Genomic DNA, 57,671 nt, shown 5'->3' on the forward strand with positions numbered 1-57,671 from the left:
CCGGCTCTGCGCGCGGTCTGGCGCCACCGGGTCAACGCCGTGCGGGGCGGGCTGGTCGGGCTGATCTCTGGGGTGCTGCCGGGTGCGGGCGCGGACATCGGCGCCTGGCTGGCCTACGGGGTGGCCAAGCGCTTCTCCAGGGAGCCGAGGAAATTCGGCCGGGGATCGATGGAAGCCATCGTCGAAGCGGGGGTGGCCAACAACTCCGACCTGGCCGCCGAGTGGATCCCCACCCTGGTCTTCGGCATCCCCGGCGACGCCTTCACCGCCGTCGTCCTGGGGATTCTGATGATGAAGGGGATGCGCCCGGGCCCGGCCATCCTGCACAACTACGCCGATGTCCTGGTGGCCGTCTACATCACCTTCATCCTGGCCAACCTGCTCATGGTCCCCCTGGGGTTCCTGGCCATCCGCGCCAGCAGCCAGATGGTGCGCCTGCCGCGTAACGTGCTGGTCCCGGCCATCCTCATGATGTGCGTGGTGGGGGCATATGCCATCAACAACAGCCTCTTCGACGTGGGGCTGATGCTGGGTATGGGCATCCTGGGCTTCATCCTGGAGGCGATGGAGTTTCCGGTGGCGCCCATCGTCCTGGGGCTGGTGCTCGGTCCGCTCCTGGAGCAGAACTTCATGATCAGCCTGATCAAGAGCGAGGGTCATCTCCTCCTCTTCTTCAGCCGTCCGGTGAGCGTGGCCCTGGGCGTCCTCACCATTGGGGTGTGGCTCCTGCCGCTGGCCACGCTGGCCTGGCGGCTGTTGCGGCGCCGCAAGGCCGCCCCGGAGCCCGCTGCTGAGGGTTAACGGCCCGCCGGAGCGCAATCTCTGGCCGCGGCCATCACGCTCTCATCAGGCACAGGTGCACCGGGCATAGGAGGGAGGCGATGTTCGACCGGATGAAGAGGGAAGCGATGTTCGACCGGACGAAGCTGCGCGGCGTCGTCGTTCCCGCGGTGACCCCCTTCGAGGACGACGGGTGCACCGTGAGCGAACCGGGGGTGCACCAACTGGTCGAGTTCCTCGTCGAGCAGGGCATCCACGGGATCTTCGTGGCCGGCACCACCGGGGAGGCGCCCGCCCTCGACGACCTGCAGTGGCGTCGCCTGGTGCAGGCCGCCAGCAAGGCCCTGCGTGGTCGGGTTCCGCTTCTCGCGGGTGTCATCGCCCCCACCACGGCCCTGGCCGCGGCGCGGGCCCGCCAGGCGGCCGACCTGGGTGCAGACGTGGTGGTGGCCACCACGCCCTACTACTACCTGCCCACGCAGCGCGAGCTTCTGGGCCACTTCCAGGCCATCGCCCGGGCCACGCCGCTGCCGGTCCTGCTCTACAACATCCCCCAGAACACCAAAGTGCCCATCGGCCTGGCGGCTTGCCGGGAGCTGGCCGGCCTGGGGCAGATCGTGGGCTTGAAGGACTCCGCGGGAAACGTCACCGAGTTCCGCCAGGCCGTCACCGCGCTGCGTGCCGGTGGGCGCGACTTCCGCATGTTCCTGGGCACCGATCACCTGACGGATGTGGCGGTGCTGGTGGGGGCGCAGGGCACGGTGCCCTCGCTGGGCAATGTGGCCGGGCGGGAGTTGGTGGCGGCCTTCGAGGCGGCAGAGGCCGGCGACTGGGCGCGCAGCGCGCGCCACCAGGAGCGGGCAGCCGCCCTGGCCCGCATCTACGACGTGCGGGGGGAGATCCACCAGACGGGGATCATCGTCGGGCTGAAGTGCGCGCTGACCCTGCTGGGGATTCCCGCGGGCCCGCCGGCACCGCCCGCACTGCCGCCGACCGGCGAAGAGGTACGGCAAGTAGAAGCGATCCTTCGGGAGGGCGGGCTGCTCCCGTGAAGCCAGAGGTCGTCACGGCCGGCGATGCCATGCTCCGCCGCTCCCCGGAGGTCGTCACCATCGGTGAGACCATGCTCCGCTTTACCCCGGAGTCCGGACAGAGCCTGGAGCAGGCTGACACTTACCGGGTGGACGCTGGCGGGGCCGAGTCCAACGTGGCCGTGGCGCTGGCGCGCCTGGGCCGGCGGAGCGCTTGGATCTCCTGCCTGCCTTCCACCCCTCTGGGCCGACGCATCGCCTCCCGCATCGCCAGCCATGGAGTGGACATCTCGCGCGTGATCTGGACTCCCCAGGGCAGGCTCGGGCTCTGGTTCCTGGAGCCCCCTGTGCCCCCGCGTCCAGGCCGGGCCTACTACGACCGCGCAGGATCTGCGTTCAGCCAGATCGACCCCGACGAGGTGGACTGGGCCTTCGTCCGCTCAGCGCGCTGGCTCCACCTGACGGGGATCACCCCGGCCCTCAGCGCCGGTTGCCGCGCGCTGGTAGGGCGGGCGCTCGACGAGGTTGCCGGCACGGCGCTCACCGTCTCCTTCGACGTGAATTACCGGGCTCGGCTGTGGCCGCCGGAGCAGGCGCGGGAGGTCCTGGAGCCGGTGCTGCACCGTGTGGAGGTCATCTTCTGTCCCCTGCGGGACGCCCGCACTGTGTTCGGCGAGACCGCTGAGGCTGAGGAGGTGGCCTCCCGGTGGGCACAGCGGTATGGCGCCCGCGTGGTGGTGATCACGGCGGGGGAGGCGGGTGCCGTGGCCTTTGACGGATCCCTGCACCGGGTGGCCAGGCGCTATCCGGTGCAGGCCGTCGACCCGGTGGGGAGAGGAGACGCCTTCGTCGCCGGCTTCATCGGCGGCTATCTGGAAGGCGGCACGCCCACGGCGCTGGAATGGGCTGCGGCCCTGGCGGCGCTCAAACAGACCTACGCCGGCGACCTGGTCTGGTGCACCCGGGAGGACCTGCTGGACGTGATCGTGCAGGGGGATGACGGGATTCGCAGGTAGCATTCCCCCTGCCACTACTGACCCGCATGCTCCTCGTCAGTAGGGGTAGCGGCATTGTGTCATCCCGAAAGTGTATCATGATTGCACTGCACGACTTCCTTGAACCTCATCGGCGATTCGCCCGGTGAGTCGCGGCGCGCAGCCGGACGGGCAGGAGCATGGGGGTCCGGCTGGCATATGCCCGGTAGGCGTCGCCGAACTCCTGGGCCAGATAGGCCTCCTCGCGCCGGGAGAGACGGTAGTACAGGACCAACAGGACCGGCCACATCACCAGTCCCGGAAGAGTAGGCCAGTGGACCAGCCACCCGGCCGTCACCAGCAGGACGCCCAGGTACTGCGGATGGCGCAGGTAGCGGTAGACCCCGCCCGTCGCCAGCGATCCCCGGGCGCGGTAGACCTCCCGCCAGCCGAGCACAACCAGAAGCACGCCCACAGCGCTGACGATCGACCCCAGGGGCATCCCGACCCGATACATGTAGAGCATGAACTGGCGCTCGAAGAGCGTCAGGCCGAGAGCCGTGGACAGAAAGTAGGCCGTCAGCGGAAACCCGAACATCTCGGCGAACAGGGAGACGACGAAGGCGGCGTAGATGCCGTGGGTGCGCCAGTCCCGCCGCAGCCGCACCGGGATCAGCCCCAGGAAGGCCAGGAAGACCGCCACCGAGCCGACGACAAGGCCCCAGCGGCCCCGGGAGATGACCAGCATGTCGTCATGCATTCGTCCCTGCGTCAGCAGGATCAGCGAGTGCCCCGCACCAATGAACAGAAAGGCGACCGCCAGCGCAGCACCGCCAAACGCCACAGCGTTGGCCATCGTCCTTCCGGTCAGACGGTCCTCGATCTGCATGTCCTGCTCCCTGGATGACGTAGCCACAACCGTCTTCTCCGCTCCTGACGGTTCACCCCTCCCGTGGTCAGGAACCAATGTAGGCGCGCCTGACCAGCACATTGCCGCTCAGCTCCTGTGCGGATCCGGCAAGCACGATGCGGCCGTTCTCCAATACGTAAGCTCGGTGTGCCAGGCGGAGGGCCACCTCCACGTTCTGCTCGACCAACAAGAGAGTCACGCCTGCCTCGTTGAGGGCGCGGATGGCCCTAGCCACCTCCCGCACCACGTAGGGAGCCAGGCCCATGGAGGGCTCGTCCAGCAAAAGCAGGGCCGGTTGGGCCATCAGGGCCCGGGCTATGGCAAGCATCTGCTGCTCTCCGCCCGAGAGGCTGCCGGCTCGCTGCTGTCGCCGTTCCCGCAGGAGGGGAAAGAGCGCGTAGGTGCGTTCCAGGTCGGCGGAGAGGTCTCTGTTACGGGTATAGGCCCCCATCTCCAGGTTCTCCAGAACGGTCATCTCAGGGAAGAGCTTGCGCCCCTCAGGGCAATGGGCAATGCCCAGGCGCACGATGGCCTCAGCAGGGAGCCGGGTGATGTCGCGGCCATGGAAGGTGATGCTCCCTTCGCGGGGGTGGACGAGACCTGAGATTGCTCGCAGCGTGGTGGACTTCCCCGCGCCGTTGCTGCCGAGGATGGCGACGATCTCCCCCGCCCCCACGTCGAGGGAGATCTCCTGGAGCGCACGGACACGACCGTAGTAGACCGTGAGCTCCCGCAGCGCCAGTAGCGGCGGTCGCTGCGGAGGCGAGGAGGAGTTAGGCCCGCCGTGAGGTGACATCGCCAGCTACAGGATGCCGTCGCCGCCCAGGTATGTGGCGATTACGGCAGGGTCAGCGCGCACCGTCGCCGGTGGTCCTTCCGCCAGCTTCTCCCCGTGGTGCATTACGACCATCCGGTCGCAGTGCCTCATGAGCGTGTTCATGTGGTGGTCAATGAGGAGCACGGTAACGCCGCGCCCGCGGATGCGGTGGATCAATGCCATCGTGCTGTCAGCCTCCGCGGGATTCATCCCGGAGAAAGGCTCGTCTAGCATAAGGAGTTCGGGCGCCGCTGCCAGCGCAATCGCGATCCCCAGCACTCGCTGGTCTCCATAGGGCAGCTCCTCACCCCGGCGCGTCCGCTGGTCCCGCAGTCCGGTGAAGGCCAGCACCTCCTCCACGCGGGGACCGACCGCAGCGTGTGCATCCATTCCGCGTCCCAAGAGCGTGCGGCGGAGACCGCCGGGTTCGTGGAGGTGGCAGCCGATGGCCACGTTCTCCTCGACGGTAAGGTGGCCGAAGACCCTGGTCTGCTGGAACGTACGCACAATGCCGATCCGGGCTAGGGAAGGAGTCGGCAGTCCGGTGATGTCACGCCCCTTGAACAGCACTCGGCCTCCGCTCGGCCGGATAAAGCCGCTGATCACATTGAACGTCGTGGTCTTGCCCGCGCCGTTCGGGCCGACCAGGCCAAGAATCTCTCCCTGGATGACGCGGAAGGACAGGTCGCTTACGGCACGGAATCCGCCGAAGCGGACGCTCAGGTTCTGGACCTCCAGTATAGTCTGACGACTTAGGTTCACGTGGGCCACCTAGCCATCAGGTCCCTCCACCCACCCACGAGACCTCTCGGGAGGAACGCAATGCTGGCGATGAGGAAGATGCCGAAGACGATCTCTGCCAGCACCGGTGAGAGGTTGCGCAGTATATCGCGCAGGACGGTGAGGAGGATCGGACCCACCAGCGGTCCCGCCGGTGTGCCGGCGCCACCCACCAGGTTCATGACGAAGAGGTCGAAGGAAGCAACAAACGTGAAGATCTCCGGGCTAAGAAACGTCGTGTAGTGCGCGTAGAGCGAGCCCGCAAGACCGGCGAAAGTCGTGCTGACCACGAAGACAAGGACCTTGTACCTGTGGGTGACAACGCCCACCGTCATGGCCAGGTCCTCGTCCTCCCGGATGGCCACCAGAGCCCTCCCCATCCGCGACCGAGCAACGCGGCTGCGCACCCAGAGCACGAAGACGACAACTACCAGGACGAGGTAGTAGTACCCGACCTTGGACTGGAAGGTGTTGAGGGTGTAGGTACCGAGTCCGGGCAGGTGGATCTTCGCGAATGGGATCCCCGGCAGGCCCATCGGACCTCTGGTCAGCCGCACCAAACTCGTGAACAGAAGGGTGAGGATGATGCCGAAAACGAAGGTGACCAGCGCGAAGTAGTGTCCCCGCAGCCGCAGCGAAGGGTAGCCGATGAAGAGCCCCGCAACCGCTGCGGCTGCCGCTGCACCGAGGAGGGCGAGGGGGAAAGGCAACCCGCCGCGCATCACCAGCAGCGCAGATGTGTAGGCTCCGACCCCCCAGAAGCCCGCATGGCCCAGGGAGATCAGCCCGGTTTGCCCGATGAGGAGATCGAGGCTCGCCACCAGGATGATGTTGATGGCGATGAGGACCAGCAGGTTCTGGTGCGCCACGCTCCGCAACCCCAGCGGCAGAAGGGCCGCCACGCCTGTGAGACCGGCCGGCATCCACGCACGGATGCGGGTGCGCGGCCGGGGGGAGGCCAGGATGGCGCTAGGGTTCACGGGAATCTCCCCCCACCGTGTCTCAGGTCGCCGCCGGGCGCCCCAGCAGACCCTGGGGGCGGAGGAAGAGGATAAGGATCATCAGGGCAAAAGCGACCAGGTCGGCGAACTCCGCCGCCAGATATGCGGCGGTGAAGGTCTCAGCCAGGCCGATGATGAGGGCCCCCACGATCGCTCCGGGGACGCTCCCCATACCACCGAAGATGACGATGGCGAAGGACTTGAGGATGACTACCGCGCCGATGTGAGGGTCGAACGCCCGCATGGGAGAGACAAGGGCGCCAGCGGCACCTGCCAGCGATCCCGCCACGGCAAAGGCCAGCAGCGCTATGCGCTCCCCGCTGATGCCCACCAGCCGCGCCGCTTCGGGATTCTGGGCGGTCGCCCGTAGGGCCTTGCCGGGCTTGGTATGCCGGAGGAAGATCCACACCGAGCCGATCAGAATTGCGGTGGCCACCATGACGAAAAGCTGGTGGTAGGTCACAATGACGCCGCTTATCTCCAGCTTGGCGTCACCGAACGGGGAATGGATGAGACGAAAGTCACCTCCGAACGCCCAGAGCGCAGCGTTCTGCAGAATCAGGAGGATCCCCAGAGCGGCGATGAAGGTCGTCGCGCCGCCGTGCCGATGCAACGGTCGATAGACTACAGCGTCGTTCAGGACACCCAGGCCCGCGATGAGGAGCATGGCTAGCGGGATTGAGAGGAAGTAGCTCCCCACCAGACGGGTGAAGAAGAAGGAAACGTAGGCACCCAGCATGTAGAGCGCACCCTGGGCAAAATCGGCCACGTGCATCACGCCAAAGATCAGCGTGAGGCCCAACGCCACCAGGGCGTAGAGGCCGCTGAGGAAGAGGCCGTTGACCGCGTACTGCAGGAACGTCGCTGCGTCCGTCGTCGTCACCTGCCCACAAAGCCATTCCTCGCCCCGGAGCCCGCTGCGCGTGCAGGACGCCCATGGCAGGGGCTCCGGGGCGCAGCCATGGTGCCCGCGTCCTCTAGCGCCGGGGGCAGAGGTCCGCCGACGTCAGCACCACCGGTGGCTTCCCAGAGAACTCCCTGTCCACCAGCAGCGTCCGCCTCCCTTCCGCGTACGTGCCGACCCCGACCCGCACGTCTGCCTGGCCGCAGGAGAGAAATCCGTACGACCCTAGCGGCAGCTCAAACTTCTCCCCGGAGAGGATGCGGCGCACGACCGCTGAAGCCTCCGTAGTGCCCGCGCGCTCGATGGCCTGCTGTAAGAGGTAAATGGTGCCCCACCCCCAGCCGTTGTTTCGGGTGGCCCGCTTCTTGAAGTTATTGAGGAACGTGAGGCTCATCGTCCGGGCCATAGTCTCGGGTTCGGTACGGGTGAACCGCCGCGGGTCCACGCCGTCGTCATAGACCCACGGAAAGAAGAAGCCGTTGGCGCGTGCCCCTACCGCCTCCTGGTAGGCCACATCCTCCAGCAGATCGCTGCCGTAGAATCCCTGGGTCAGCCCCAGTTCGCGGAACTGCAGGGAGATGCCGATCATCTCCCCCACGAGACCGATGGCCACGATGGCGTCAGCCCCAGAGCCGCGCGCCTTGGTCAGGAGCGTCCGGAAGTCCGTCGTCCCGGGGAAGGCGTAGAACTCCGGCTCGGCCACGAAGCGTCCGCCCAGCCGCTCCAACGTCGCACGGAACTCGGTGATCATCGACCTCCCGAAGTCGGTGTTCTGGGCCATGGCGAAGAAACGCCGGTGGTTGTTCACCATGGCGGCATATTTGGCCAGCGGTGCCATCTCCACCTTGGCCTGCGGGCCCAGACGGACGGAGAGGACGGCGTTGGCCTTTTCCCTCGCCGCGCCGGTCAGGTCCGTGGCGAAGGCGTAGATCACCTGCGGAATGCCGGCCTGGGCGAAGATCGGCTGCATCGCCAGGGCCGCTGAGCTGCAGAAGCTACCGGCAGCGAAATCTACCCGCCGGGCTACCAGGCGGTTGGCCGCCTCGGTCCCACCCGCAGGGCTGCAGCGGTCGTCTTCAAACACCAGCTCCATTCGCACGCGCTGGTTGCCCACGCGGACCCCGCCGGCATCGTTAATAATCTTGGCTGCGACCTCAGCGCCTTCCCGGGACTCGGTGCCCTCGCGTGCTGCCGCTCCGGTGAGCGGCAGGGCAAACCCGATGGTCACGCGGTCCGGCAGTGGCGCTGCAGCCCCCGGGCTCAGGCCAGCCGTCAGCACGACGGCAACCAGCACCGGGATAGCAAGCCTCCCTTTCAGACGTACCGCCCTCCGTTCCAGCATCGACTCACCCCCCCTAGGGTATTGCTGTCGTTTCGCGCGTCTCCGTGTGCACAGGGCGGCGGACGTACTGGCCCGTCCGCTGGCCGATGACCCGTCCGTCAGCAAAGACCACCCGCCCGCGGAGGATCGTATGCGTCGGCCAACCGCGCACCCGCATCCCCGCAAACGGGGTGAAGTCCTGCGCCGAATGCAGCACCTCTGGCGCGACCACCTGCTCCCGCTCCAGGTCAATGATCGTTAGGTCGGCGTCGCTGCCGGGGGCGATCGTCCCCTTGCGCGGGTACAGGGCGAAAGCTCGCGCCGAATTGGCGCTGAGGAGCTCCGCGATTCGCCCGGCCGGCAGCCCACGGCGGTGCAACCCCTCGGATATCAGGTAGGGGTAGAGCAGAGCCGTGCCGCCAAATCCGGGCAGGGCCCGCCACAGGTCCTCGCCCTTCTGCTCCTCGAAGCAGCAGGCATGGTCGCTGACCACTGTGTCGATCGTTCCGTCCACGAGCGCCTGCCACAGGGCCTGCCGATCCGCCTCCTCGCGGATGGGCGGGTTAACCTTGCCCCGGATTCCGCCAGCGGTCTCGTAGGTGAGCGCCAGGTGGTGGACGGTGGTCTCCAGGCGCACGTCCAGATGCGGATATCCTCGCTTGGCCGCATCCGCCGCGGTCACCGCCTCGCGGCTGGACAGATGCAGCAGGTTGATGGGGCAGCGGGCGACGTCGGCCAGCAGCACGGCCTCGGCCATGGAGAGACGCTCCGATAGAGGTGGCCGCGCCCGATGATAGGCCTCCAGCCCCTTCAGCCTAGCCCGTCTGACCTGCTCGATGAAGACGCGGAGCAGCTCGGCGTGCTCGCAGTGCAGGCTGAGCGACACACGTCCTCGTTGGCCGTAACGCTGGGCCTGTTGAGCTACCTGCTGCATCAGCAAATAGAGGTGGCCCAGGTCGTACGTGTCCGCCATGGTGTACTCGCTGGCGCGTGTGCTGTCCGCGGTCAGGTTTAGCCCTTTGTAGAACATGTAGTACTTGAAGGAAGCCACCCCCTGGTCGGCGACCAGCCACTCCACCTCGTCCAGTTGCTGCTCCGTCATGATAGCTATGTGGTACCCGTAGTCCGTGTAGGCGCGGCCCTCAGTCATCGCCAGGACCTCCGGCAGAATCTGCCGGTAGGGCCCGCTCTTGTTGAGGTAGTGCTGTCCCGTGCGAAAGTAGCTGATAACGGTGGTGACGCCACCGGTCAGTGCGGAACGGGTCTCGCTCTCCGCGTCCTCCCCTAGCGGACGATAGATCCCCAGGTGGAAGTGGGAGTCCACGGCACCGGGGAAGACCAGGCGGCCGCGGGCATCCAGGATCTCCTCCGCCTGCGCCGGATCGATGGCATCGGCCAGGGCGGCGATTCTCCCGTCGCGGATCCCGACATCGCAGCGCAGGGTGCCCGTGTAGGGGATCACCACCGTGCCGTTCAGAATGGCCAGCTCATACCGTCGCACTGCTTACCCCCCCTAGGCGCCGCATGGCGGCGGAATCATGCGCGTCCGGGTGCCACCTTACTCCTCTGGCATATAGCGGCGCTCCAGATCCTGATAGGCCCGCAGGTCTACCAGGTCGTTGAGTTCGTGAAATGAAAGCATTTCGTTAAGCAGGTCTGCCGTCGTCCCATCGCGCCGCAGCGTCTCCATCAGGCGGATGACGGCGGCGGCGGCCATGCGCACGGCAGCATTGGGGAATATGACCAGGCGGTAGCCCATCTCTTCCAGTTCGTCCGCCGTGCACAGCGGCGTGACCCCGCCCTCTACCATGTTGGCCATGAGCGGGCCCTCCAGCGCCCGGGCGATCGCCCGCAGTTCGTCCCGGCTACGCGGCGCCTCCACGAACAAGACATCCGCCCCCGCCTGCCGGTAGCGACGTGCCCGCTTCAGGGCCCCCTCCAGACCCTCTGCCGCCAGCGCGTCTGTGCGGGCGATGATGACCAGTGCGGGATCTGTACGGGCATCCACGGCGGCCTCGACCTTGCCCACCATCTCCTCGGCCGGGATTACCCGTTTGCCGGCCAGGTGGCCACAGCGCTTGGGATGCACCTGATCCTCCAGCTGCACTGCAGCCGCACCCGCCTGCTCCAGCTCCTTCACCGTCCGGCGCACGTTCAGAGCGTTGCCGTAGCCGTCGTCCGCGTCGACGATCACCGGCAGGCTGGTAGCGGCAGCCACCGCGGTGACGCGCCAAACTGTCTCGGTCAGGCCGACGAGTCCGATGTCCGGAGCACCGAGATGCGTATACGCCATCCCGGCCCCCGTGAAGTAGACGGCCTCGAAGCCGACATGCTCGATGATCCGAGCGGTGAGGGCATCGGGGGCGCCGGGTGCCACCAAGATCCCGTCCTGAGCGAGCCGCCTGCGCAGCCTCGCAGCCGGGCGCATGTCTATGCTCTCCCTCCGGCGCGGGCCAGGCGGGCTCGAGTGTAAGCGATGATCCCCCCATAGGTCAGGATCTCCTGCGAGGTACCGGTGAGATTCAGGATCGGCAGGGTCTGGCCGGTGCGGAGGTCAGTAAGGATGCGGGCGTGCAGGTTCAGCCGCAGGCGATCCCCGGCGGCAATGCCGGAGGTATCGGCGACGATAGCCGCCGGCAGGCCGTGGTTGATAGCATTGCGGAAGAAGATACGCGCGAAGGAGCGGGCTACGACTGCGCTGATCCCAACCTGCTTCAGACAGATCACGGCAGCCTCGCGGCTGCTGCCGGCTCCGAAGTTGGCCCCGGCGACCACAAAATCTCCCGGGCGCACCTGCTGGGCGAAGGTCTCGTCCACTCCAGCCATCGCATACCGCCCCGCCTCCTCCAGGGGGCGGTCGAGAAACCGGCCGGGGAAGATGTCGTCAGTGGTTACGTGGTCGCCGAAGACCCAGGCCTGTCCCTCCAGGATCTCCATGAGTATCCCCCTCGGTCCCTCACAGGAATGCCCTCGGATCGGTCAGGCGCCCAGTAATCGCCGAGGCCGCCACAGTGAGCGGAGAGGCCAGGTAGATCTCCGCGCTGCGATGCCCCATCCGGCCGGGGGTGTTGCGCGTGACGGTGGCCACGCACCGCTCATTGGGTCCGAGCACGCCGGAGTGCAGCCCGGCGCAGGCCCCGCACCCAGGAGCCTGAATGATCGCCCCTGCCTCGATCAGCACCTGAAGTGTGCCGTCCCGCATGCACTCCCGCATCGCCCGCTGCGTGGCCGGTGTGACCACCAGCGGCACCTGTGCCTGCCTCCCCCTCAGAATCCTGGCGGCTTCCCGCAGATCGTGGGCCTTGCCTCCGGCACACGAGCCAATGTAGGCGCGCTCCACCGGCAGGCCCTCAAGCGCCGCCACTGGCTGCACCTGATCGACTCCGGGCGGCGCCGCCACCAGCGGCACGATGTCGGAAGTCCGGAAAGAGTACGTCGCTTCATACGAGGCATCGCCGGGACGCGGTGCATGGCTCTCCGCTTCGAGCCTTGTGGCGATGATTCCATTCTTCGCTCCCATCTCGATGGCCTGATTGGTGAGAACCGCCCGCTCGTCCAGGTCCAGTCCCTCCACCGCCTCACCGGCGTACTCCACCGTCCGGTAGATGGCGAAGTCGGCGCGCAGCTCCCGAAGCACGGTCATGGCCAGGTCTCTCGCCGTCAGGTAGGGCGGCATCGGATCCTCGAAACGGATGAGGATGGTCGCGGGAACGCGCAGCCAGATCTGCCCCGTGGCCAGGACGGTGGCGATCTCTGTCGCGCCGACACCCACCGCCACTGCCCCGACGGCACCTGCAGTGCAGGTGTGGGAGTCGGCGCCCACGATCAGCATCCCCGGCCGGGCGAGCCCCTCCTCCAGCAGCAGGTTGTGCATCACTCCCTGGCTGTCGAAGAAGTGCTCGATTCCGTTGGTCTTCGCCCAGGCGCGGGTGATAGCCAGGATCTCCGCGTGGGTCGGGTTAGCCGGCGGGGTGAAGTGGTCGACAGCCAGAACGACCCGTCCGGGGTCCCACACGCGGCCCCCAAGCTCCTGCATGAGCAAAGCGATCCGCCGGGGGCCCGAGGAGTCGTGCATCACGGCCAGGTCCACCTCGGCCCAGACCTCATCGCCCGGCGTCACGGCCTCACGCCCCGCACAGCGAGCGATGACCTTTTCCGTCAGCGTCATCAGCCGCGTCCACTCCCCGTTGGCCGCGCAGCCGTCTGGCCGCCGGCCATCATCGGGCTAAGCAGTACCACAGTCATGTGCGTGTTCTCGGCCAACGCGCAATCCAGCTCCGGATTGGCCACGTCGTTCACCGATATCAGGATCGCTTCGGCTGGCGCGCCGGACTCAGCGAGCGCGAGACTAGCCAAGGCGTCGTGCCGCCGGCAGACCTCCGCCAGAACCGCGCGCAGCGTCGCTTCCGGCGGCATGGTCAGCACTTCCTCCCTCACCCCGGCCCGCCGCTCCAGGATGCCCAGGTACCGCACGAGCACCACCGGCACGGGCCACCCTCTCTACGGACTCTCGGGCGCGGGCCGAGCCCCGATCCGCAAGGCCACCATCTTGCCGGAGAAAGCCGCGGTCAGGGTGCAGAAAGCGGTCAGCGCGGCGAGCCAGGCTCCGGCGGTGCCGTCGGTCAGGAGCGCGGCGCTCCCCAGGATGAGCGTCCCGGCGATCCCGGCAGCGCGCACGCCCCAGCGGTCGAATACCCCCGCGCCGGCCTCCAGGCCCTCCCGCGCCGCGGCGAGTCCGGGATCGGCACTGGCCAGGGCGCGCGTGCGGTGGACCAGCAGGACGAGTCGGATGAGTGCAAATGCCATGAGCAGGGCGAGGGGCCAGGGCTTCCCCGGTTCCGCCAGGTTAAGCAGGGCGACTGCCCCCGTGCCGGTGCTCTGTAAGCCAAGAAGCGTGATCACCGCTGTCCCCGCCGCTAGGCCATCAACCAGGAACTCCACCGGCAGCCGCCAGCCCGACCAGGCTGGCACTGCCTGGTATGATCCCATGGCCAGCGCGGGATAGGTGATCACCAGAAGCGCGGCGGATGCGCTCAGCGCGGTCGCCAGTGGCAGCACTCCGGCCGCGCCCGCCGGTACGGAGAGCACCGCCATGGTCGCGATCAACACGAAGTCGGCAAGCGCCCCGCGGCTGAGCCAGGACCCGCGCACATTGCGGAGGGCCAGCAGGAACCGGTGAGGTCGGCCAAGGTGTGCCACGAGCACCAGTCCCCCCAGGACCACCAGAGCCAGGGCGAGCATCCTGATCAGGCTCAGACCCCATGCCCGCGTGTCGACTCGCAGGAGCAACGAGGCCAGGTGCAGCCCGCCGCCGGCACCCAGCGCCAGGTACTCGACGGCATGCGAGAGGCCCCAGATCCGCTGCGGCCGGTACGGAAGCACAGGTGTTGGGGAGGAACGATGAGGGTATGAGGGCCGCAGCCCACGGGTGGTATAGCGGACGCCCGGCGCGGCAAATGACACCCCGGCCAGGACGACGGTAAGCTCGCCGGCCAAGCGCAGCGAGATCTCGCTGTGGGGGTCGTCTAGGTCGCCGAAGATCCTGCTGTCCGTGGGACAGACATCCACGCAGGCGGGCCGCCGTCCGCTCTCGATGCGGGAAGTGCACAGGTCGCACTTCTGCGCTGTCCCGGGCTGCATACGCGCCAGCTTCATCTTCTCGAACGGTGTCGGTAGGCCGTAGTAGTAAGTCGGACGGGCGTAGAAGCGGATGGCGCCGAACGGACATGCCAGTTCGCAAGCCCGGCTGCCGCAGCATCTTGCCGCGTCGATGCGCACGATCCCATCCGGACGCCGGGCTATGGCTCCGGAGGGACAGGCCCGCACGCACGGAGGGTTGTCGCAGTGCATGCACAGCAGCGGGAGGTACAGGCGCCAGACATCCGGGTATGTCCCCACCTCCTGCTCGATCACGGGGGCGAACCAGATGCCGGGCGGAGAACCGTGCTCCACCTTACAGGCCACGGTGCAGGCCAGGCAGCCGATGCAGGTGTGGGTGTCGAGGAGCATGGCGTAGCGCGCCATCATCCTCACCTACGAGCAGGGGGCCGGATCTTCCGCACCGCCACCTTCGCCTTGGAGTCGAAGGCCGAGGAGAGCTTGTCCACGCTGTTCAGGTCTAGCGGTAGCAGGGTGTTGAAGTGCACGCCACCGCCCTGGGCGATTGACGATCTCGCCGCCCAGTGGCCGTGGATTCCCGCGATCGCGACGGCCTCCGGATGGATGCCATGCGAGAGCCGGGCGCGGCCCACCACGCTCCCCACGCGCGAGCGGACCTCGATCCAGTCGCCATCATTGATCCCGCGCCGCTGCGCAGTGCGGGTATTAATGAGAATCCGGTAGGCAGAAGGGTGCTGCCGGGCGAGTTCATCCAGCCAGGGGTTATGCGACCCGACGCTCAGGGTGAGGAACGGGACCTTGTAGGTGACGGCGTACAGGTCGTAGGCTGGATCCAGCTCCTCGTGTGCCGCGGAGGGCAGCCAGTCCGGCAACGGCCGGTAGTCCTTGAGGTCCCAGGGCACTGGCATGGCCTCCACCGCTTTCCGCACCTCATGCCCTTTGTTCAGGAGGTGCTCGGCGTAGATAGGCAGACGTGGCCCTACGTACGGACCAGGAAAGGCCTCGCGCACGGAGCGTCGGCCGGTAGTCCAGGCGCTAGTGCCTTCATAGGACGGCGTTTCCACTCCCAGGCGAGCGGCGAAGGAGGTCACCTGCCGGCTGGCAATCGCCCCAACGGTATGGCGCTGTGCGGGGTCCAGACGGTCTGTCGGCCGCAGCTCGAACAGGAGGTTGCACATCTCGTAAAAGTCCTCGGCGAACTCGGCCCGGTGGGCCAGGTCGATGAGGACCTCCCCCCAGGGCCGCGCCGCCCCGGCGGGAGGCACCACTGCGCGCCGCAGCGTCCAGTACCAGTCCCCTGGCCCGGGCGCGACAAAGGCGTACGGGTGGCTGGCGGGAAACAGGTCGTCGCGCTCGAAGTCGTGGGCGTCAGGCAAAACGATGTCGGCGAATTCGGCCGTCTCATCCAACTGGATGGCAAAGGAGACCATGAAGGGAATCCGGCGCAGCACCTCGGCCATCTTCGGCGGGCTGACCATGCTCATCATCAGGTTGACCCGCGAATGGAGGAGCATCTCCGGGCGGTAGGACAGCCCGAACTTTTCCGGCTCCAGAAGGGTGAACGGGTACAGCGTCCGCCCCGCAACCGCCACGGGCAGGATCTCCCGCAGCGAGTAGGACTCCGGCGACTGGACGGTCATACCGGGAAAGGGTGGATTGGCGCCGAACAGGTTGCGCAGCGCGCCGGAGGCGACCAGCAGACCGTCGGGTCCCTCATCCGGCTCCCAGAACGGGCCGATGGGGTTAACGCCGAGAAATCCTCCCGGCACATCAATGGAGCCCAACACGACGTTGATCAGATGGATGGCCAAAGCGGTGGCAAAGCCGTGCTTGTGGCCGACCGCGCCCATCTTGAAGTTCACCGCCACGGGACGGAGCGGCAGGACCTGGTCGTCGATGGTGATGGTCTCTCCGATGTGCGCATCTTCGGCAAGTTCCGCGGCGAGGGCCCGGATGCGCGGGGCCGGGACGGTGGTGATCACCGCCACCCGCTCTGGCTCATAGGCCCGCACGTGCGCGCGCAGCAGGGAAAATGCGGTATGGCACCACTCCCCCTCCACGGCAAAGCACCCCTCCAATGCGGCGTCCTCCCAGGGGCAGATGTCGAAGGGCTCGCTGCGCCCGTTGCGGAGGTTCCATACCAGGGGCCTGTCATTCTGCAGGTGGCGGGCGTAGGTACCGCTGGGTCGCACCAGGTAGCAGGCGTTGGTCCGCCGGCGGAGGAACACGTCATCGAAGACAGCAAGCTCGTTGAGCAGGACTTGCAGGATGGCCAGCGCCAGCGCGCCGTCCGTGCCGGGCCGGATGGGGATCCAGGCATCAGCCTTGGCCGCGGCGGTATTCATCACCGGGTCGATGACGGTGACCTTCATACCCCGCTTCCGCGCCTCCGCGACCTTGCGTGTGGTCACCGTCGCGTTGCTGTCCGCCATGAAGCCCATCTGCGTACCCCACAGCACCAGGTGATTACACCGTTCGAAGTCCACCTCGGAGTTGTAGGCCCCGTTGATCAGCATGTTCACGGCATGGGAGCCCATGCCGCAGAACAGTCCCCCCGCCATCCAGTTGCTGTGGGGCGTACCGAAGGCGGTGGCCCACGCACGGACCAAAGGTGCGGCCGGCAGATCGAAGTGGGCGATGATGAGTTTGCGCGGGTCGTCGCGGCGGATCCGCTTCAGGCGCGCGGCGATCTCCTCCAGGGCCTCCTCCCAGGAGATCGGCTCCCACATCGGGTCGACGCCGACGCCCTTTTCAGGATTGCGCCGGCGCAAAGGGTGCACCACGCGTGTGGGATCGTACAGGTCGAAGACGCGGGCCTTCGCCTTGGCGCAGATGTATCCCCGGGTGCCGGGGTTGCCCGGGTCGCCCTCCACGTCCACAATCCGGCCATCCACGCGGCGCACGCGGATACCGCAACCGTTGTAGCAACCGTAGCACACAGTGGGGATCCACACGTCTTCGGCCGCCGCGATCCTCAGTCCGCCATCCTCGGGCGCTGTCATGATCCCTGCTCCTCCCGGCGAAGGGCCGGCGCCGTGTCCCCTATTCTCAGGGTCATGATTCTTTCCTGTGAACCTTCCGGCCATGCTCGGCCAAATCGTTCCACACTTCATGCCGAACGATCCGGCCGTCGCGGACCTCGAACCGGTCAATGAAGCGCACGCCCTTGAAGCGACGCCCGGCGGGATCCTCCCCGTGAAGAGTGCCCAGACAGTACACAATTGCAGTGCCGGCAGTGCCAGGCAACACATCCCAACGCCGGATCCGCTTCCGTACCCAGCGGTACCGTTGGCGCATAGCATCGGCCATCTGGCGAAGCGAACTGCAGCGGATGTTCCCCGGGAAGACGATCTCCACCCTCGGGTCCAGGAAGGCCGATGCCTCGTTGAGACGGCGCTGGGCGCTGAGCTCGAGGAAGCGCGCCACCAGTGAGGCGGGCTCGTCAGCAGCGGCCATGTCCGGCTTCCCTGACTGCGTGGTCGTGCCGCCAGAGGCAGAAGGCGCTGCCCGAGGTGAAGTGTAGCCCAGACCGGCCGAGATCTTCGCCGCACCTCGCCGTACCAGGCCACTGAATCGCCGCAGGCGGGTCGGAGTCAACCGGTAGGTGGGACCGGAGATGGTCAAGCCCGCCACCACGCGTCGCGAGGCATCGCGCACCGGAGCGCTCACCGCAGAGGCCCCAGCGACGCGCTCGCCGACGCTGATAGCGTAACCGCGCCGGCGGATCTCGGCCAGGTCCGCCCGCAGACGTCCTGGGTCGGTGACGGTTCGAGGGGTAAGAGGGGGAAGACCGGCGGCGATGACAGCCTCCATATCTGCAGGCTCCATCCAGGCCAGGAGCACCTTCCCCGACGCTCCTGCGTACAGTGGCAGGGGACGTCCCAGCTCCACGAAGTGCCGGATCGCCTGGTCGCTCTCCACCTTCTCGATGCAGACCCGATGGTAGCCGCGAACGATGTTGAGGTCGACGGTCTCGCCGGTGGCACGGGCCAGCTCTTGCATGACCGGCAGCGCGACCCGCCGCACATCCAGGTCCCGCAAGTATGCGCTGCCCAGACGGAGCGCGGAAAGCCCCAGCCGGTATCGTCTCCTCTGGGAGTCCCTGGCAAGCAAATCGCGTCGGGCGAGGGCTTCCACAAAGCGGTACACGGTGGGTTTGGGCAGACCGAGATGGCGGCTCAGCTCGGTAATCCCCAAATCGCCACCCTGATCGGCGAACGCCAAGAGGACATCCAGGGCTCTCTCAACGGCCCTCGCGGTACCACCGGCAGAGGCTACACTCATCGCTCGGCCATGTTTCACTATGTGAAACATTGTTCTGCTCTCACTTCTTTTTCGCCTGCCCGCCGGGGATTCCTTCCTCCGTCGGAGGGGCTGCGTGGCTGTCAAGCCCGAGAACATGGAGGACCATATCTACCTGGTCAACGCCTGTCGCGCCTACGGCATCTGGTACGCCAGGGCTGGGTGGGGATGCTGGCCATCCCGCTAGGTGGCGGGGACGAAGGTGCAGCAGGTCACGGTGGGCTCTTGCACCAACGGCTCCTACACCGACCTGCAGGCGGTGGCCCGCATCGTCTGGGGGCGGCGAGTACACTCCGATGTCTTCTTCGTCCACCCCAACAGCCGCACGGCGCTGGAGCTGCTGGCGCGGGAGGGGTTGCTGGTCGACCTGATCGCCGCCGGCGTGAACGTCTCGGAAGCCACCTGCGGGGCCTGTGTGAGCTTCGACCACGTCCCCGGCCCGGGCACCAGGAGCGTGCGAGCCACCAACCGTAACTTCAAGGAGCGTAGCGGTCTGGCCGACGACGAGGTTTACCTCACCAGCGCGGAGTCGGCCGCCGCCGCACTGCAGGGGGAGCTTGTGGATCCGCGTGACCTGACCCGCGACCTGGGGATCGCCGCTCCGCCGCCGGACCTCTTCGACGCTTTCCCGCAGGACAACCCCCTGCTCGTCCCGCCGCTACCCGAGGACGCCGCCCGGGGCCTGGCTGTGGGGCGCGGCCTCAACATGCAGCCGGCACCGGTGAAGACATCGTCCGCTTCCGCTCCAACATCCCCAGGCCGAGCGAGTTCGCTTTTCACCGGCTCGACCCCGACTTCCGCGCGCGCCCGCACCCGACCGGCAGGAGCCCCTGGCTACGCCGGAAGGCTGGCCGGTGCCCGGAGGCGACTGGCTGGCCTGGGGCATCATCAATCTGCCGCGGGTGAAGTGGGGAGCACAACGCCGCTGCCGCTTCATCGACGACCGGGCCATGGTCATCGGTTGGGATGGAGGAGTCAGCCCCTGCTACGCCCTGATGCACTCCTACCCCTACTACATATACGGGCGGCGCAAGGAGGTGAGCCGCTACGTACTGGGCCGGGTGGGGGAGAGGACCCTGGCGGAGATCTGGACCTCCCAGGAGTGCGTCACCTTCCCCGCCCGGGTGAGGGACTTTCGCTTCCCCTCGTGCGTGGACTGCGGCATGGCCTGCAGCTTCGCCGCAAGCAATGAGGACTGCCGCGGCAACGCTCCCTCGTGTGCCGACTGCCTGTGGGCCCAGGACATCGTGCGCTGCCCGTAGGAGCGCTGCCCGTACGAATGGAAACTGGTCACGCAAGCACGCGCTGCCTGAGGCGAAGCAGGCGTGCTCCGCAGGAGCCGAGAACTGCGGTCAGGCCCGGCGCACCGGTTCCAGAGGCGTGATCCTGCCGGTCTCGGTGGTGTCGTAGCCCCCCAGGCGCCTGACCTCCTCCTGAAACTCTGCTGAGTTCAGGACGGCCAGGGCCTCCTGAACAAGTGGGGCCTCCAGGTGCTCGCGGGGGATGACCAGGTCGTAGCGCTCCCTGGCCACCGGAATGAAGTCGAGCCCCAGGGCCCGCGCGGCGGCGTAGATCCCCAGACCCGCGTCGGCCGTGCCGCTGGCCACGGCTGCGGCCACGGCCATGTGGGTGTAGGCCTCCCGCTCGTAGCCGCGAATCTGTGTGGGGTCGATGCCCGCTCGCTTGCAGGTGAATTCAAGCAGCAGGCGCGTCCCTGCCCCCCGCTGCCGGTTGATGAAGACGACGTCCTCCCGGACCAGGTCCTCCAGCCCTGCGATCGCCCTGGGATTGCCCGGCCGGACTATCAGCCCCTGGTCCCGGTGGGCCAGCGTGACCAGGACCACCTCCTCCCCCGGAAGGTAGCGGCGCACGTAGGGTACGTTGTACTCGCCCGTCTCTTCGTCCAACAGGTGGATGCCGGACATGTGGGCCTCCCGCCGGCGCAGGGCGCCCAGGCCGCCCAGGCTGCCCACATGCGCGGAGGAGAGGCTGACTCCCGGGTCGCGCCGCCGCAGGAAGTCTGCCAGCAGATCCAGGGCCACGTCGTGGCTGCCTACCACGACCAGCGTCCTGGCGATCTCCTCCCGCGCCCGCAACAGCTCCACCTCCACCTCCCGGCCGGCGGCCACGCCCTCGCTGGAACGGGGAATCGTCAGCAGGCCGTCGGCCCGAACCATGGTGGAGATGAGGCCGGCACCCCGCCCCAGCGGGCTGGCCACCAGCCGCCCTCCCACCTCGCCCAGCTTGACGCGGACGAACTCGTCAAGCCCCATCACCGAGGTGATCGTCCGCGTGGTCACCGCCCGCACCACCTCGCGGCGCGGCACCGGCAGCCCCTGCAGCATAAAGACCATGGGCTTGACGAACAGGTCGAAGGTGAGCATGGAGGTGACGGGGTAGCCGGGGATCCCTACCACTGGCGTCTTCCCCACAATCCCCAGGATGGTGGGCCGGCCCGGTTTGATGGCAACTCCGTGGAGGATGACCTCCCCCACCCGGCGCAGCGCGTCGACGGCAAAGTCCCTGGTGCCCGCGGAGGCCCCGGCGTTCACCACGACCAGATCATGGTCACGTCCGCGCAGGAGCGCATCGGCCAGGGCAACCGGGTCGTCACACACGGGGGCGTGCCGGTCCGTCAGCGCACCCCACTCCTGCGCCATGGCGGCCAGCACATGCGAGTTAAACTCGATGATCGCGCCGGGAGCCGGCGGGCGGCCTGGCTCCATCAGCTCGTCGCCGGTGGGGATGATCAGAAGCCGGGGCCGCCGCCGCACCGGCACCTCCCTCACGCCGGCAGCCAGCAGCGCTCCCAGGTCAGGGGGCCGGATGCGGTGGTTGGTGGGCAGGAGCAGCTCCGTGACCACGATGTCCTCACCCACCGGCCGGACGTGCTGCCAGGGGACGGCCGGTCCGATCAGCTCCACCTCACCGGTCGGGGATTCGTGGATGTCCTCCACCATGACCACGGCGTCAAACCCCGATGGCAGGGGATCACCGGTGTTCACGGGGCGGAACCGGCCGGGGCCAAGCCGCACCGGTGAGGTCTCCGAGGCACCGAAGGTCTCCTCTGCCCGCACGGCGATCCCGTCCACCGCCGAGGCGTGGTAGTGCGGTGTCGATCCCGCGGCGTAGACGGGCGCTGCTGTGACCCGGTGCAGGCTCTCCGCCGCAGCCACGGCCTCGGCTTCCAGAGGCCCCAGCAGCCCTCGAGCCCGCAGGGCCTGCAGCCAGACCCGCCGGGCCTCCTCCAGAGGAACATCGCTCAGGTAGATCTGCCGCGCCCCCGCCGGCTCACTCTCTACCATGTCCAAACCTCCACCGGCTCTCCCACCTCCACGCCCTCACGCTCCAGGGGAACCCGCACCAGACCGTCGGCCTTCACCATGGTGGCGATGAGGCCGGACTTCCCCAGCAGCGGCACCGCCCAAAGCTCCCCGTTGCGTCGCTCCAGGAAGACACGCAGGTAGTCCTCCCTCCCGGGAGCGGAGGCGACGCGGCGGGCCAGGCGGGCCCGCAGCGGGACGGGAGGCGAGGCCTCCAGCCCCAACAGCCGCCAGATCATCTCCCGCGCGAAAACGTAGAAGACGATCATCACCGTAGTGGGATGGCCGGGAAGGCCCACCACGGCCTTTCCGCCCGCCGCGCCCAGGATGGTGGGTTTGCCGGGCTTCATCGAGACCCCGTGGACAAGGACGCCGGGAGACCCTATAGCGTCAATCGCCCGCGCCACCAGGTCCCGCGGCCCCACCGAGCTGCCGCCGGAGATAAGGATCAGGTCGCTGCTCTCCGCCGCCCGACGCAGTGCGGCCAGCAGCGCGTCGTACACATCGGGAATCAGGCCGAAGAAGCGGGGAGTGCCTCCTTCCTGTCTCACCAGGGCAGAGAGGGTGTAGGTGTTGATGTCCCTGATCTGACCGGGACGGGGCTCGATCTGGGGCGGGACGATCTCGTCGCCGGTGGAGATGAGAGCGACGGCCGGAGGGACCGCCACCGGCACCTCTGTGGCGCCGATTCCCGCCAGCAGTCCCAGGTCCTGCGGGGCCAACCTCCGGCCCCGCCGCAGGGCCACCGCGCCGGCGGGAAAGTCCTCTCCGGGACGGATGAGATTTTCGCCCGGCCCCACGGCCCGCTTCACCTCAACCGTCCGCCTGTCCAGCTTCTCGGTGTGCTCCACCATGACCACGGCGTCTGCGCCCTCCGGCAGCATGCCGCCGGTGGGGATCCACGCCGCTTCCCCGGGCCCGACGCGCACCCGGGGAGCCTCGCCCATGCCCACCTCGCCCACCACGCTCAGGTAGGCGGGTAGCCCCTCGCCGGCGCCGAAGGTGTCGGCGGCCCGCACCGCGTACCCGTCCACGGTGGAGCGGAAGAACTCCGGCAGGTCCCGGGGCACCACCACGTCAGCGGCGAGAACCCTCCCCCAGGCTGCTTCCAGGGAGACGGTCTCCACGCGGGGAGGCGGGGGCAGCCAGGTGGAGAAAAAATGTTCTTTGGCTTCGCAGGGCGTCCGGATCTGGAAGAAGAGGACCTCGCCGCCACCGGCAATGGGCGGGAAGATCCCCACGTCGTCGCCCTCTTGTAGCCTCGCCGTATCGTCCACGACCAGGCCGTTGACGAAGGTCACCCGCACCGCCTGGCGGGGGATGCCCAGACGCTGCACCAGGTCGCCGACGGTTGCTCCTTCGTCCAGTTGCACGCTGATGGCCCCGGCTGCGGCCTGGGGGTGGTACTGCCGCAGGGTGGCGAAGAGCCGCACCGAAACTGCAATCACCCTACTCCTCCACCCTGGGGAAGTACTGGCAGTAGAGCAGCGCCATGTCCCTGGGGAAGACCCCCAGCCGGTCTCCTGACCGCACCTTCCGCCGCAGCCCGGAATACTCTGCGTTGAGGAAGAGGTGGCTCACCTCCTCCGGCCCGATGCCCAGGGCGGCCAGGACGTCGGCAATGGTGGCCCCGTCATCAACAGGAACGTGCACAACCGCGTCCTCCCAGGCAGGCCGGGGGCCAACGCGCTCCTTGAGCCGGCCGTACAGGTGGACCTCGACCATCAGCAGTAGAGCATAGCCATGTCCCTGGGGAAGACACCGACGCGGTCGCCGCCCCTCACCACGAGTTTCCGGGCCTCCGGGGAATACCGGCCGTTGACGAAGATGTTGCTCACCTCGGCGTCGGGGTCGATCCCCAGGCGGCGCAGCACCTGCTCGACCGTCGTTTCCTCTTCCACCGGCACCCGGGCTATCGACTCCGTCGTGACCCTCGGGTCCTCGGCGAAGCGGCGCAGCCGGCCGTAGAGCCTGACTTCCACCAGAGACGACATTCAGAACTTATAGACCGCGTCGAGCAGCTCCTCGGGCACGTCGAAGACGGTGTTGTGGGGTGGCAGCGGTTCGCGCGTCATGAACTCCGGCAGCCGGTCGTGCGCCGCTGTGAACCCGGCGGCCTCGTTGAACTTCCGCTCGGCCCGCAGGATCTCCAGGCCCAGCCGTGTGATGTCGTTCACGGTCCAGGTGGTCCCCAGCACCCCGGCGCAGCTCTCCACCATCCCCTCCAGCCCTTCCGGATTGTCTACCACGGCGAAGACGTCGAAGAGGCAGTACCCGGTGGAGTCAATGAACGCCGTGGAGGCCTGCCACTGGCGCGAGAGTTCCGCCTTCTGCACCGCGAACGGATCGACCTTGCCCCCGACACCCAGGATTTCAGGAGAGATGGTGTACCCGGCTGTGTGGTCAGCGCCCATGGTGGAGGTGGCGTAGGTGACGCCGATGCCCTTCACCGCCCTAGGTTCGTACGCCGGCATGTTCTGTCCCTTGACCGCTGGAACGCGGGTCACACCGAAGGCCCGTCCGGTGAAGACCGCACCGTTGCCGATAATGCGCCCAAGTGGCGTGCCCTTCCTGATCTCCTCATTGATGAGCTTCTTGGCACCTTCAGCATCGCCAAACGGGAGCAGGCCGCCCTCCATGGCCACCGCAATGGTCCCACCCATTTCGATGGTGTCCACACCCACATCGTTGCAGGCCCGGATCAAATCCGCGATGTCGTCGAGGTTCCCGATGCCGCAGTTGGCTCCCAGCGCCCACACCGACTCGTACTCCATGACTGAGACCTTGAAGGTACCGTCCGGGTTGGCCCAGCGGTCGGAGCACTGGATGATGCAGCCGGGGTGGCAGGGGTGGCCGGTAGCGCCCTCCCCGTTGCGCTTCTTTATCAATTCAACCTTGGCCTCGCCGCTGATCTGGCCGGTGAGCTCGAAGCGGCCGGAGCGGAAGTTGCGCGTGGGGTAGCCTCCAGCCTCGTTCATGATGTTGGCCAGGACGTTGGTACCGTACGTGTTCAACGCCCCGCCCTTCTTGGTGACGTCGTGGCGCAGGGAGGCCTCGGTGATCTTGTCGATGCCCCGCTGGAAGAGCTCCCTGTTTGCGATCTCCACGCCGGGTGCCCCCGTGTCATCCACAACGATGGCCTTCAGCCCCTTGCTCCCCATGACCGCGCCCATGCCGCCGCGGCCGGCGTAGCGCCCGGCCGTATTCTCCTGGTCGTTGACGCAAATCCCGGCGGCGGTCATGCGCATCTCGCCGGCCGGACCGATCCCGATCACCGCCACTTTGCCGTGCCTGTCCCACAGCCGGGTGCACACTTCATACATCCCCAGTCCCACCAGGTCGTCGGCGGGGAGGAACTCCGCGGCAAGCTCGCCGGTCAGCGCCCTGCGCACCTTGAGCACCCAGAATTTACCGGGCTCCTCGGGCTGGCCTTCCACAATGATGGCCTTGATCCCCAGCCGGGCGATCTTCTGGGAGGCGAGACCGCCGACGTTGGTCTCCTTGATGGTCCCGGTGAGCGGACTCTTCCCCCCGACGGACAGACGGCCGGACGTCGGCGCCGCCGTGCCGCTGACGATGCCCGGGGCGAAGACCAGCTTGTTCATCGGGCCGAGGGGGTGGCAGGTGGGAGGGACCTCCTGAGCGGTGACCATGGAGGTAAGGCCCCGCCCTCCCCACAGACTGTAGGCTGGCGGCACGTCTTCGAATGTGGCCGTCAGGTCGGCCATGTTCACGCGCAAGAGCCTTGCCATCGGTCTCGCCTCCCTTCATGCATCCGTGTTCCTGAACTCTTACCCTCCAATCTCGCCCATCAACCTGGCTCGAGGGAACGCTCCGTCGGCCAGGGCGTGTCCGGCGGGACGGCCGAACGCAGCGGTGCGCAGGAGGGCCCTGAGCTCCTCATAGCCGGCCCCCCGGCGCAGCGGGGTCAGCAGGTCCACCTCGTCGTCGTGCAGCAGGCAGAGGCGAAGCCGCCCGTCGGCGGTCAGGCGGAGCCGGCCGCAGCGGGAGCAGAAGGGCTGGCTCCAGGGGCTTATGAAGCCCAGCCTGCCAGCCGCGTCGGGCAGGCGGTACGTCCTGGCCGGGTGCTCCCCGGAGACGTCGAGAGGAATGAGCCGCCCCAGCGCGGCCTCGATGCGGGCCATGGTCTCCGCGCTGGGCACGAGGCTGGCCGCAGCAAACCGTCCCAGGCGGCCGAACGGCATGATCTCGATGAACCGGACCTCCCAGGGGCGCTCCCTGGTGAGGGCGGCCAGAGGGACGACGTCGTCGTCGTTGAACCCGCGGACGACAACGGTGTTGAGCTTGATGGGCACCAGGCCGGCGGCCTCCGCCGCGGCAATCCCAGCCAGCACGCGCTCCAGCCGCCCGCCCCCGGTGATGCGGCGGAACTTCTCCGGGTCGGTGGTGTCCAGGCTGATGTTAACGCGGCGCAGGCCGGCTGCGGCCAGGGCAGAGGCCATGGGCTCCAGCAGCAGACCGTTGGTGGTCATCCCGACGTCCTCCAGGCCTGGGATGGCCGCAAGGGCCCGGACCAGGTCCACCAGGCCGGGGCGGAGGGTGGGCTCGCCCCCGGTGAGACGGAGTTTCCGCACGCCCAGGTCGGCGGCGGCACGCACCACCAGCAGCAGCTCGTCGTCGCGCAGGGGCTCTCGCCGCGGGCGGGCGCCGGCGTGTCCCGGAGGAGCGCAGTAGACACATCGCAGGTTGCAGCGATCCGTGAGGGAGATGCGGAGGTCATGGAGGTCGCGACCGAACCGATCGCGCATGGCCTGCCTCCCGGGCAACAGGACACGGACCGCCCGCCGGGGGTGGACGAAGCCCGGCGGGCCAGGCGCGGCATCTTTGATCATAGGGGCGTAGAGCGGATCCGGCCATCCAGCGTAGACCCGATTCGCGGCAAGGAGGGAGGGGCGGGGGATACGTCGACGCCAGAAGCGAGCGGGGGTGGCAGGGCTCGAGAGAACGACAGGGAGGGTTTAGGCGGGCAGATAGCGAACGCTAGTTCGCCCATGGTCTGCTACCCGACGACTTTGGAGGCCGCTAGTGACCCTCGACCAGATTCTTGATACCCTGCGCACCGATCCAGACCTCGCTCCCCGCATCACCGCCTGGCACGACCTGCCTCCCCGGCCAGCCCGCCTCGAGCCTTTCCCTCCTGAGCTGGACCCCCGGCTGGCCGAGGCGCTCCGCCGACGCGGCATCGACGCGCTCTACACTCACCAGGCGGAGGCCTTCCGGGTGGCGGCCGCAGGCGGCGACCTGGTGGTGGTCACCCCCACCGCCAGCGGCAAGACCCTCTGCTACAACCTGCCTGTCCTCCACCGCATCCTCAAGGAGCCGGGCACCCGGGCGCTCTACCTGTTCCCCACCAAGGCCCTCTCCGCCGACCAGGTGGACGAGCTGCAGTCCCTGGTGCGCGCGCTGGCAAAGGCGACCGCCGGTGGGCCGGGCGGTCCGCCCGACATCAAGACCTTCACCTACGACGGGGACACCCCGGCCTCCGCCCGCCGGGCCATCCGTGCGGCCGGGCACATCGTGGTCACCAACCCGGACATGCTGCATACGGCCATCCTGCCGCACCACACCAAGTGGCTGCGCCTCTTCGAGAACCTGCGATACCTGGTCATCGACGAGCTGCACCAGTACCGCGGCGTCTTCGGCAGCCACGTGGCCAACGTGCTGCGGCGGCTGTGGCGGATCTGCCGTTTCTACGGCAGCCGCCCCCAGGTGATCTGTGCCAGCGCCACCATCGGTAACCCCCGGGAGCACGCCGCGCGTCTGGTCGGGCGACCGGTCACCCTGGTGGACAATAACGGCGCCCCCGCCGGGGCGAAGGTCATCGCCTTCATCAACCCGCCGCTGGTCAACCGGGAGCTGGGCATCCGGCGGGACACCCTGCTGGAGGTGCGGGACCTGGCCTCGGAGTTTATCCGCAACCGCATCCAGACCATCGTCTTCGCCCGCAGCCGGTTGGGCGCCGAGCTGCTGACAACCTACCTGCGCGACCTGGCCCAGCGTCACGGGCAGGACGCCGAGGCCGTGCGCGGCTACCGCGCGGGGTACCTGCCGGGCGAGCGGCGGCAGATCGAGCGGGGGCTGCGTGAGGGGACGATCCGGGCGGTGGCAGCAACCAACGCCCTGGAGCTGGGCATCGACATCGGGCAACTGAGCGTGGCGGTTCTGGCCGGCTACCCGGGCACGGTGGCCTCCACCTGGCAGCAGATGGGTCGCGCCGGCCGGACCGCGGACCTGGCGGCCGGACTCCTGGTAGCCACCAGTGACCCACTGGACCAGTACATCGTCACCCACCCCGACTACTTCTTCGGCCGACCGGCCGAGCAGGCGCTGATCAACCCGGACAACCTGCTGATCCTGGCCAGCCACCTCAAGTGCGCCGTCTTCGAACTGCCGCTGGCGTACGACGAGCCGTTCGGTGGAGAGGGCCCCGGGGCCCTGGCGACCACGGCAGAGATCATGCGCCACCTGCAGGAGCGGCGGGTGGTGCATGATGACGGTGCCCGCTGGCACTACATCGCGGAGGCTTTCCCTGCCGAGGAAGTCAGCCTGCGAGCCGCTTCTACCGAGAACGTGGTGATCATCGACACCACCGACCCGCAGCCGCAGGTGGTGGGGGAGGTGGACCTGCCCTCCGCCCCGGCCCTGGTCCACGAAGACGCTATCTACCTCCACCTGGGGCAGCAATACCACGTGGAGCGGCTGGACTGGGAGCGGCGCCGGGCCTACGTGAAGCGGGTGGACGTCGACTACTACACCGACGCCCAGATTGCCGTGCGCATCGCCGTCCTGCACGAAGCGGAGGCCGCTACCGGAGCCCTGGCTCGGGCGCACGGCGAGGTGGCGGTGACCTACCGGCCGACCATCTTCAAGAAGCTCAAGCTGTTCACCCAGGAGAACGTAGGGTGGGGGAGGATCACCCTGCCCGAATCAACGGTACACACCACCGCGGCCTGGTTTGCCCTGCCCCCGGAATCCAGTGGCGGCATGGCTCCGGAGCGCCTGCAGGGCGCGCTGGCCGCCCTCTCCCACGCGCTGCTCAACGTCTCTCCCCTGTACCTGATGTGCGACCCGCACGACCTGGGGCGCGTCTATGAGGTGCGCTCGCCGCACACCGGTCTGCCTACGGTCTACCTGTACGAGCGAGCGCCGGGCGGCGTGGGGCTGGCGGAGCGGCTCTTCCGCCTCCACGGGCACTTGATCCACGCGGCGACGGTCCTGGTGGAGGGCTGCGGCTGCGCGGCGGGCTGCCCCTCCTGCGTGGGTCCCGTGCTGGAGGTGGGAGGGACAGGCAAGCAGGACAGCCTGAGCATCCTCCAGGCCGCCCAGCGCGACTTGACCCCTGCAGCGGGGCATCCGGCGCCTGCGCGTTGGGATGCCTGAGATGCCGGCCGGACAGTTCTCCTCCGCAGTCGCCTCCCGCCTTCCGCCGGGCGTTACGGTGACCCGAGCGGGCTTTGAAGTGCGGCGGCAGTTCTGGGGGCTTGCCCTCAGGCACGGTCGCCTCCCCCTGGAGGAGGCTGTGGACCGCGGCCGCGCGCTCGGCCCGCAGGGCCGTGCAGTGGGCTGGCTGGACACGGAGACGACCGGCCTGGCTGGGGGGACAGGAACCTACGTCTTCCTGGTCGGCATCGGCACGGTCGAGGACGGGGCTTTCGTGGTCACGCAGTACTTCCTGGCCGATCTGGCCGCGGAAGCGGAGATGCTGCGGGCGGTGGGCAACCACCTCCGCCGCCTCGATGCGCTGGTGACCTTCAACGGCACCCGCTTCGACCTGCCCCTGCTGCAGACCCGTTTCCTCCTCTCTCGGCAGGAGGAGCCGCTGGGTGCGCGGGCGCACCTGGACCTGATCACCCACGCCCGGTGTCTCTGGTACCGGCCACTGGGAGGCTACAGCCTGGCCCGGCTGGAGCAGGAGATCCTGCAGGTGCACCGCAACCTGGACGTGCCGGGGTGGCTTATCCCCTCCCTATACGTCGACTACCTGCGCACGGGGGACCGGGATCCGCTGGAGCCGGTGTTTGCGCACAACGAGCAGGACCTGCTCTCGCTGCTGGCCCTGCACGGCACCGCGGGGGAGACGCTGGCGCGTCCCCAGTCCCCGCCCGTGGTCGTGGACTGGTTCGGGTTGGGGCGCTTGCTGGAAGAGCGGAGCGATCCCGCCGCGGCCCGCTGCTACCAGCGCGCCCTGGCCGAGGAGTCGGACATCCGCGCGCGCCGCCGCGCCGCGCTGGCCCTGGCCCGCCATTACCGCCGGTGCGGCGACCGGCGGAGGCTGCTGGCGCTGTGGCAGAGGGAGCTGGCCGCGGGTATCCTCCCGGCCTGGCAGGTGCTGGAGCGGCTGGCCGTGATCTGGGAGTGGCAGATGGGCGACCGCTGCCGGGCCCTGGAGGCCACCGCGCACGCCCTGGCCTGGCTGGACGCAGAGGAGCAGAGGGCGGCGATGCGGCTGCGCCGCAGGTGGGACCGCCTGAGGCGGAAGGTGGAGCGACAGTCCAGCTAGCCGCGCAGCCCCTGGTACTCCTTCACATCCAGCAGATCGCGCAGGCCGTCGCCGACGAAGTTGATGCTCAGCACTACCAGCATGATGGCCAGCCCGGGGAAGATGCCCAGCCACCACGCGCTCTGGAAGAACGGTCGGGCGTCGTTAAGGATGAGGCCCCAGGTGGGCGTGGTCGGCTTCACGCCCAGCCCCAGAAAGGAGAGCCCGGCCTCAGCCAGGATGGCGTAGGAGATGCTCACCGTGCCCTGGACGATGATCGGGGAGCTGGCGTTGGGCAGGATGTGACGCAACATGATACGCCGGTCCCCCGCCCCCACCGCGCGCGCCGCCGCCACGAAGTCCTCCTCCCGCAGAGCCAGGACCATCCCCCGAGTAATGCGGGCGAAGTCGTCCAGGAACGCCAGGGTCACGGCCACAATGACGTTCTCCAGCCCCGTGCCGAAGACGGCCACCAGGGCCACGGCAATGATGAAGTTGGGGAAGGCCCACTGCAGGTCGATGTAGCGCATGACCAGCATGTCCACCCAGCCGCCGTAGTAGCCGGAGAGCACGCCCAGCAGCACGCCCAGCAGCGCCGCCAGGCCCACCGTAGTGATGCCGACAACCAGCGAGATGCGGGAGCCGAAGATGATGCGGCTGAGGAGGTCACGCCCCAGGTCGTCGGTGCCCAGCCAGTGGCGCAGGGAGGGCGCCTGGAAGAGGGCGTCGGACTGAAACTGCGGGTCGTAGGGCGCCAGGACGGGGGCGAAGACGGCCGAGAGGACGGCCAGGACCAGCACTGCCAGCCCCACGGTGGCCCGCCTGTCCCGCCAGAGGCGCCGCAGCAAGACGCCGGCGGCCGTGCGGGGACGCGGCCGGACTGCCTCCGCCACGGTCACGGCGCTAGACATACCTGATCCTGGGATTGATCACGGCGTAGAGGAGGTCGACCACCAGGTTCATGCAGACGAAGATGGCGGCGATGACCAGAATGGTCCCCTGGACGATGGGGTAGTCGCGGTTGAGGATGGCCTCGATGAGCAGCCGCCCCACCCCGCGGATGGCGAAGACGTTCTCGGCGATCACGGCACCGGCCAGCAGCAGAGCCAGGGCGATGCCCATGACCGTGATCACCGGGATCAGGGCGTTGCGCAGGGCGTGGCGCAGGATGACGGCGCGCTCCTCCAGGCCTTTGGCCCGCGCCGTGCGCACGTAGTCCTCCCGCAGCACCTCCAGCAGCGCCGAGCGCGTCATCCGCGCCAGGATGGCGGCAAACGAAGTGCCCGTGGCCACCGCCGGGAGGATGAGGTGGGAAAGCCACGGCCACAACCCGCTGCTCAGGGGCTCGTAGCCGAAGGCTGGCAGCACCTGCAGGAAGACGGAGAAGACGATGATCAGCACGATGCCTACCCAGAAGTCCGGCATGGCCAGCCCCAGGAAGGCGGCCACGGTCAGGGTGTGGTCGGCCAGGGAGTAGCGGCGCACGGCGGAGACGATGCCGGCGGGCAGGGCGAGGCTCACCGCTACCAGGAAAGAGAGCAGGGCCAGGGAGAGGGTGCGAGGCAGAGCCTCCCGCAGCAGTGTGGTCACTGGCTGACGGTTCCAGATGGAATTCCCCAGGTCCCCCCGCCCCAGCGCGGCCAGCCAGCGCAGGTACTGCACAGGCAGCGGCCGGTCCAGGCCCAGGTTGCGGCGGACCTGCTCCACCACCGCGGGGTCGCCCTCAAACCCCACGAAGGCGCGCACAGGATCCCCCGGAATCGCCCGCATCATCAGGAAGACGAGGGTGGCCACCGCCCACATCACCAGCAGGGCGAAGAGGATGCGGCGGACGATGTACTCCTGCACCGAGCCTGCCCTCGGCTTGCGGCGGGGGAGGCCGGGAGCTCCCGGCCTCCCCCGCCGGCCTACCTGACGGTCACCGTGTCCAGGTCGCGCAGCGCAGGGATGTGGACGAAACCGCGGACGTTCTTGCGAAAGGCCACGCTGTCCGTGCCGTGGAAGAGGAAGACGCAGGGGGCATCCCGCGCGATCAGGTCCACGGCCGCCTGCACCCAGCGCACCCGCTTGGCCTGGTCCACTGTCTCCCGCTGCGCCGCGTTCAGGGCGTCCACCTGGGAGTTGCTGTAGCCGAAGCTGTTGAACTTGGCACCGCTCCAGAACCAGTCGTCGATGGAGTCGTCCGGGTCGGGGTCTCCGCCGGAACCGATCTGCAGCAGCTCGAACTGGCCCTGGTCGAAGCGCTGCACCTGGACGGGGAAGTCCACCACCTCCAGCTCGATGGTGATCCCCAGGGTCCGCTTGTAGATATCCGCGATGATCTCCCCCCGGCGGCGCGTGATGGGCGTGACCACCATCCTGATGGCAAACCCCCTGCCGTACCCCGCTTCGGCCAGGAGCCTCCTGGCCTGGTCCGGGTCAAAGCGCTGCGGGCTGCTGGCCGTCAGGTCCCGAAAGTAGAGCTTCTGCGCCCTGGGGATGGGCCCAAACGCCGGGATCGCCCGGCCAAACAGGGCGCGGCGGATCAGGTCGTCGCGATCCATGCCCCTGGCCATGGCCAGACGCACCCGCAGGTCGTCCGTGGGCAGGGTGGCTTTGCCGATCTTCTGCTGTTTGTCCTTGCGCAGGTTGAAGAAGATGGCCTGGAACCCGGGATCGTCGGCCTCGGAGATGACCACATCGCGCATGGCCTTGACTCGGTCGAAGATGGTCTCAGGGATGGCCACGTTGCCGGTGAGGAAGTCCACCTGCCCGGACTGCAGGGCAGAGGCCAGGGTTGCCGGTTCCTCAATGTTGAAGATGGTCACCCGGTCCAGCTTGGGGCGGTCGCTGATGTAGTAGTCGGGGAACTTCTCCAGGACGATCCGCTCTCCCAGGCGGTGCTCGGCGATGCGGAAGGGCCCGGTGCCCACGGGGCGCCGGGTGTACTCCCGCCCCATCTGCTCCAGGGCCCGGCGGTTGACGATGGTCAGCGCCCGGCCGCTGCTGCGCTCGGTGATCTTCACCAGCAGGGAGGCCCTGGGTTCCTTCAGGGTGAACCGCACGGTGAACGGATCCAGCCGCTCCGCCTTCTCGAAGGGATCCAGGATGCTCCGGTGCAGAGAGCCGGCGCGCGGGTCGCGCGTGCGGTTGAAGGTGTAGATGACGTCGTCCGCGGTGAAGCTGTCGCCGTTGTGCCACTTCACCCCCCGGCGCAGGCGGAAGGTCCAGGTCAGCCCGTCCGCGCTCACCTCCCAGCTCTCCGCCAGGTCTGGACGGGGTACCAGCCCCGCATCGATGTGGGTGAGCCCGCCCAGCACGTTGCTGGTGATCTGGAACTGCACCACCTGGTTGATGAAGGCAGGGTCCAGGTTAGTGAACTCGCGCACCCCCCAGGCGGCCTTGAGTTCGCCCCCGGGAGCGCCGGCCTGGGCGTAGGCGGGGGTCGGCCGGAGCAGGGGTGCAAGGTAGTGCAAGGCTCCGGTGGCGATGGCCAGGCGCAGGAAGTGCCGGCGGGAAATGCGGTCGCTGCAGAGGTCCTCCCACTGCAACCCCAGCTTGGGGTCTTCTGGGTCGAAGTCCGCCGCCCACCTCAGGTCTTCCAGAAGCTGGTCACGTTCCTTCACCATGCTCTCCCCTCCCCTGTACCGGCGTCTCTGCCCTGTCCCGGTTATCACCGTCAGCCCGATGGCAGGCATCGGGATCCTACTCCCGCAGCGCCTCCTCGATCACAGAGAAGTGCTTCTCCATGGCGGCCACGGCGGCGGCCTGATCCCTCGCCTCCACCGCCCGCACGATGGCCTCGTGCAGCTCGTAGGCCCGGGCAAAGGCATCGGCCCGCTCCTGGTAGAACTTGCGGCGCAGCTCCACGGCCAGCTCCTGGCGCATGACCTCCAGCAGAGGGCGGACGGTCTGCTCGATGAGCGGGTTGCCGCTGGCGGCGACCAGCGCCAGGTGGAACTCCAGGTTGGCCAGGCTGAAGGCGTCGTAGTCGGCGGCCTTCGCGGCCCCCTCCATGGCGGCCAGAGCCTGGCGCAGCTGGCTGAGGCCCTGCGGCGTCCCCCGCCGGACCATGTGGTGCACCACCCCCACCTCCAGCGCCCGGCGGGCCTCCAGGACGTCCACTAGCGAAGGGCTCTCCTCGAGCAGCGCCATGACCTGCAGCGCCTCCGCCGTGTCCGCCGCGCTGCGCACATAGGTCCCGTCGCCCACCCGGCTGGCGACGACGCCGACGATCTGCAGGGCGGAGAGCGCCTCGCGCACCGAAGGGCGGCTGACCCCCATCTCCTCGGCCAGGACCCGCTCCGGGGGCAGCCGGTCACCCACGCGGTACTGCCCCGACATGATGGCCTGCAGGATCTGCTCTGCGACGTGCGTGCTCTTCTTCTTGGTGAGGATACGCTGGAAAGGCACGCCAGATTCTGCCCCCTCTACCCGATCCGCCGGATGCGGCCCGCGTGCTCTCCCGATGGTACTTGACGCAGATAGTCGCGCTTCCTGGGGGATTTGTCAAGAGGTCTGACCAATGCCGCTCTCCAGAGCGGCAGGTTTCCTGCTAGAGAATTCTCCCCTGGCCCAGGTGGCAGGGTTCTCCCGGGCCGACGCGAAACGTCTAACATTACCGGCATTAGCGGCTTGAGTGCCTATCTCGTAGGGAAAAGCCCGGAAAAGGAGGGGATTTTATGCGCACGGTGCTCTGGGTCAGGGCGAGCGCGGTCGCCCTGGTCTTCATCCTGGTCGCGGTCCTCGGGCCTGCCGTAGCAGCACCGCAGATCCGTCTCTCCATCGTGACCGGCGGAACCGGCGGGGTCTACTTCCCGCTGGGCGGCGGGCTGGCCCGGCTCATTTCTCGCAATATCCCCAACGTGGAGGCGACCGCGGAGGTGACCTCGGCCTCCGTGGACAACATGCGACTCATCGGGGCGAAGCGCGCCGACCTGGCCCTGACGCTGGCGGACACGGCATACGACGCCGTGAACGGACTGGAGTCCTTTCGCGGCAACCCTGTCCCAGCCGTCACCCTTACCCCGCTATACGACAACTTCAACCACCTGGTGACCGTGGAGGGCACAGGCATCAACACCATTGCCGACCTGAGGGGCAAGCGGGTTTCGGTTGGCTCGCCCGGCAGCGGGACCGAGGTCACGGCGCTACGCCTCCTGCAAGCGGCGGGGGTCGACCCCGACCGGGACATCCGCAAAGACCGGCTGGGCGTGGCCCAGTCCGTGGATGCGCTGCGGGACAAGAAAATCGACGCCTTCTTCTGGAGTGGCGGCCTGCCCACCTCGGCGGTGCTGGATCTGGCTGCGACCCCGGGCGTTCGCATCAAGCTCATCCCCCTGGACTCGGTGCTGCCGGCCCTGCAGGCCAAGTACGGCAAGCTCTACTTCCGCTCCACGATCCTCAAGGAGATCTACCCGGGGGTGATGGCCAACGTGCCGACCGTGGGCGTGGCCAACCTGCTGGTCGTGCACCGGGACTTCAACACGGAGCTGGCCTACCAGATCACGAAGCTCATCTTCGAGAAGCGGGCCGAGCTGGCGCAGGTACACCGGGAGGCCGCCAACATAAGGCTGATCGGCGCGGCCGAGCGCTCGCCGTTGCCGTTCCACCCCGGTGCCGCCCGCTACTTCCGGGAGCGTGGGGTGGCGGGGTTCTAGTCTGCCCTCCATGCGGCTCCTCGTCCTCCTCGCTGCCGTCATGCTCGCGACGGCCCTGGCCCGGCCCTTCCAGGTTCTGGTCGTCTCCGACGAGGAAGGCCGGGTGCGCTGGCAGGTTCCGGCAACCGAGGGGACGGCAGTCGTCCTGCAGTACACCCACTCCATCTACCTGGCACCCACCTGGGAGCGCTTCGTCGTCCGCGGCGGCCGTCTGCATCTGGTGGATGTCAGCAGCACGCGCGAGGCGGTGCTGGAGTACCACCGTCTCGCGCCCCCTTACCGTGCTGAGGGCGGGCGGCTGGTGGCCGCCATCTCCGGGGTGACCCTCGACGGGTATGTGCTGAGGGTGGGGCCCCGCGGTCACCCCACGCTGCAGGTCGGCTCCAGGGTGCTGCCCCTCCATGCAGTAGGCGTGGGCGCCGCCGTGCGCATCGTCGTCCGGCCCGCGCCCCGTCTCGGCGCCTGGCTGCACAGGTAGAGTAGAAACACATGGCCCGGGAACCCGAGGCTGCACTCCTCAAATCCCAGGAGGAGCTCGAGGAGCTCGTCGAGCGGTTCGAGGGTAAGACCCGACATCTGGGCGGGACCGCGGGATGGCTGGTCACCACGGCGCTGGTCCTGATGAGCCTCTACCACCTCTATGCCGCACAGGCCACGTTTGTGCGGCAGATCCACCTGACCATCCACCTGCTCTTCGTCCTCGTCCTCACGTTCCTGCTCTACCCGGCGCGGAGGGAGCGGCTGGACCGAATCACTCCTACCGACGCGGTCCTGGCCGGGCTGGCGGCGCTATCCCTGGGCTACATCCTGTGGGACTTCGAGGCGTTCATCTACCGCGCCGTGGTGCCCACCACGGTCGACCTGGTCCTGGGGACGGTCCTGATCCTCCTGGTCCTGGAGGCCACGCGACGGGCTGTGGGGCGCGCCCTCCTCGTCCTGGTCCTGGCCTTCCTGCTCTACGCCTTCGCCGGACCGTGGCTCCCCCCACCCTTCACCCACCGCGGATATGACCTGGCCCGCGTGGTTGGCCAGCTCTACATGACGCTGGAGGGGATCTTCGGCGTCCCCCTGGAAGTCTCGTCCACCTTCATCATCCTCTTTACCATCTACGGGTCGTTTCTGGAGCAGTCCGGCGCCGGGAAGTTCTTCGTGGACCTGGCCCTGGCCCTGGTGGGTCGAAGGCGCACCGGGCCGGGCCAGGCGGTCACCGTGGCCTCCTTCCTCCTGGGCGGGCCGTCGGGCAGCGGAGTGGCCACCACGGTCAGCGTCGGGGCCATCGCCTATCCCTTGCTGAAGCGAGCCGGGTACGACCGGGAGGCGGCGGGGGGCCTGCTCTCCGCCGGCGGGATCGGCGCGGTGATCTCTCCGCCCATCCTGGGCGCGGCGGCTTTCATCATCGCGGAGATCCTGAAGATCTCCTACCTGCAGGTCATTAAGATGGCCATCATCCCCACGATCCTCTACTATGTGGCCGTCTTCTTCATGATCGAGCTGGACGCCCGGCGCTTCCGCCTGAGCCGCGTGGAGATCCGCACCGAGAGCGCCGCGCGGCTGATGCTGCGCTACTGGTACCTGCTGAGCTCGCTGGTGGTCATCCCCCTTTTCATGATCCTGGGCCTGACCGCGATCACCGCGGTGCTGTGGGCGACGATGATCGCCCTGGTCACCTCCTTCCTCCGCCGCGAGACCGCGCTGGCTGTCCTCATGCGCCGGGAACGCCGCCACCCGTGGTGGCCCTGGCTGCTGGTCCTGGCGGTGATGGCCTACCTGGGCTGGGTCACCGTGGGTCAGGGTATCCCCGTCCCCCGCCCCGGGGCGATCTGGCGTGGGGCCACGATCCTGTTCGTCGCCGTCTGGGTCGCCTCGGCCGCACTCTTCTTCGTCGCCGCCCTCACCCGCGGCCGCCTGGGATTCGGGCGCATCGGCGTGGACACGGAGAAGGGCGTGGCCGCCCTGGCCAACGGGAGCCGGCAGGTGCTGAGCGTGGCCGTGACCACGGCGGCTGCGGGGATCATCGTCGGGGTGACCAACCTGACCGGCTTGGGGTTGAAAATTGCAGACATCATCGTCTCCCTGGCCGGCGGGAACCTGCTCTTCACCCTGGTCCTGGCCGGCATCTCCCTGTGGGTTCTGGGCCTGGCCCTGCCCATCACCGCCACCTACATCATCGCCGCGGTAATGGTGGCTCCGGCACTGACCAAGCTGGGAGTCTCCGAGCTGGCGGCGCATATGTTCATCTTCTACTACGCCATCCTCTCCGAGGTCTCGCCGCCGGTGGGCCTTTCCCCCATGGCCGCCGCCGCGCTGACCGGCGGCAACGCCTTCAAGACCATGCTCCAGGCGTGGAAGTACACCCTGCCGGCGTTCGTTGTCCCCTTCATGTTCACCGTGCACCCGGCGGGGGTGGCCCTGCTCCTGGAGACCGGGGAGTGGCTGGAGATTGTCAAGATTACCGCCACCGCTGTGGCCGGCCTGGCCGCCCTGGCTGCAGCAGTCGGCGGCTGGCTGCTACGCCCCGCCACGGGCCTGGAGCGCGTACTGCTGGCCGCGGCCGGGCTGACCCTGGTCTACCCCGCCACCGGCCCGGACCTGGTCGCCGCAGCGGTCATCGCCATGGTGATCATCCTGCAGGTGCGCCGGCCGCTGCCGCTCCCGGCCACGCCGGGAGAGGGATGAACGGCCCAACAAGGGGGATCCGGCCATTTCTCGCGCTGCGCAGATGGGACCAGGCTCCGCTCCTGTTTCCGGTGAAAGTATCACCCTCCCCGCACCCCGCCTTGACAGCGGCACCTCGGTGGAGCGGGCCTTGTTTGCGAGGAGATCCATCAGGGAGTTCAAGCCCGGGCCGCTGACCCTGCCCGAGGTCGCGCAGCTCCTCTGGGCCGCACAGGGCACTACCGATCCACAGGAGGGATTCCGCACCGCTCCCTCCGCGGGCGCCACATATCCGCTGGAGGTCTACCTTGCGGTGGGCAGGGTTCAGAAGTTGGCGGAAGGGGTCTACCGGTACAGTCCCGCAGCCCACGCATTGGCGCGGCTCCGTGAGGGTGACGTCAGGCAGGCCCTGGCGGATGCCGCCCTCGGGCAGAGGTGTGTGGGGGAGGGCGCGGCCGTCCTGGTTCTTGCGGCCGTGTACGAGCGCACCGCGCAGCGTTACGGCGACCGCGGCATCCGCTACGTGCACATGGAAGTGGGCCACGCGGCACAGAATGTCTACCTGCAGGGGGTGACGCTGGGCCTGGGCACCGTGGTGGTCGGCGCCTTCCATGACCAGCAGGTGCGCCGCATCATGCGGATGCCCCAGCGGGAAACACCTCTCTACATCATGCCGGTGGGACGGCAGTAGGAGGAACGACGCAGATGCACGAGGAGATAGCTCCTAGACCGCCAGTTGAGGGTGCCGCTGAGGGTGCCTCCACCCAGCCCGACGACACAGGCCCGGCTGATGAGACAACTGAGCCTGCCTCCGCGGCTCAGCCCGCCGCCGCTGAACGTGTGAACGCCCGGGCCGTAGTCCTGACCTGCATCAGCCTGCTGGCGTCCAAGGCCTGGGAGGCCATGGGCTTGGTTCCCGACCCGGCGACCAAGAAGCTGGAGCGGCATCTGGACGAGGCGCGGCTGGCCATCGACGCCGCAGCTGCGCTGGTGGACCTGATTAAGGAGCAGGTGCAGGACCGCGAACGCCGCGAGCTGGAGACCCTGCTGACCAATCTCCGCCTGAACTACGTGGAACAGCGCGCCAGAGGCTGACCTCACCAGGGCTCGCTTGCCCGGCACTGCGCCCCCAATCGCGCAGGACAGCCTCCGGGTGGTGCCTCAGGCCCTTGACATCGACATGTGTAAACACTCACGGTCCGTGGTTGCACGGTCCGTGGACGCACGGTCCGTGGACGCGCGCAAATGTGAAAGGCGGCCGACGAACACCCGGAGGCCCGCTTCAGGGGTAACGGCGCAGGACGGAGATACAGCCAGCCCATTGCCAGCTCCGTGGCAGGACGACCGCACCAAACCCCTGGTCACCTCTATAATGGGTAGAAACGTACCCGTCGGAGGGACATGTGGCGGAGCGCCTGAGGCTGGCAAGAAGCGCCTACCTGCGGTCCGCAGCCGCGCAGCCGGTGGACTGGTACCCCTGGGGACCCGAAGCCTTCGCCCGTGCGCAGCAGGAGAACAGGCCCATCCTGCTGGACATCGGCGGCGTCTGGTGCCACTGGTGCCACGTCATCGATCACGAGTCCTACCAGGACCCCGCGGTGGCCCAGATCATCAACCAGCACTTTGTCGCCATCAAGGTGGACCGGGACGAGCGCCCGGATGTGGACGCCCGCTACCAGCATGCGGTGCAGGCCCTCACCGGAGAGGGAGGCTGGCCGCTCACCGCCTTCCTCACGCCCCAGGGCAAAGTATTCTTCGGCGGCACCTACTTCCCGCCTCACGACGCCTACGGCCGCCCCTCGTTTACGCGGGTCCTACTCAGCGTGGCCCGGTTCTACCGCGAGAACCGTGAAGAGGCGGAGCAAGCGGCCGCCAGGCTACACCAGGAGCTGAGTCGGGCCCTGGCGTGGACCGCACCGGGCGAGCTGGATCCCGCCCTGGTCACCCGGGCGCTGGACGACATCACCCGGGCCTTCGACAGGCAGAACGGCGGGTTTGGCGGCGCTCCCAAGTTTCCGCACCCGGGGACCTTGGCGCTGCTCATCCGGCGGGCCTTCCACACGCGCGACGAGGTCTTGCTGGCCATGGTCACACGCACCCTGGAGCGGATGGGATGCGGTGGCATCTACGACCAGCTCGGTGGGGGATTCCACCGTTACTCCACCGACGCGCACTGGATCGTGCCGCACTTCGAGAAGATGCTCTACGACAACGCCGCCCTGCTGACCGTCTACGTTCACGCCCACCAGCTGACGGGCAGCGCGTTCTTCCGTCAGGTAGCCCTGGGCACCTACGCCTACGTGACGACGGTCCTCTGGGACGAAGTCCGCGGCGGCTTCTTCGCCAGTCAGGACGCGGACATAGGACCGCAAGACGACGGCGCGTACTACACCTGGACCCCCGCGGAGGTGCGGGCTCTCCTGCCAGCAGACGAATTCCGGGTCGCCGCTTCGCACTACCACATCACCGGGCGCGGGGAGATGCCTCACGACCCTGACCGTCACGTCCTGTTCATTGACAAGGACCCGGACGCCATCGCGCTGCTCGCCGGCCTGCCCGAGGAGGAGGTCCGTGCGCGGCTGGCCGCGGCGCGGGCGCGTCTTGAGGAAGCCCGTCGCCGCCGCCCGACCCCGTTCGTCGACCGCACAGTCTATGCCGGCTGGAACGCCATGGCCATCAGCGCCTGCTTCGAGGTCTTCAAGGGACTGGGAGTGGTGCAGGCGCGAAGCCTGGCCCTGCGGGCGCTGGACCGCATCCTGGACGAGGCCTATCTGCCCGGCGAGGGGGTCTGCCACATGCTCGCTCCGGATGGTCCGGCTCACCCCGGGCTGCTCGAGGACCAGGTGTTCGTGGCACAGGCCTGCCTCGACGCTTTCGAGGTGACGGCTGGGCCGCGGTACCTGCGGGTGGCGCAGGATCTCGCCAACATCATCCTCCGCGAGCATGAAGATCCCGGCGGAGGCTTTCTGGACATCGCCCGCAGCCGTCGCGCGGATCCGGTCCTGGCCGAGGCGCACAAGCCGGTGCAGGACGCGCCCACTCCGGGCGCCAATGCGGTAGCCGTGCTGGTCCTCAATCGACTGGCCCGCCTCCTGGACGCCCCGGAGTTACGCGATGCGGCGGAACGCACCCTGCGCGTCTTCGCCGGGGGCCTGGCCGGTCACGGGCTGTATGCCTCCACCTTCTTCCTGGCGCTGGACGACTTCCTGCGCGAGCCGGCCCACGTGGTGGTGGTGGCCCGCGAGGGCGACCCTCTGGCCAACCGGCTTCACGCTGTCGCCCTGCAGACCTTCCGTCCGGACAAGCTCGTCGAGCTGTACCACGCCGACGGTGACTCGCCACCGCTGCCGCAACCGGTGCGGGCCATGGCGGCCAGCGCCAGGGAGACGCGGGCCTACGTCTGCGCGGGCAGGGCCTGCGCGCCCCCTACCCGGGATCCAGAGGAGCTCGCCCGGCTTGTCCGCACGTTCAACATGTAGGGGCCAAGACGGCCGCGCTGCCTCCACCGTCGTGTACGTCCGTCTCAAGCACACGCTTTCCACCCTGGCCCTGCGGATGCTGCAGCGCACACCGCGCCGCCGGCCGATCGCCTGGCTGCTGGCGTACGTCCGGCTGGCGCCGCAGGGACAGACGGTGTCGCTGCAGACCCTCCGCCGCGAGGCGACCAGGCTGGGCACGGCGAGCGCGGGCGGGCTGGCCTACCTGGAAGCGCTAGGCCTGCTGGAACGGGTCGGCGACATGGTCCGGCTTGCGCCGGAGTACGTCGAAAACCGCACATACTTCGCCCGTCAGGTCCGGCGGCTCGCTGCCGCCCTGCAGGCAATTGACCGAGCGCGGGGGTCAGACAGGCGGGCGGGGATGCTTACCCCTGCAACTTTCCTGTTCAATGCCGGCCTCTTCTTCGAGTGCCACGAGTACCTGGAGGATGTCTGGCGGGGGGCAGAAGCCTCTCAGCGTGACTTCTACCATGGGCTGATCCAGGCGGCCGCAGCCCTCTATCACTTCGAGAAGGGAAACCTCCACGGAACCACGACGCTGCTGGCCAAGGCGCTACGCAGACTGGAGACCTACCGCCCGGCCTTCCTGGGCGTGGACGTGGAGCGGCTGGTCGCCGACCTCCGACGGTGGCAGCGGCGCTGTGAAGCGCGCAGACCAGGACGGCCGCTGTGCGCGCAGGAGTTCCCCCAGATCCGATCAGCCGCCCGCATGGTGCCCCAGCGGTTCCCAGGTTCGCGCGGATCCGGTTGACTTCCGGGGCGGATTGCGGGACGATGCCATTGCACGGCGCTCCGCCGGCAGTGTGCCTGGGCGGCGGGGTTGTTGACCGGTGGGCGCGGAAGGGTGGCCGAGCCGGTCTAAGGCAGTCGCCTGCTAAGCGACTGACTCTCCAAAAGAGGGTCCGTGGGTTCGAATCCCACCCCTTCCGCCAGCTGTTTTCCTTGCAAGAGGGTACTCTCATTAGGACGTCGCACCGTAGAGGAATGCGGTCCCCCGGGTCGAATCTCGAGTTTAACTCGCTCCGGCCGGGAGCGTGATCCGTGGACGTCCCGTTCATCTGGCCAGGCGTGCTGTGGGGGCTCCTGCTGGTTCCCCTGGTGCTGGCATCATACATCCGGCTGCGGCGACAGGGACGCCGTGTCGCTGTCCTCCACCCGAATACGGCCCTCGCCGCCAGGGCCCAGATGCAGGGACGGCGGATCACCCGCCATCTCCCGCCGATCCTACTGCTGCTGGCCCTGACCGCAGCGGTCCTGGCTGCCGCGCGCCCGGTGCTGGTGCTTCCCCTGCCCGCCAACCGCGCGGCCGTCATCCTGGCCATCGACAGCAGCGGAAGCATGCGCTCCCAGGACATCCAGCCGTCGCGCCTTGACGCCGCCAAGGAGGCGGCGAAGAGCTTCGTGCGCACCGTGCCTGGCGGCGTGCGCGTCGGCCTGGTCATGTTCGGTGGCTACGCCCAGCTGGTAGTGCCGCCGACCACGGAGCGCGAGCTGCTGCTGGAGGCCATCGGCGCACTCTCCTTCATCCGCCGGACGGCCATTGGCGAGGGCCTGCTGGAGGCGGTCGCCGCTCTCCCGGAGCGGTCGAGGCCGACGCCCCACGGGTTGATACCTCCCCCCGCCGGCCCGCGCCCTCCAGGCATCGTCATCCTCCTCTCGGATGGCCGCAGCAACACCGGTATCGACCCGCTGGAGGCGGCGCAGATCGCCCACCGCCAGGAGGTCACCGTCTATACCGTCGGCGTGGGCCAGCCCTATACCCCGGACAACGTCTGGACCCTCGGGGGTTCCCTGGACGAGGAGACGCTGAAGCAGATCGCCCGCATCACCGGCGGCACGTACCACCATGCCTCCTCTGCGGAGGGCCTACGGGACGTCTACCAGAAGCTGGCGCGGGCCGTGGGATGGGAGCGTCGTCCGCAGGAGGCAGGGGCGCTCGGCGCTGCGCTGGCGGTAGGGGCGCTCATCAGCGCCCTGGTCCTCTCCCTGCTGGTCACCTCCCCGTTGGGGTTCTGATCCCCCCAGGGTCCTCCCCTGGCGCGACGCCCGTCACGCGAGACACTACCACTGCGAGATCCACCCGGTGATGCGCGGGGGAATCGTCGTGAGCGTCCAGAGCTCCGGGGGTCGGGGGACTCCGGCGGCTACAACTGCCCGGCGCCACCGATCCTCTGCCAAGGCGCAGGGGGACGCCTGTGCCAGCAGAAGAAGGCATACGTGCACCCGTATCCCTCAGGCGGTAAAAGGAGGCGGCAGATGCCCAATCCAGTGGTGCAGTTTGAGATCTATGCGGACAATCCGGAGAGGCTGGCGGGATTCTACCGGGAGCTCTTCGGGTGGGAGATCGCCGCGGTGCCGGGGATGGAGTACTGGCTGATCCGGACCGTGCCCAGCGATGCGCAGGGGGTGCCCACAGTTCCCGGCGGGATCAACGGCGGGTTGATGAAGCGGCCCAGGCCGGACGCACGCAACTGGCTGAACTGCGTCTCCGTGGGTTCAATCGACCAGACCCTGGAGAAGGCCCAGGCCGCCGGTGCCGTCGTCTTCCGGCCAAAGTCGGCTGTCCCCCGCATAGGGTGGTTCGCCGTCCTGGCCGACCCGGAGATGAACGTCTTCGCCCTCTGGCAGGACGACCCTGATGCCGCCTGGCGCCTTGGCGGCCCCCCCGGTACCTGTTACACTCTCAACGGAGCCCATCCAGCGCGCCCGTAGCTCAGCGGATAGAGCGTCGGCCTGCGGAGCCGAAGGTCGTGGGTTCAAGTCCCGCCGGGCGCGCCAGGGCTGGGTGCACGAGGTCGGATCGGTCCACCTTCTTAAGTTCGCCGAAAAGGCAATACTCGCTCCTACCCGTTGAACGCCTGAGGCCTTCGTTCGGCCGGCAGATGCCCGGTCTTGGAGGAAACCCGATGGGGCGACCGGGGTGTGTTCACTGGTTTGCACGGTAGCGGTTCAGCGGGCGCAAGCCTTCACAGGGCCCACCAGGAAACCGAAGCGATTGAGCAGTTTTCCGCCGCAGTGAGGCAAGCGTGTGCAGGGTAGTTCAGGCTCCGGGCAACCGCAGACGCGGATCCAGCATGTCCCGAAGGGCATCTCCAACCAGATTGAATCCCAGCACCGTGAGCATTATGGCCATCCCAGGAAAGGTGGTAATCCACCAAGCCTGTAGCATGAACTCCCTACCGCTGGAGAGCATTCCGCCCCAGTCAGGTGTAGGCGGCTGCGCCCCCAGCCCAAGAAACGACAGGCCAGCCGAGGAGAGGATCGCGGTTCCCACCCCAAGGGTCGCCTGCACTATGACTGGCGCCATGGCGTTGGGGAATACGTGTCGGGCCACAATCCGACCCGCACCGGCACCCACGGCACGCGCTGCCTCCACGTAGTCCTGGGTGCGGACGACCAGTGTCGCTCCCCGGACCACTCGTGCAAAAGCAGGAATCACCACGATGCCCACTGCCAGGATGGCGTTGCGAACCCCGGGGCCCAGCGCGCCCACGATCGCCAGGGCGAGCAGGATCGCAGGGAAAGCCAGCAGTACATCCATGATGCGCATAACGATCACGTCGACACGCCCCCCAGCGTAGCCGCTGACCAGACCTGCGGGGACACCTATGCCTGCAGCCATGCCCACAGCGAGGAACCCTACTGCCAGAGAAATCCGACCTCCGAAGAGGATGCGCGAAAGCACGTCGCGGCCGAACTCGTCAGTCCCCAGCCAGTGTGATACCGAAGGCGGCTGAAGCGCCATCTCCCAGACCTGGGTCCCCGGATCGTACGGCGAGATCCACGGTGCTAGCGCTGCGGCCGCCCCGATTCCTAGGAGGACTACAAGACCGACCACCGCAAGTCTGCGACGCAAAAGGTACCGGACGGCTGACTGCCTACGCATAGCGAATCCGGGGGTCGATCAGCGCGTACAGAATGTCCACGGCCAGATTGACCATAACAAAAGCAGCAGCGGTGAACAGCACCGTCCCCTGCACCAATGGGAAATCGCGGCTGTAGATTGCGCCCACGACCAGGCGTCCCAACCCAGGCCAGGCAAAGACAGTCTCGGTCAGCACCGCGCCTCCCAACAAACCTCCAAGCTGCAGACCTACCACCGTAACCACCGGAATCAGCGCGTTTCGCAGCGCGTGTCGCCACAATACGGCAGGCGCTGCCAGGCCCTTGGCCCAGGCCGTGCGGACAAAGTCCTGCCCCAGCACCTCCAGCATGCTGCTGCGAGTCATTCGCGCGATGAGCGCCGACGAGGCCAGTCCCAGCGTAACCGATGGCAGCACCAGATGCTTCCACGTTCCAAAACCCGACGCGGGGAGCCATTCCAGGGCTAGTGCGAAGACCAGCATCAATAACAGCCCTAGCCAGAAGACTGGCAGCGAGACGCCGAACAACGCCAAGAGTGTCGCCGCGTGGTCGATAGCACTCCCCTTGTAGGCAGCAGAGAGCACACCCGCAGGCAGCCCGATCAGCAGCGCAACAGCCAGACTTGTGCCGGTGAGAGCAAGGGTGAACGGCGCTCGGGCCAGCACCTCGTCACGAACTGGCGCACCGGTTCGCAGCGACCGACCCAGATCCCCTTGAAGGGCGCGCCAGACGAACCGACCGTACTGCACCAGGAGTGGATCGTCCAGCCCGAGGCTGCGGCGCAGACGAGCCACCTCTTCCTGCGAGGCCCCCTGGCCGAGTTCGCCCAGCAGGATGCGGACCGGGTCGCCCGGCGTGAGGTGTAGGATAAGGAAGGATACTAGCGTAACCCCCAGTAGGACCGGAACCATCAGGATCAGGCGCTGGATCAGGTACCGGCCCACTGTATACCAAAGACCAGGCTTCGCTCCGCAGCCCGGTCGAGAGGAGTCAGGCTACAGCCGTGATTTCACCGCCGCACCATGGTCTTGCGCAAGTCCAGGTTGATCCACGAGAACGGGGCTACTGTATTCTGGACGGCGCTCTGGACCGCGTAGGTCGAGAGAGGGTAGTAGAGAAAGAGCATGGGGGCATCCTGGGCGATCAGTGATTGGGCACGCCGGTAAATCTGCGCGCGCCGGCTCTGATCCGCCGTGGCGCGGCCCTCGTCCAGCAGTCGATCAACCTCGGGATTCCTGTACCGCGAGTAGTTAGGATTCGGAATCTGCGACGAATGGAATAGCGAGTACAAAGTGTAGTCTGCGTCCAGCGTCACTGTCCCCCAGCGCATGCCGTACAGGTCGAAGTCCCCACGATCCAGGCGAGAAAGCCAGGTTCCGAACTCCACCACGTCAACCTCGATCTGGAAGCCAAGGGGCTGGAGGCTGGCCTGAATCGCCTGGGCGATACGGCGCCATTCCGCGCTTTCAAAGATCACCAAGCGAGCCCGTACACCCGCCCTCACCCCAGCCTCGGTCAGGAGGGCGCGCGCGCGGTCGAGGTCATACTCGTAGCCCGGCAAGTCGGTGTGTGCACCGAAGACCACCGGCGAGAGGGGCCCGTTGGCCCTGACGGCTAGACCCTTCAGGAAGAAGGTGATCAGTCCCTCGACCCGGACTGCATGACCAACGGCCCGCCGTACGCGCACGTCTGAGAATGGCGGACGCTCCAGATGAAATCCGATGTAATTGGCGCTGAAGCTGGGTTCCTTGTACACCCTGATACGCGGGTTACGCTCGAGACGTGCCACGGAGTCTGCGGGCATATTGAAGACCACGTCCACACCACCCGACTCGAGCTCCACGATCTGAGTAGAGGTCTCCGGAATGGGCCGCAGCACAACCCGCGCGATCTGCGGCGGTCCGCCCCAGTAGTCGTCGTTGCGCAACAGCGTGATTCTGTCTCGTGCCACCCATGACTCGAACTTGAACGGGCCGGTCCCCACAGGGTTACGGACGAAGTCCGCACCGAAGCGCGCGACTGCCGCTGGGCTGACGATAGACGTGGCAGGATGCGTCAGGTGGTTCAGAAGGGCAGCAAAAGGGTAGCGCGTTGTGATCTGCACGGTGTCATCCGCGATAGCCCGTACTCCCTCCACCATGCTGAGGACGAAGTACGCGCGCGCCCGAGCCTCAGGGTTAATGAAGCGCTCGATGGTGAACCTGACCGCCTCCGCATTGAAGGGTGTGCCGTCGTGAAAGCGGACGCCCCGGCGCAGCTTGAACTCCCAGGTACGATCGCCCACGGGACGCCAGGAGATCGCCAGCCGGGGCTCCAGCCCCCTCGCAGTCCGAACTAACAGCGTCTCGAAAATCTGGTTGATGACCAGAAAAGAAGGGCCATCGTTGGTCTTGTGAGGATCCAGGGCTGTAGCATCGGCCGGCATCGCGATGACGATTCCCTCACCGGGAGCCGGCCCTGCGAATCCAGCGGCGCCGGTGCCCACCAGGAGCACGATCAACCCCGCTAGTACCTTGCTCAACATCGCACCCCCCTCCGCCCTGGGAGATCACCCCGCAACCTGCAGGGCGTCCCGATCTTTCGGAATTATAGCAGGCCTCCCGGGGGAGCGGGTTCAAGTCCCGCCGGGCGCGCCACGATACAGCCTGGACAGCGAGCGGTTGGGCGGTACTCCAACGGCTACCTACTCCGGCAGGACGATGACGGGCCTGAACCTGGCCATGCCAGACATCCCACCTTACGGCGCACCAGGCGCCTGCCGTTTCGTTTCACCACGCGGCCTCGCGGTGCCGCGTCGCTCGCCACCCTGCCAAGAATCATAGTACCTGACGGAGGACGATTCCGCAGAACCTCCTAAAGGAGACGCCGGGTTCCGATACACCAGGCGCGGACCGGGGACGAGATCGCCCGGGGAGACTCTGGGGGGACGAGGTCCCCTGACGAGACTCTGGGGGTAGGAACGAGACCCCCGTTTGTGTAATCTCGCCTCGTGCCGTCCTATGCTCAGTCGCTGGGTCTGGAGGTCCTCTCGGTGGAAGAAGGGCGGGCTCACCTGCGCGCGGTCGTCCGGCCGGAGCACCTGAACATCCACGGGACGGCACACGGCGGCTTCCTCTACAGCCTGGCAGATGAAGCCTTCGCCCTGGCCTCGAACAGTCGGGGCACCCCCGCCGTAGCCCTCACCGCCTGCATGGCCTACTTCCGACCGGTGGTGGCCGGCGAGGTGCTCGAGGCAATAGCCGCGGAGGAATACCTGGGACGCCGCACGGCCACCTACCGAGTGGAAGTGCGGCGGGGCGACGAACTGGTCGCGCTCTTTACCGGGACCGTCCACCGAATGGCACAGGGATGATGAGACCACTGGCAGGACACACCGCGTCCGTCAGCACCACCTGCATGGAGCCCCGAAGCTGTGCCGGGGCAACTTCCAGTAAGATTCTTTCAGAACTGGGGTGTAGAGAAAGGGGTAAGGCCGTGAGGCAAGAAGGCGCCAACCGTGTCAGTTCGGACACCATGCGCTGAGGCGCTTTCTGACCTCCTGAAGCTTGGCTTCAAGATTGTGGATGTCCAGCCGGAGGGTGGAGTGCTCTACACTCTGGTTGCGGACCTGAAGCTGTCAGACTGACACCGGGGGACGCCGGGTCAGCACCTGTTCGCTTCCCCGGTCCGACGCCTGCCCTGAGAGGAGGAGCAGGTGCTCCTGGGGCCGAAAGCGATCTCTGGTCCTATCTTCCTGCGGGGATGTGGTCATAACAGCACAGTACGAAGGGAGGGGTCTGCATGCGCGCCTATGTGCTTATGGGCACCCAGGGAGACGCTCGACAGGTGGTTGAGAAGATTCGGGCCTTGAAGGGGATCAAGGAGGCTGACGCGGTCTGGGGGCCCAACGACGTCATCGCGCTGGTAGAAGTGGACAGCATGCAGGAGCTATCAGATCTCGTAGCAGGGCACATCCGCGCCGTCGCAGGGGTTACCTCCACCGACACTCGTATCGTTTTGTAGTCTTTCGTCCAGCCAACAGCCATCTGCGGGGCTGTGATCCTCTCGCTTAGTTGAGGGAGGTGAGTGGCCTGTAGATCTTTACAGCAAAGCCCGTCGCTCGCGGTCGTAATTCTTCCCCAGGAAGGCCGGGACCTGGAGGCGGCGGAAGGTCGGCATCATCACTGCCATCGTGGCCAGGTAGGGGAGCATGAGGATGAGCTGATAGGGGATGCCCACACCGGTGACCTGGACGCGAAACGCCAGTACCTCGACCGCGGCAAAGAAGAGCGCCCCCAGGAAGATCAGGTGCGGGCTCCACCCGCCGAAGAAGGTCAGGGCGATGGACAGCCAGCCCCGTCCCCGCACCATCCCTTCGGTGAAGGTCGCCGTGTAGACCATGGGCAGGTAGGCGCCGGCCAGCCCCATGAGCATGGCTCCGGTCACAGTGGTCAGGTAGCGGGTGAGGTTCACGTTCACTCCCAGGCTGTCCGCCGCCATGGGATTCTCCCCAACCGCCCGCAGCGCCATCCCGGAACCAGAGGAGTACAGGAAGAGGTAAAGCGCCAGCGAGAGCAACACGGCTCCGTACACCAGCGCATTCTGCCTGAAGAGAACCACTCCCAGCAGGGGAATGCGGCTGAGTCCAGGTAGCGGGAGCTCCCGCAGGGTGGGAATCAGGGGAGGCGTGAGAGTGACGCCGATGGCCAGCCGGTATAGCAGCGTGGAGAGCGCCATGCCGATGAAGAACAGAGCCAGCCCGGTGACGAACTGATCCATCTTCAGCGTAGTGGTGAAGTAAGCCAGAGCCAGTCCGAACAGCCCGCCCACGGCCATGGCCAGAAGCATCCCCTGGAGCAGGTTTCCGCCGGAGAGGTAGGCGCCGAGAAATCCCACTGAGGCCCCCACCAGCATGATCCCCTCCTGGGCCACATTGAACACCCCCGCCCGACCGGCCAGCATGGTCCCCTGGCCGGCCAGGACATACGGTACCAGCGTGAGCATGACGAGCCGGGCGAAGGTGACGGCGGTCTCCACGAGCTACCTGCGGCGCACGACGTCCGAGAGCAGCACGAAGACCAGGATCAGCCCCTCAACGACGAAGACCACTTCCCCGGGGATCAACATGGTGCGCTGCATGGCCCGTGCACCCACGTCCAGAACGGCGATGGCGAAAGCCACGAAAGGCACGGCAAGCACATTCCCCTTGGCGATGAGGCCGATGAGAATGCTCAACAGGAGGTAGTTCGACTGCAGCCCTTCGATCAATCTGTGGTGCACCCCCGCCACCTCGACGGCGCCCGCCAACCCGGCCAGCGCACCGCCCAGGACCAGCGAGAGGAGAAAGAGCCGTCGCACGGCAATGCCGTGGAGCAGAGCCGCCCGCGGGTTTGCGCCCACCGCCCGCAGCTCGTAGCCGGCGGCCGTGTGGTTGACGTAGACGTACGTGGCCGCTGCGACGCCCAGCGCCAGGAGGAGCCCGGCATGCAGGGGCGGGCTGGACACCAGCAACGGCAGGTGGCCGCCGGCGCCGATGGAGACGCTGGTGGGGTGCCCGGCGGCAGGGTCCGGCCAGACCTCGGTGGTCACGTAGTCCAGCAGGCTAAAGGAGACGAAGTTCATCAGGACCGTGGTCAGGATCTCGTTGATCCCGAAGCGGTAGAGCAGCCAGGCGGGGACCCCGGCCCAGAGGGCGCCACCCACCACTCCCGCCAGCAGCAGCGCGGGCAGTAGAGCCGCCCTCGGGAGAGCGGCCAGGGCGATGCCTACCGCCGCCGCACCGATGGCCCCGGCGATGAGTTGGCCTTCGCCACCGATGTTGAACTTCCACGCGGCCAGGGGGACTGTGAAGGCCATCGCCAGGAGGAGCAGGGGAACAAACTTGAGCAGGGTCTGGACGAAGCCATTCGCAGTGCGGAACGAGGTCAAGAGGATCGTCCCGTACGCCCGCGGGACGTCAAACCCCATGACGGCCAGGAAGATCCCCGCGGCGGCGAACGCCACCCCCACGCTGACCACGTAGGGGACCACGCCACCGACCACGGCCAGGGGGCTACGGTGGGCCCTCAAGGCGCGTTCATCCAGAGGTGGTCACCCCGCTCATCAGCCCCCCGATCTGGTAGCGGTCGAACTGGCTCCGATCCAGTGTTCCTACGATCCGTCCGCGGTACAGCACAACGATGCGGTCACAGAGGAGCAGCAGCTCGTCGAGGTCCTCGGAGAGCAGCAGGGTCGCCACGCCCTGCCGTCGCCGCTCCAGGAGCTTCCCGTATACGAACTCCGTGGAGGGGACGTCTAGCCCACGCGTGGGGTTGTGGGCGACCAGCAGGCGGCAGGGGTGGGCGAACGCCCGCGCCAGCATCAGCCGCTGGATGTTCCCTCCCGAGAGGTTGACCGCCACCTCCTCCGGGCCCGGGGTGCGGATCTGGTACTCCTGGATCAGCCGCCGGGCCGCCCCAACGGCGGCTCCCCAGTCCAGCCACCCGCCGCGGCTGTAGGGAGGGCGCCGGTGGAAGCCCAGGATGAGGTTGTGGACCACGCTGCCTCTGGGCAGGAATCCATCCTGCAGACGGTCCTCCGGAATGTAGGTCACCCCGCGCGCCAGCAGCCGCGCCGTCTCAGCTCCTGTAAGGTCCTCGCCATCGATCCACACCCGTCCGCCGGCGACCGGCCGTGCCCCCATCAGGCTCTCCACCAGCTCACGCTGTCCGTTCCCCGCCACCCCGGCGACGCCGAGGATCTCCCCCGCGCGCACCTCCAGGCTGCAGTCCTGCACCCGGGGCACCCCCTCCCGGCTGAACACGGAGAGGTGGTCCACGCGGAGAACCACATGGTCGGACGGGGGCGAGAGTTCCTCAACCTTCCTGCCCCTGAAGAGCAGGCTCTCCCGGACGTCCACCTCCTCTCCCACCATGGCTCGCACCAGCGCCTCCTCGGTGGCTTCCTCCCGCGGCATCGTGAGCACGGTTCGCCCGTGGCGCATCACCGAGATTCCGTCGCAGACGTTCAGCGCTTCCCGGATCTTGTGGGTGATGAAGACCACGCTGATGCCGTCCCGCACCATCGCCCGCAGGGAAGCGAATAGAGAGTCCACCTCCTGCGGAGTGAGGTTGGTGGTGGGCTCGTCCAGGATGAGGACGCTCACGTCCCGATACAGAGCCTTGAGGATCTCCACGCGCTGTCGGGTCCCAACGGGAAGCTCCGCCATGCGCGCCCGCGGGTCGACCGCCAGGCCGAAGCGTGCTGCCAGATCCCGGATGCGCGCCTCCGCAGTGGCCAGATCCAGGACCAGCCTGCCTCCTGCCGGTGTGCCCAGGACGATGTTTTGCGCCACGGTGAAGCTCTCCACCTGCAGGAAGTGCTGGTGGACCATCCCGATGCCGAAGCGGAGGGCGTCGCGAGGGGAGCGAATGTGCACTGGCCGGCCGTGCAGCAGGATCTCTCCGGCCTCCGCCCGGTAGAGGCCGTAGAGGATGTTCATCAACGTGGTCTTGCCGGCACCGTTGCCCCCCAGCAGGCCGTGGATTTCCCGCCCCCGCAGCGCCACCTCCGCCCCATCCAGGGCCAGGACCGGGCCGAAGGTCTTACGCACACCCCGCAGTTCCAGGATGGGCTGGCTCTCCACTGCGAGCACAGCCTCGTCGGCGACGGCCCCGGCAGGGGGACGTTCTGTCATCTGGCCCGGGCTACCTGATGGGCGTGATGTCCTTCACCACCTTGATCTTGCCGGCGACCACGTCGGCCACGAGCTTACGCATGGCGGCGCTCACCGGCTCGGGGACGTTGCGCAGAGGGAACTGCAGCGCCACGCCGGTGTCGAAACCGAGCGGGTAGTAGCCGCTGGTCTCCCCGCGCCCGATTCGCCGCACGATGGCCCGCAGCGGCCCGGCGAAGTCGTAGAGCACCGAGGTGACGTAGTGCTGCGGAGCGAACGACAGCTTGTCCGTGTACTTGGCCGTAACCCAGACCCGCCGTGGAGCCGCCTTCACCGCCTCGAAGATCCCCAGCATCCCCAGGTTTAGAGAGCCCATGATCACGTCCACGCCGTCGGCGATGAGGGCATCGGCCACCTGGCGCGCCTTGGCCGGGTCGTTGAAGTCGCCCACCCAGACCATCTTCAGGTCCACCGGCTTGCGCTGGTCGCGCAGCGCCTGCCGGATGGCGTGGACCTCCGAGTACGAGAAGGGGAGGGTCAGCCCGCCCACGTAGGCGATCTTTCCGCTCTGGGTGAGCATCGCCGCCAGAGCACCGATGGGGTAGAACCCGATGTGGAAGTTGCGGTCGATGAACCAGAGGTTGGGCTGCCGTTCCCGGAGAGGGGCGTCCCCCTCGCCGACGAAGGTCACGCCGCGGAATTCGTGGGCCAGCTTCTCCGTCTGCGAGATGAACTGGCCCCCGTGGGTCCAGATGATGTTGAACTTGAGGTCGACGTACTCCCGCATCACCCGCTCCACGTCCGGTACGGGGACGCTTTCGGAGTAGGCGGTTTCCACGCCCAGCTCGCTCTGCGCGGAGCGCAGCGCGACGAACCCCAGCGTGTTGTAGTCGGCGTCAGTGACGACCCCGGGGAAGATGGCGGCCAGGCGGAGCTTCGGCGCCGGAGCCGCCTGCAGCCCCCCGCCTGGCAGGAAAGCAGCCCAGATCATAACGGCTACCAGGAGCCCCGTGACCATGCCCTCGCGGCGCACGCCCATCCCTCTTCCCTCCCTTCTCTGCTGCCCTGGCCTCTTTCTGAGCTTCTCTCCCCAATGCCCTGTTCCTCCGTTGCTGGCCAGTCAGAACGCGCTGGCGGCGGCGTTCAGTGATCCTTGCGACCGGAGGGAGGGTGGGTATAGCTTCGGCCCTGCGTTCACAGTGGCGGCCGCGGCCAGCCCAGCGTCTGCAGGGCCCAGCGGGTGGCAAACCCGATGACCAGCGGCAAGGGTAGCGAGAAGAGGACCCGGGTGAAGGTGAGGCGTGCACCCAGGAACGGCAGCTCCCAGAGCACGATGCGGTGGACACCCATCAGAGACCACGCCGTGAGATAGGCGACGATGGGTGCCACACCGGCCCCCATGCTGTAGATACCGGCCACTACGGGGAACTGCAGGAAAGGACCGCCGGGGGTGATGGCGCCGGCCACAGAGGCGACCATGATCCCGCGGAATCCGGCGGCGTCGGACAGCCAGCGGGCGATGATCTCCCTGGGCAGGAGCACCTGCAGCATCCCGGCAAAGGCAAAGGCAAAAAAGAGCCGGGGCGCTGTGGTCATGAACAGCTTCAGCCCCTCGCGGGAGCCATCCAGGCCTGCCTGCAGACCGGACCGCCAGGTCAGATAGACGAAGGCGGAGAGGCTGAGGGCAAGCATGACCAGCGTCGACGCATCCATTGTTCCTCCTCCTGCGGCCCTTCTGCTCATGCCAGCAGGCCAAGAATCCGCCGATACCGCGTGGTGTCCTCTTGCAGGAAGCTGTGGAAAGCCTCTCCGGTCAACAGAAGGGGAAACCAGCGAGCTTCCCGCAGCATCCTCTGCCACGTACGGGTTTCAGTCAGCCGCCTGAATGCGTCCTGCCAGAACGCCACGGCTTCAGGCGCCATGGCCGGGGGACCGTAGAAGCCGCGCCACATGGGAAAGGTTACCTCCACGCCCTGCTCCGCAGCCGTAGGAATCCCCTTAAGCACCCCCGGCAACCGACGCTCAGCCAGCACGGCCAGCACGCGCACCTCGCCGCGCTCTGCGGCCCCAGCCACATCTGCCGCCCCGAACGCACCCGCCACCGCTTGGCCGGCGGCCAGCGCAGCCAGGGCGTCGGCAACGCTTCTCGCTCCTATATAGCGCACCTCTTGCGGAGGGATCCCCGCCGCAGCTCCAAGCACGGCCACCATTCCGTGATGCATTGCTTGCGGCCCGGAACCGCCTGTCACGGGGGTAGTCTGCGGTCGCTCCCCCAGGTTTGCGAGGAAGTCCCCCAGGGTATTGAACGGCGAGCCGGCAGGTACTGCAATGACGCCGTAGTCGGTGCTGAGGGCGGCGATAGGGGTGATGTCATCATAGGAGTAGCGGCTCCCCTTCATCAGGATCTGCATGGTCAGCCCGGGCGAAAAGGCCACCAGCCGGTGGTCGTCGCGGATCGGATCCGTGGCGGTCTCCTCGAAGACCTGCAGACCTCCCGGCCGCACCACAACGTTCACTTCCACGGGAAGCAGCCTCTCAGCGCGCAGGACTGCCGCGGTGCGCTCACAGGTCTCGTGCCATCCTCCCCCCGGGGCGGCGGAGATGAACTGCACCGGTTTCCACGGATAGGCTCCTTCCCGTCGCGCGGGAGCTGCGGCCTCTCCCGGGGCTCCGGCCGGGGCGGTGCGTCCCTCCACAAGATCTTCGGCAGCACGCACCGCCTTCATGCCGCAGTGGTAGGCCGGCATCCCGGCGAGCCAGAGGGTCAGCGCCACCGCGTCGTGGATCTCCTTTGGGGTAGCGCCGGCCTCGATGGCGATGCGCGCATGTCCTACCGGATCTTTCTTCAGGGCCGCCTCCACGGCGATGATTATGAGCTCGCGCACCTTCCAGGGGAGACTGCTCTCCGTGGTGGTCGCCCTGCGCAGGCGGAAGAAGCCCTCCAGTGCCCCGGGACTGTACCGCTCCAGCATCCGGACGCTGTCAGGCACCTGCCCTGCCATGTCCTGCTGGAAATAGTGGTAGATCTCCTGCCGCAGCTCGTCCGAAATGTCCATCGCTACCGTCTGCCTCCTCAGCCGGACAGCGGAGTGTCGGGGTACCTAGTGACGCACCACGATTGTCTCCGCCCAGAAGTTGTTGTTCGTCCCGTTGACCAGCGAAACGACGGGATCCCGCCAGGCAGCAACGAACACCTGGTTCGACAGCGGGATGATAGGCAGGTCGGTCATCAACTTCCGGTGTAGCTGTTCGTAGATCACGCGCCGCTTCTCCCGCTGCTGCTCGCGCCGTCCCGCCAGAATCAGCTCGTCGGCCGCTCTGTAGCCGAAATAGTTGGATCCCCCCGGGGGCTTTGACGTAGACAAGAACAGGTCGGAAAAGAACAGGTCCGGATCGGCCGGCCGGCCCACGGAGGTGACGGTGACGTCGAAGTCCAGGCGGTTGCGCCGGTCGAAGGCCGCGGTCGGCTCCATGGGCTCCAGGGAGGCATCGATGCCCACGTCCCGCCAGCTCGTCTGGACGATGTTGGCCAGGATGTCTTCCGGCGAACGAGTCTGATACATGATGCGCACCCGGAAGCCCCCGGCGTATCCTGCCTCGGTCAGCAGCTGCCTGGCCTTGGTGGGATTGTAGGGGTACCGTGGGACGTTCAGGCTTCCCCCAAAAAGGCGGTTTGACCGCATGACGTCTGTAGGCAGCTCCAACCCGGGCAGGGCTGCAGCTATCTGCTGGCGGTTGATGGCATACGAGAGGGCCTGGCGCACGCGGACGTCCTGGGTGGGTCTGAAGTTGGGGCTCATGGCAATGTGGCGTACGGAGTCGTAGACCACGACGCGCTGCGTCTTCACCCCGGAGGCTTCCTGCAGGAGCCGCACGGCCTCGGGGTTGCCCCGTGTCCAGATGATGTGGAACTCCCCCTTGATCAGCGCTGTGGCGGCCACCAGCTCGTCCGGGATGTGCATGAAGGTGATACGACGCACCGTGGGTTTCCCGCGGAAGAAACGGTCGTTGGCCCCCACAACTACCTGATTGCCGCTCAGCCGCTCGAAGACGAATGGTCCCGTTCCCACCGGATTCTTGGCAAACTCCTCCCCCAGCTGCTCTACATCGCGCTTGGAGAC

52 protein-coding genes and 2 tRNA genes (1 of these 54 running past the window's edge) are annotated in these 57,671 nt (G+C 67.6%); 19 read left to right on the forward strand and 35 right to left on the reverse strand.

Annotated elements, in window-relative coordinates:
• The 3 genes from QN152_01840 to QN152_01850 all read left to right on the forward strand — a co-directional run.
• On the forward strand, positions 1-801 hold an 801-nt coding region (locus QN152_01840), incomplete at its 5' end, for a tripartite tricarboxylate transporter permease (GenBank protein MDR7538262.1).
• An 80-nt stretch (positions 802-881) separates the two neighbouring features.
• Positions 882-1,832, forward strand: coding sequence for a dihydrodipicolinate synthase family protein (locus QN152_01845; GenBank protein MDR7538263.1), 951 nt, complete (start codon positions 882-884; stop codon positions 1,830-1,832).
• The gene (locus QN152_01850) at positions 1,829-2,827 is read left to right on the forward strand and encodes a sugar kinase (protein MDR7538264.1); all 999 of its coding nucleotides are present in this window, start codon (positions 1,829-1,831) and stop codon (positions 2,825-2,827) included. Before QN152_01845 ends, QN152_01850 begins: the two co-directional genes overlap by 4 nt.
• Before the next feature lie 106 nt (positions 2,828-2,933).
• Here QN152_01850 and QN152_01855 read toward each other — a convergent pair whose 3' ends face one another.
• The 15 genes from QN152_01855 to QN152_01925 form a co-directional block, all read right to left on the reverse strand.
• On the reverse strand, positions 2,934-3,701 hold the full coding sequence (locus QN152_01855; protein ID MDR7538265.1) for an isoprenylcysteine carboxylmethyltransferase family protein: 768 nt from the start codon (positions 3,699-3,701) through the stop codon (positions 2,934-2,936).
• A 40-nt stretch (positions 3,702-3,741) separates the two neighbouring features.
• Entirely contained in the window at positions 3,742-4,491 is a 750-nt protein-coding gene (locus tag QN152_01860) for an ABC transporter ATP-binding protein (protein MDR7538266.1), read from the reverse strand.
• A 6-nt stretch (positions 4,492-4,497) separates the two neighbouring features.
• Positions 4,498-5,274 carry an ABC transporter ATP-binding protein gene (locus tag QN152_01865; protein ID MDR7538267.1) on the reverse strand — a complete coding sequence of 259 codons (777 nt, stop codon included), beginning with the start codon at positions 5,272-5,274 and terminating at the stop codon, positions 4,498-4,500.
• A complete protein-coding gene (locus tag QN152_01870) occupies positions 5,271-6,272 on the reverse strand; it encodes a branched-chain amino acid ABC transporter permease (protein MDR7538268.1) in 1,002 nt (333 codons plus the stop codon). The genes QN152_01865 and QN152_01870 overlap by 4 nt, the downstream gene beginning before the upstream one ends.
• 22 nt (positions 6,273-6,294) lie before the next feature.
• Entirely contained in the window at positions 6,295-7,176 is an 882-nt protein-coding gene (locus tag QN152_01875) for a branched-chain amino acid ABC transporter permease (GenBank protein ID MDR7538269.1), read from the reverse strand.
• A 94-nt stretch (positions 7,177-7,270) separates the two neighbouring features.
• Complete coding sequence (locus QN152_01880; protein ID MDR7538270.1) at positions 7,271-8,491, reverse strand: ABC transporter substrate-binding protein; 1,221 nt, start codon at positions 8,489-8,491, stop codon at positions 7,271-7,273.
• Positions 8,492-8,552: 61 nt separating this feature from the next.
• The gene (locus tag QN152_01885; GenBank protein ID MDR7538271.1) at positions 8,553-10,019 is read right to left on the reverse strand and encodes an amidohydrolase family protein; all 1,467 of its coding nucleotides are present in this window, start codon (positions 10,017-10,019) and stop codon (positions 8,553-8,555) included.
• 57 nt (positions 10,020-10,076) lie between these two features.
• Complete coding sequence (locus tag QN152_01890) at positions 10,077-10,946, reverse strand: oxaloacetate decarboxylase (GenBank protein ID MDR7538272.1); 870 nt, start codon at positions 10,944-10,946, stop codon at positions 10,077-10,079.
• A gap of 2 nt (positions 10,947-10,948) precedes the next feature.
• Positions 10,949-11,455 carry a 3-isopropylmalate dehydratase gene (locus QN152_01895; GenBank protein MDR7538273.1) on the reverse strand — a complete coding sequence of 169 codons (507 nt, stop codon included), beginning with the start codon at positions 11,453-11,455 and terminating at the stop codon, positions 10,949-10,951.
• A 19-nt stretch (positions 11,456-11,474) separates the two neighbouring features.
• Positions 11,475-12,686 carry an aconitase/3-isopropylmalate dehydratase large subunit family protein gene (locus QN152_01900; protein MDR7538274.1) on the reverse strand — a complete coding sequence of 404 codons (1,212 nt, stop codon included), beginning with the start codon at positions 12,684-12,686 and terminating at the stop codon, positions 11,475-11,477.
• Positions 12,686-13,006 carry a hypothetical protein gene (locus tag QN152_01905; GenBank protein MDR7538275.1) on the reverse strand — a complete coding sequence of 107 codons (321 nt, stop codon included), beginning with the start codon at positions 13,004-13,006 and terminating at the stop codon, positions 12,686-12,688. Before QN152_01905 ends, QN152_01900 begins: the two co-directional genes overlap by 1 nt.
• Positions 13,007-13,018: 12 nt before the next feature.
• Positions 13,019-14,545 carry a 4Fe-4S dicluster domain-containing protein gene (locus tag QN152_01910; protein MDR7538276.1) on the reverse strand — a complete coding sequence of 509 codons (1,527 nt, stop codon included), beginning with the start codon at positions 14,543-14,545 and terminating at the stop codon, positions 13,019-13,021.
• Positions 14,546-14,547: 2 nt separating this feature from the next.
• Positions 14,548-17,139, reverse strand: a complete 2,592-nt coding sequence (locus tag QN152_01915) for a molybdopterin-dependent oxidoreductase (GenBank protein ID MDR7538277.1) — start codon at positions 17,137-17,139, stop codon at positions 14,548-14,550.
• 52 nt (positions 17,140-17,191) lie between these two features.
• Positions 17,192-18,538, reverse strand: a complete 1,347-nt coding sequence (locus QN152_01920) for an IclR family transcriptional regulator C-terminal domain-containing protein (protein ID MDR7538278.1) — start codon at positions 18,536-18,538, stop codon at positions 17,192-17,194.
• A gap of 141 nt (positions 18,539-18,679) precedes the next feature.
• Entirely contained in the window at positions 18,680-18,904 is a 225-nt protein-coding gene (locus tag QN152_01925; protein ID MDR7538279.1) for a hypothetical protein, read from the reverse strand.
• Between the two features lie 389 nt (positions 18,905-19,293).
• On the opposite strand from QN152_01925, the gene QN152_01930 reads away from it, so the two are divergent.
• Positions 19,294-19,701, forward strand: a complete 408-nt coding sequence (locus QN152_01930) for an SPASM domain-containing protein (protein MDR7538280.1) — start codon at positions 19,294-19,296, stop codon at positions 19,699-19,701.
• Positions 19,702-19,791: 90 nt separating this feature from the next.
• Here QN152_01930 and QN152_01935 read toward each other — a convergent pair whose 3' ends face one another.
• Genes QN152_01935 through moaA form a run of 6 tightly spaced genes read right to left on the reverse strand, consistent with a single transcriptional unit; the run spans position 19,792 to position 26,531 of the window.
• Positions 19,792-21,744: a molybdopterin biosynthesis protein gene (locus QN152_01935; GenBank protein ID MDR7538281.1), complete on the reverse strand. Its 1,953-nt coding sequence runs from the start codon at positions 21,742-21,744 to the stop codon at positions 19,792-19,794.
• On the reverse strand, positions 21,738-23,210 hold the full coding sequence (locus tag QN152_01940; protein MDR7538282.1) for a molybdopterin-binding protein: 1,473 nt from the start codon (positions 23,208-23,210) through the stop codon (positions 21,738-21,740). The genes QN152_01935 and QN152_01940 overlap by 7 nt, the downstream gene beginning before the upstream one ends.
• Position 23,211: 1 nt before the next feature.
• A complete protein-coding gene (locus QN152_01945; protein ID MDR7538283.1) occupies positions 23,212-23,487 on the reverse strand; it encodes a hypothetical protein in 276 nt (91 codons plus the stop codon).
• Positions 23,487-23,756 (reverse strand): MoaD/ThiS family protein, encoded by a 270-nt coding sequence (locus tag QN152_01950; GenBank protein ID MDR7538284.1) that lies wholly within the window; start codon positions 23,754-23,756, stop codon positions 23,487-23,489. The genes QN152_01945 and QN152_01950 overlap by 1 nt, the downstream gene beginning before the upstream one ends.
• A complete protein-coding gene (locus QN152_01955) occupies positions 23,757-25,514 on the reverse strand; it encodes an aldehyde ferredoxin oxidoreductase C-terminal domain-containing protein (protein MDR7538285.1) in 1,758 nt (585 codons plus the stop codon).
• A gap of 39 nt (positions 25,515-25,553) precedes the next feature.
• A complete protein-coding gene (moaA, locus tag QN152_01960; protein MDR7538286.1) occupies positions 25,554-26,531 on the reverse strand; it encodes a GTP 3',8-cyclase MoaA in 978 nt (325 codons plus the stop codon).
• A gap of 277 nt (positions 26,532-26,808) precedes the next feature.
• On the opposite strand from moaA, the gene QN152_01965 reads away from it, so the two are divergent.
• Both QN152_01965 and QN152_01970 read left to right on the forward strand, forming a co-directional pair.
• Positions 26,809-29,163, forward strand: coding sequence for a DEAD/DEAH box helicase (locus QN152_01965; GenBank protein MDR7538287.1), 2,355 nt, complete (start codon positions 26,809-26,811; stop codon positions 29,161-29,163).
• 1 nt (position 29,164) lies between these two features.
• Positions 29,165-30,283: a ribonuclease H-like domain-containing protein gene (locus QN152_01970; protein ID MDR7538288.1), complete on the forward strand. Its 1,119-nt coding sequence runs from the start codon at positions 29,165-29,167 to the stop codon at positions 30,281-30,283.
• Here the strand turns inward: QN152_01970 and QN152_01975 are convergent.
• The 4 genes from QN152_01975 to QN152_01990 form a co-directional block, all read right to left on the reverse strand.
• A complete protein-coding gene (locus QN152_01975) occupies positions 30,280-31,173 on the reverse strand; it encodes an ABC transporter permease (protein MDR7538289.1) in 894 nt (297 codons plus the stop codon). The two genes, QN152_01970 and QN152_01975, sit on opposite strands and share 4 nt — an antisense overlap.
• Positions 31,166-32,110, reverse strand: a complete 945-nt coding sequence (locus QN152_01980; protein MDR7538290.1) for an ABC transporter permease — start codon at positions 32,108-32,110, stop codon at positions 31,166-31,168. The genes QN152_01975 and QN152_01980 overlap by 8 nt, the downstream gene beginning before the upstream one ends.
• A gap of 59 nt (positions 32,111-32,169) precedes the next feature.
• Entirely contained in the window at positions 32,170-33,870 is a 1,701-nt protein-coding gene (locus QN152_01985) for an ABC transporter substrate-binding protein (protein ID MDR7538291.1), read from the reverse strand.
• A 76-nt stretch (positions 33,871-33,946) separates the two neighbouring features.
• Positions 33,947-34,654, reverse strand: coding sequence for a FadR/GntR family transcriptional regulator (locus QN152_01990; protein ID MDR7538292.1), 708 nt, complete (start codon positions 34,652-34,654; stop codon positions 33,947-33,949).
• Between the two features lie 269 nt (positions 34,655-34,923).
• Between QN152_01990 and QN152_01995 the strand changes: the two genes are divergently transcribed.
• From QN152_01995 to QN152_02045, 11 genes are all read left to right on the forward strand, one after another.
• The gene (locus QN152_01995; GenBank protein ID MDR7538293.1) at positions 34,924-35,901 is read left to right on the forward strand and encodes a TAXI family TRAP transporter solute-binding subunit; all 978 of its coding nucleotides are present in this window, start codon (positions 34,924-34,926) and stop codon (positions 35,899-35,901) included.
• A 10-nt stretch (positions 35,902-35,911) separates the two neighbouring features.
• On the forward strand, positions 35,912-36,379 hold the full coding sequence (locus tag QN152_02000; protein ID MDR7538294.1) for a hypothetical protein: 468 nt from the start codon (positions 35,912-35,914) through the stop codon (positions 36,377-36,379).
• Positions 36,380-36,390: 11 nt separating this feature from the next.
• Complete coding sequence (locus QN152_02005; GenBank protein ID MDR7538295.1) at positions 36,391-38,577, forward strand: TRAP transporter fused permease subunit; 2,187 nt, start codon at positions 36,391-36,393, stop codon at positions 38,575-38,577.
• A 130-nt stretch (positions 38,578-38,707) separates the two neighbouring features.
• Positions 38,708-39,247: a SagB/ThcOx family dehydrogenase gene (locus QN152_02010; GenBank protein ID MDR7538296.1), complete on the forward strand. Its 540-nt coding sequence runs from the start codon at positions 38,708-38,710 to the stop codon at positions 39,245-39,247.
• 149 nt (positions 39,248-39,396) lie between these two features.
• Positions 39,397-39,651, forward strand: a complete 255-nt coding sequence (locus QN152_02015) for a DUF1844 domain-containing protein (GenBank protein ID MDR7538297.1) — start codon at positions 39,397-39,399, stop codon at positions 39,649-39,651.
• Positions 39,652-39,959: 308 nt separating this feature from the next.
• Positions 39,960-42,035: a thioredoxin domain-containing protein gene (locus QN152_02020; GenBank protein ID MDR7538298.1), complete on the forward strand. Its 2,076-nt coding sequence runs from the start codon at positions 39,960-39,962 to the stop codon at positions 42,033-42,035.
• A 31-nt stretch (positions 42,036-42,066) separates the two neighbouring features.
• Positions 42,067-42,804: a DUF309 domain-containing protein gene (locus QN152_02025; GenBank protein MDR7538299.1), complete on the forward strand. Its 738-nt coding sequence runs from the start codon at positions 42,067-42,069 to the stop codon at positions 42,802-42,804.
• 87 nt (positions 42,805-42,891) lie between these two features.
• Positions 42,892-42,985 (forward strand) — tRNA-Ser (locus QN152_02030).
• Between the two features lie 109 nt (positions 42,986-43,094).
• A complete protein-coding gene (locus tag QN152_02035; protein MDR7538300.1) occupies positions 43,095-44,069 on the forward strand; it encodes a VWA domain-containing protein in 975 nt (324 codons plus the stop codon).
• Between the two features lie 240 nt (positions 44,070-44,309).
• Positions 44,310-44,765, forward strand: a complete 456-nt coding sequence (locus tag QN152_02040; protein MDR7538301.1) for a VOC family protein — start codon at positions 44,310-44,312, stop codon at positions 44,763-44,765.
• Positions 44,756-44,831, forward strand: a tRNA-Arg gene (locus QN152_02045). The genes QN152_02040 and QN152_02045 overlap by 10 nt, the downstream gene beginning before the upstream one ends.
• A gap of 262 nt (positions 44,832-45,093) precedes the next feature.
• Here QN152_02045 and QN152_02050 read toward each other — a convergent pair.
• The 3 genes from QN152_02050 to QN152_02060 form a co-directional block, all read right to left on the reverse strand.
• Positions 45,094-45,939 carry an ABC transporter permease gene (locus tag QN152_02050; GenBank protein MDR7538302.1) on the reverse strand — a complete coding sequence of 282 codons (846 nt, stop codon included), beginning with the start codon at positions 45,937-45,939 and terminating at the stop codon, positions 45,094-45,096.
• Positions 45,932-46,861: an ABC transporter permease gene (locus QN152_02055; GenBank protein MDR7538303.1), complete on the reverse strand. Its 930-nt coding sequence runs from the start codon at positions 46,859-46,861 to the stop codon at positions 45,932-45,934. The genes QN152_02050 and QN152_02055 overlap by 8 nt, the downstream gene beginning before the upstream one ends.
• A 65-nt stretch (positions 46,862-46,926) precedes the next feature.
• Positions 46,927-48,441, reverse strand: coding sequence for a glutathione ABC transporter substrate-binding protein (locus QN152_02060; GenBank protein ID MDR7538304.1), 1,515 nt, complete (start codon positions 48,439-48,441; stop codon positions 46,927-46,929).
• 465 nt (positions 48,442-48,906) lie between these two features.
• Here QN152_02060 and paaI point away from each other — a divergent pair, with 465 nt between their 5' ends.
• On the forward strand, positions 48,907-49,269 hold the full coding sequence (gene paaI, locus QN152_02065; GenBank protein ID MDR7538305.1) for a hydroxyphenylacetyl-CoA thioesterase PaaI: 363 nt from the start codon (positions 48,907-48,909) through the stop codon (positions 49,267-49,269).
• 428 nt (positions 49,270-49,697) lie between these two features.
• Positions 49,698-49,919, forward strand: a complete 222-nt coding sequence (locus QN152_02070) for an Lrp/AsnC ligand binding domain-containing protein (GenBank protein ID MDR7538306.1) — start codon at positions 49,698-49,700, stop codon at positions 49,917-49,919.
• Positions 49,920-49,997: 78 nt separating this feature from the next.
• On the opposite strand, the gene QN152_02075 is transcribed toward QN152_02070, so the two are convergent.
• The 7 genes from QN152_02075 to QN152_02105 form a co-directional block, all read right to left on the reverse strand.
• Positions 49,998-50,933 (reverse strand): ABC transporter permease, encoded by a 936-nt coding sequence (locus QN152_02075; GenBank protein ID MDR7538307.1) that lies wholly within the window; start codon positions 50,931-50,933, stop codon positions 49,998-50,000.
• A 3-nt stretch (positions 50,934-50,936) separates the two neighbouring features.
• Positions 50,937-51,965, reverse strand: coding sequence for an ABC transporter permease (locus tag QN152_02080; protein MDR7538308.1), 1,029 nt, complete (start codon positions 51,963-51,965; stop codon positions 50,937-50,939).
• A 7-nt stretch (positions 51,966-51,972) separates the two neighbouring features.
• Positions 51,973-53,571, reverse strand: coding sequence for an ABC transporter ATP-binding protein (locus tag QN152_02085; protein MDR7538309.1), 1,599 nt, complete (start codon positions 53,569-53,571; stop codon positions 51,973-51,975).
• Between the two features lie 10 nt (positions 53,572-53,581).
• Positions 53,582-54,589 carry a BMP family protein gene (locus QN152_02090; protein ID MDR7538310.1) on the reverse strand — a complete coding sequence of 336 codons (1,008 nt, stop codon included), beginning with the start codon at positions 54,587-54,589 and terminating at the stop codon, positions 53,582-53,584.
• A gap of 155 nt (positions 54,590-54,744) precedes the next feature.
• Positions 54,745-55,263, reverse strand: coding sequence for a permease (locus QN152_02095; GenBank protein ID MDR7538311.1), 519 nt, complete (start codon positions 55,261-55,263; stop codon positions 54,745-54,747).
• A 26-nt stretch (positions 55,264-55,289) separates the two neighbouring features.
• Positions 55,290-56,606, reverse strand: a complete 1,317-nt coding sequence (locus tag QN152_02100; protein MDR7538312.1) for a tripartite tricarboxylate transporter substrate-binding protein — start codon at positions 56,604-56,606, stop codon at positions 55,290-55,292.
• 45 nt (positions 56,607-56,651) lie between these two features.
• A protein-coding gene (locus QN152_02105) for an ABC transporter substrate-binding protein (protein ID MDR7538313.1) crosses the window boundary here: on the reverse strand, positions 56,652-57,671 show its 3' portion. Its footprint extends 528 nt past the window's final position; 1,020 of the gene's 1,548 nt are visible here — the last part of the coding sequence; its start codon lies off the right edge, out of view; its stop codon occupies positions 56,652-56,654.

Source organism: Armatimonadota bacterium (assembly GCA_031459715.1).
Taxonomy (GTDB): Bacteria; Sysuimicrobiota; Sysuimicrobiia; order Sysuimicrobiales; family Humicultoraceae; genus Humicultor; species Humicultor tengchongensis.

Bases quoted from the DNA above. Each gene is read 5' to 3' on its own strand.
- QN152_01910 (MDR7538276.1), bottom strand. From the start codon at position 14,545: ATGATGGCGCGCTACGCCATGCTCCTCGACACCCACACCTGCATCGGC.
- QN152_01970 (MDR7538288.1), top strand. From the start codon at position 29,165: ATGCCGGCCGGACAGTTCTCCTCCGCAGTCGCCTCCCGCCTTCCGCCG.
- QN152_01845 (MDR7538263.1), top strand. From the start codon at position 882: ATGTTCGACCGGATGAAGAGGGAAGCGATGTTCGACCGGACGAAGCTG.
- QN152_02095 (MDR7538311.1), bottom strand. From the start codon at position 55,263: ATGGATGCGTCGACGCTGGTCATGCTTGCCCTCAGCCTCTCCGCCTTC.
- QN152_01915 (MDR7538277.1), bottom strand. From the start codon at position 17,139: ATGACAGCGCCCGAGGATGGCGGACTGAGGATCGCGGCGGCCGAAGAC.
- QN152_02000 (MDR7538294.1), top strand. From the start codon at position 35,912: ATGCGGCTCCTCGTCCTCCTCGCTGCCGTCATGCTCGCGACGGCCCTG.
- QN152_02060 (MDR7538304.1), bottom strand. From the start codon at position 48,441: ATGTTGAGCAAGGTACTAGCGGGGTTGATCGTGCTCCTGGTGGGCACC.
- QN152_01995 (MDR7538293.1), top strand. From the start codon at position 34,924: ATGCGCACGGTGCTCTGGGTCAGGGCGAGCGCGGTCGCCCTGGTCTTC.
- QN152_02005 (MDR7538295.1), top strand. From the start codon at position 36,391: ATGGCCCGGGAACCCGAGGCTGCACTCCTCAAATCCCAGGAGGAGCTC.
- QN152_01935 (MDR7538281.1), bottom strand. From the start codon at position 21,744: ATGGTAGAGAGTGAGCCGGCGGGGGCGCGGCAGATCTACCTGAGCGAT.
- QN152_01985 (MDR7538291.1), bottom strand. From the start codon at position 33,870: ATGGTGAAGGAACGTGACCAGCTTCTGGAAGACCTGAGGTGGGCGGCG.
- QN152_02070 (MDR7538306.1), top strand. From the start codon at position 49,698: ATGCGCGCCTATGTGCTTATGGGCACCCAGGGAGACGCTCGACAGGTG.
- QN152_02090 (MDR7538310.1), bottom strand. From the start codon at position 54,589: ATGGGCGTGCGCCGCGAGGGCATGGTCACGGGGCTCCTGGTAGCCGTT.
- QN152_01860 (MDR7538266.1), bottom strand. From the start codon at position 4,491: ATGTCACCTCACGGCGGGCCTAACTCCTCCTCGCCTCCGCAGCGACCG.
- QN152_01955 (MDR7538285.1), bottom strand. From the start codon at position 25,514: ATGGCAAGGCTCTTGCGCGTGAACATGGCCGACCTGACGGCCACATTC.
- QN152_01900 (MDR7538274.1), bottom strand. From the start codon at position 12,686: ATGACGCTGACGGAAAAGGTCATCGCTCGCTGTGCGGGGCGTGAGGCC.
- QN152_01895 (MDR7538273.1), bottom strand. From the start codon at position 11,455: ATGGAGATCCTGGAGGGACAGGCCTGGGTCTTCGGCGACCACGTAACC.
- QN152_02100 (MDR7538312.1), bottom strand. From the start codon at position 56,606: ATGGACATTTCGGACGAGCTGCGGCAGGAGATCTACCACTATTTCCAG.
- QN152_01890 (MDR7538272.1), bottom strand. From the start codon at position 10,946: ATGCGCCCGGCTGCGAGGCTGCGCAGGCGGCTCGCTCAGGACGGGATC.
- QN152_02085 (MDR7538309.1), bottom strand. From the start codon at position 53,571: ATGACAGAACGTCCCCCTGCCGGGGCCGTCGCCGACGAGGCTGTGCTC.
- QN152_02040 (MDR7538301.1), top strand. From the start codon at position 44,310: ATGCCCAATCCAGTGGTGCAGTTTGAGATCTATGCGGACAATCCGGAG.
- QN152_01950 (MDR7538284.1), bottom strand. From the start codon at position 23,756: ATGTCGTCTCTGGTGGAAGTCAGGCTCTACGGCCGGCTGCGCCGCTTC.
- QN152_01975 (MDR7538289.1), bottom strand. From the start codon at position 31,173: ATGTCTAGCGCCGTGACCGTGGCGGAGGCAGTCCGGCCGCGTCCCCGC.
- QN152_01920 (MDR7538278.1), bottom strand. From the start codon at position 18,538: ATGTTCTCGGGCTTGACAGCCACGCAGCCCCTCCGACGGAGGAAGGAA.
- QN152_01945 (MDR7538283.1), bottom strand. From the start codon at position 23,487: ATGGTCGAGGTCCACCTGTACGGCCGGCTCAAGGAGCGCGTTGGCCCC.
- QN152_02050 (MDR7538302.1), bottom strand. From the start codon at position 45,939: ATGCGTAGGCAGTCAGCCGTCCGGTACCTTTTGCGTCGCAGACTTGCG.
- moaA (MDR7538286.1), bottom strand. From the start codon at position 26,531: ATGCGCGATCGGTTCGGTCGCGACCTCCATGACCTCCGCATCTCCCTC.